This is a genomic window from Streptomyces sp. NPDC001851, from assembly GCF_040297165.1.
GTDB lineage: Bacteria > Actinomycetota > Actinomycetes > Streptomycetales > Streptomycetaceae > Streptomyces.
This window is the reverse complement of the sequence record NZ_JBEOYR010000004.1, coordinates 1-56,744: the sequence shown is the minus strand read 5'-3', so window position 1 is coordinate 56,744 and position 56,744 is coordinate 1. Positions and strand designations below refer to the sequence as shown.

Genomic DNA, 56,744 nt, shown 5'->3' with positions numbered 1-56,744 from the left:
CCGTGGGGGCGCCTCAGCTGGGCGGGGGGGGGGCTCGCGGGGGCCGGCGCGGTCGGGCCCCGGGGGGGGCTACGCCCGGGGCCGGGGGGACGCCCCGCGGCGCCGTGGTGGGGTGAAGGCGTACAGGCCGAGGATGTCCGGCTGGGGAGCGACGCCCGGGCCTCCCGCCCGCACCCAGGTCACGATGTCCTCGGTCGCGTCCGGATCGTTGACGAGTCCGAGCCAGACCGGCCGCGCGCCGGCGGCCCGGCCCGCGGTGGACGGCTGTACGACGATCACGTTGGCCTGGTCGCAGACGTCGAGGCAGTCGGAGATGCGCACCGGCACCTCCGCCCGCAGCCGTGCGGTCTGCGCGGCGTGATCGACCCCCGTGACCTTGGGACTGCCGCAGCAGCAGTCCCGGCACACGACGACCCGGCACGGCGTCGCGGCGCTTCCCGCCACAGTGCCACCGGACGCCTCTTCCGCCGGCTTCTCCGGCACGCCCATGTCACTCCCCTCCCGGGGAGATCCGCCCCGGTGTGCGTCGAGGGGGCGACCGCGTGAGTCTCTGGCTCCCGGGTCGCCCGCCCGGCCCTCCCGCCCCGGGCGGGGCGGGGGCCTGCCGGAGCTCGCTCACCGGTCACAGTGGCGGGACCGCGCCGGATTCACACCGGCTTCCTCGGACCGCCGTCGCCCTATGTCGCCGGTCATCATGCCATCACCGGCCGGAGCGCCGCGTGTACGGTCACCACCCGCGCCCTCCGGGAGGCGCCGGGGCGACGACCGGGCTACCGCTGCGCGCTGCCCGCGGGGCGCCGGCCGGGCCGGCGGGCCGCAGGGCGTATGTGCGGGATCAGGGCCGGGACTTGGGCGCGGTAGGCGTCGTAGGCGGCGCCGAACCGCCGGGCCATCAGGCCGTCCTCGACCCGGGCCCGGCGCAGCAGCCAGGGCACCGCGACCACCAGGAACGCCACCCAGACACCGAAGCCGCAAGCCAGCATGCCACCCACCACCAGGCCGAGCAGCCCGGTGTAGATGGGGTGGCGGACCAGCCGGTAGGGCCCCTCCGTCCGTAGCTCGTGGTGCTCCCGGACCGTCGGCACACTGGCCCACATCGTGCCCAGTACCCAGCGGGCCCACAGCAGCAGGGCGGTCGAGGCGACGGCGAGCAGGGCACCCAGGAGCGCCGGCGCGGGCTGCCAGTACCGCAGATGACGCCAGAAGCCTTCGGAGTGCCCGGCCAGGGTGAAGAACACCAGGACGCCCGCGGTCAGCAGCAGCCGGCGCGGCAGCGTGCGGCGCAGTCCGCGCACCCAGCCGCGCAGTCCGGACCGGCTCCGCACGCCGAAGTAGACAGCGCCCACGACCCAGGCCGCGACGAAGACGAGGACGCAGATGTCGATGGTCAGGACGACTGCCGAGTGAAGAGAACCCATGCCTCAAGACTGCTCCGCGTACCCGGCCGGTCACCACCACCCACGGGTCGATGGAGTGGCCCCCGCCCGTCTCCGCCATCCTCCACCCTTCTCCCTCCGCGGATGGAGAAACCGGAGCCAAGGCCCCTACGGGTCAGGGCAGTTCGGGCGTGTCCCGGGTGTGGCGCTGCTAGCCTGCGCGCAGGTGCTGGGGCGGGACAGGGGAGGAGCTGAACGCCGTGGTCCATGCGTTCGCCGTGTACCGGGACGCCATGCGCGAGGCGTGGGGAGACTGGTGGCTGGCCTGGCCCCTGCTGCAGAAGGTCACCGTGGGGGACGTCCTGCGGGACGCGCGGGGCTCCGTCCGCGCGGCCGGGACACTGGCCGACCACAGGATCGCCTTCGACGTGACGGCACCCGAGGCCCGCGGTGCCTTCCTGCACGACGCCGGCGGCGGGATCGACGTCCGCTTCAAGGCGTCCGGCGCCACTGATCCGCTCTTCACGGCCCTCGTCGACGCGGACGCCGGAGTGCTGCTGCGGTTCGCCCGGCAGCGGGCCGCGCTGGTGGCCTACCGGGGCCTTGCCGGGAGCGGCCTGACGGACACCCGGGCCCTGGCCCGGGCGCTCGTCCGCCGCCACTGGGAGGGCCGGTGGGAGGCCGGGCTGCTCGCCGTGACCGAGGTGGTCCGGGCCGATGCGGCTGCCGTGCTGGTGGCCGCCGAGGCGGGGGCCTCGGCCGAGCTGCGCCTGGCCACGTCCGCCGGCGCCGGGCCGTTGCAGCTGCTCGACCTGGCGGGCTCGGCGCGGCTCGCCGGCAGCAGGCACCTGGGCTTCCAGTGGATCGGCGAGGCCCTCACGCCGCTCTTCCGGGTCGTACGGCTGCGCCGCACCTGGCTCGGCGGGGTGCGCGAGGAGTACGGGCCCGTGCAGCCCGGACGCGGCCTCGACGCCGAGCCGGTACCGCCCCTGCTGCTGGAGCAGGCCGCCGACGACCCGGCGGCCGTGCTCGAAGCCCCGCCCCAGCTCGTCGAAGAGACCGAGCCCGGGACCGGGACCGAGCCGACCCGGGGCGCGCCCTGAGCGGCCCGGCCCCGCTCTCCGTCCGGCGCGCCGCCGCGCGGCTGCACGCCGTCGCCGGGCTGGAGGAGGAGCTGCGCCAGTGGCAGGGCGCGAGCCGCGCCGGCGGCCCGCTGGAGAAGCACCACAGCCAGCTGGAGGCGGTCCTCGCGCTGCTGGGGGTGGGCGTGGCCGACGTACGGGCCCGGCTCGCGGACGGACGCGCCGGCGAAGTGCCCGGCCGGGTACTGGACCTGCACCATGTGTGGGACTACTACCGCACCCGGTTCCTGCTGCGCCGCGTCCGTGACTACCGCCGGGTCCTGGACGTCGCCGACGAGGTGGCGTGGGAGTGCTACGGCCCGGTCCTCGGGCTCGCCGGTGCCCGCCCCAAGGAGCCGCCGCTGGTCGGCTTCAGCCGGGCGGCCGCGCCCCGCGCGCACCGCCGGGGCAGCGCCTACCAGGATCTGCTGCCCCGCGGCGGCATCCACACCCGTGAGGGCCGTGCGGCCGCCGCACGACTGCCGTTCCCGGTCATCGACGTGCCCTGGTCCTTCGGCTCCCATCTGCCCGCCCTGCTGACGGTGGCGCACGAGGCCGCGCACCACCTCGACGACGACTGCGGCCTCGGCGACGAGATCCGCCGGCGGGTCGCGACGGCCGGTCTGCCTCCCGAGCGTGCCGTCCCCTGGGTGCGGTGGTCCGGCGAGGCGTTCGCCGATGTGTGCGCCGCCGTGCTGTGCGGGCCCGCCTACGCCGCCGTACTCGCCGAACTGCTCGACGCCGGGGACGACGTGGACGAGCGGGACTTCGACGGCCCGCATCCACCGCCCGGGGCCCGGCTGCGGCTGGCCGGTGCCGCGGCCCGGCTGGCCGGGCACCCGGGCGCGCCGGACGACACCGACGTCGGCGGCACCGGTGACATCGACGGCATCGGCGACGAGGCCCGCGCCGTGGCCGGGGCACTGGTACGCGGCGGCTGGCCAGGGCTGGACGGTCTGTCAATCACCGATCTGCTCGCGGCCGGACGTCCGCCCGGCCGTGCGGACGTGCCCGAGGGCGCGCGGCGGCTGCTGGCGGGCGGCCCGTCCCGGTGCTCCTCGGCGTCCGGGGTGCTGGCCGCGGCCTCGCTCGCCTTCCAGCACGACCCGGCGGCGTACGACCGGCTGGGCGTCGGCGAGCTGGCCGTGGCCGAGGTGCTGCGTCTGCGGTCCGCCGGCACGAGGGCGGCACCGGCCGCGGACCCGTCGGCGGCCGACCGCCGCCGCGCGCACGCCGAGGCGGGCCGCGCGGTGCTGGCCGCGCTGGACGCCGGGCCGGGTCCGGGCCGAGCGGATTTCCGGTGAGCGCCTGCCGCGCCTGCCGGGAAGGGAACATCCCTGGCGCTTCCGGGAGTTACTCTGGCAACCGCGCACCGACCGGACGGGGGACGGTACATGGGCATGCAGTGGACGCCGGCGGTCCTCCACCGGCCGCGGCAGGGACGGGTGCAGTGCGTGCTGTGTCCCTTCCGCTGTTCGCTGAAGGACGGTGAGACGGGACTGTGCGGGGTGCGCCGCCGGTCCGGGGACCGGCTGGAGACCGCGACGTTCGCGTCGTCGGTGAGGCACTGGGACACCGTCGAGCGCAAACCGCTGTACCACTACCGGCCGGGCGCCCCCTGTCTGACCCTGGCCGCGCCCGGCTGCACCTTCGCGTGCGACTACTGCATCAACCACCGCATGTCCCAGTACGGCCGGGTGGACTCCGTCCGCTGGGACGCCGAGCCGGTGGACCCGGCGGGGGTGACCGGCGAGGCCGCACAGCGCTCGGGGTGCGTCGCGATCTCCTACACCGAGCCCTCGCTGGCCATCGAACTCACCGCCGCGCTCGCCGAGTCGGGCCGTCCGCTCGGTGTGGACGTGGTCTGGAAGAGCAACGGCTTCCTCACCGCGGAGGCCGTCGACCTCGCCGCCCGCCATGTCGCCGCCGTGAACGTCGACGTGAAGACCCTCGACGAACGCGACCACCGTGAACTGACCGGCGCCCGGCCCGGTCCCGTGCTCGACGCGCTCACCGGGCTGCGGGAACGCGGTGTGTGGGTGGAGGTGTCGACCCCGCTGATCCCCGGCCTCACCGCCGGTCCCGGCACGCTGCGCCCGATCGCCCGGGCGCTGGCCGCGCTGGACCCCGCGATCCCCTGGCATCTCGTCCGGGCCACCCCCGCCCACCGCCGCACCGGCCACGCGCCCACGCCGGTGGCCGACCTGGAGGCCGGGGTGCGGATCGGGCACGAGGCGGGGCTGCGGCACGTGTACGTGGAGCGGGCCCTGGGCGCCGACGGGCGGGCCACCCGGTGCCCGCGGTGCCGTACCACCGTGGTGGCACGGGACATCTGGGCCCTGGGCGAGAACGTTCTCGAAGACGGCAGGTGCCCCCGGTGCGGCACCGGAGTGGAAGGACGATGGTGACACCATGGCCGAATACCGGATGGTCGAGCACATCCCCGACCTGATCCAGCCCGAGGAGTACGAGCAGCATCCCGAGGGGCGCCTGGTGCGGATCAGCATCCGCGTCGACGGCGGGGGCGTCCAGGTGCTCGGCGACGCCTTCCGGCCCGAGGTACTGGAGCAGCTGCTGCAGACGCTCGGACCGGACGCGATCGAGCAGATGCTCTGCGGCTGAGCGCACGCAGAGGCCTGTCTCACTCGTCCGACAGCAGCGCCGTCAGGGCGGCCCGCAGTTCCTCCGGTGACGGCTCCGGCGGCAGTACCTGGCGGTGCCGGGCCGGCTCCCGCCAGGGGATGCGCGGGTAGTGCACGCGCAGTTCGCGCAGTCCCGGTCGCGGTGCGGGCCGCAGGTAGGGATGGGACAGCAGGACCATCCGGGGCGGCCCGGACATGTCGGCGGTGAGCCGGGCGGCCACCACCTCGGCCTCCCGGAACGCCATGGGCGCGTCACCCGCCGTCAGCGGGCCGGCGGCCCACACATGGACCAGGTCCTCCGGCCCCTGCAGGACCCGCGACCGCCACGGCTCGCCGAGCGGCACCAGGGCGCACGGCCGCCCCAGCCTGAGCACGGTGGCGGCCATCAGATGGGCCGCGAGCCGCAGCACGGATCCGACCTTGCCGTGGGTTGCGGGTGTGTCGTCCAGCACCAGGACCAGGCCGTGCGGATCGCGCGGCAGCCGGCCGCTGCTGGTGCGGTACAGCAGCTCGTCCCGGGCGTGGCGGGCCCTCAGCAGCTCGGTGGGCAGGGCGAGTTGGGTGGGCAGCAGCCGGTTGGCGGGGCCGTGCCGGGCCAGCCCGGAGCGGCCGGTGCCGCCCGCGCCGCCCATGGCGAGTCCGGTGTCACCGTCCAGCAGCCTCAGGCCCAGCAGGGCGCGCTGTGCGGGGCCGGGCGGGGTGAGGGAGAGCGGCAGCCGGCGCATCCGGGCCGGCAGGGTGGGGTCGGCGGCCACCGCGTCGGGGCCGAGGATGCGCAGCAGCGCGACCAGCCGGTCGTCCACGGTGCCCAGCGCCGCGGTCAGCTCGGTGAGCGTGGGGGCGGATCTGCGGGCGGGGATGGAGGAGCCGGTCAGCGCCCGGCCCAGGGCCTGGGCGAGATCGGCCGGGGTGACCTCGGGCGGGGCCAGGTACGCCGGGTCGGCGGGCAGGTCCGCGACCAGCAGCAGCGCCAGTCCCGCCAACGCGGGTCCCGGCCAGCCCAGTTCGCGCAGCGCGTGCAGACCGCGGTGGTCGGCCAGGGTGCGCAGCCGGGGCGGGGTGGTGCCGTGCAGCAGCGCCAGTACGTCCGCGAGCAGGTCCAGCGGCACCCCGAACCCGTGGACGGCCGCGAGCACGGCGAGCCGTACCAGTTCCTCCTGGCCGCTCGGCGGGACCGGGGCGGCGGCGGTGCGCGGGCCGCCGGTGAACAGCTCCCACAGCACGGCGGCACCGGAGTTGTAGGTGGCCGCGAGCTGGTCGCCGACCGGGGACCAGCGCAGCGTCCACAGATGCCCGCCGACCCCGTCCGGCGGAACGAGCACCCGGATCCGGCGCGCCTCCTGCGCGTCCCAGACCTCGGCCACGGAGTCCTGGTCGGCGGAGGCGAACGCCAGCAGCCGGGAGTCGGCGCACCAGGACAGCGCCGGGGCCCAGTCCCGGCCGCCGGCCTCGCCGAACGTCTGCCGCCGCTGCCAGGTGCCGGTGTCCCAGACCACGACCGGGCCGCCGGCGCTGCCCGGCGTGGCGGCCAGCCGGCTGCCGTCCGGTGACCAAGCCACATGGCACACCGTGGCCTGCGGGTCGGGCCAGTCCAGCACTCGCACCCGGCGGCACCGGCCGGTGGAGGCGGTGCTCCAGACGATCACCCGGCCGCGGGTGCCGGCCGCGAGCAGCCGGCCGTCCGGGGACCAGGCGGGCCGGCGCACCCCGTCCGCCACGGGCAGCCGCTGCGGGCCGCCGCCGTCCTGGGCCAGGTCGTGCACCAGCAACTGGCGGGGGGCGGCGCCGGGTTCGGGTGCCGCCCAGCGCAGCGGGCGCACCGGATCGGCGGTGACCGCCTGTCCTGCCGCGCGTTCGGCGAGCACTCCGCCGTCGCCCGGGTCCACCAGCCGGTTGACGCCCTGCTCGTAATGGGATGCCAGGACCAGCACCGGGCGGTCGCCGGCCAGGCAGGCGGCGTCGTACCAACCGTGCGGGAAGCTGCGCACCGGCGCCTCGCCGTGCGGGCGGGTCGCGTCGGCGGCGTACTCAAGGATGCGGCCCGGCCCGGACTCGCACCAGTGCCGGGCGCCGTCGGGCGACCACACGAGGGCGGGGGCGACACAGCCCAGCCCGGCCTCCGGCAGGCGCAGCGCGCGCAGCACGCCCGGTGGCCGTTCCCCGGTGCGGGTGTGCACCTTGCCGACGGTGACGCCCATCGCGTTGGCCCAGCGGCGCAGGGCGGCCGGGTCGCGGCGCCGGTGCGGGCGCGGCACCGCGCCGGACGGCTCCCACACCGCGATGGTGTCCGCGTCGAGCCGGGCGGCGAACAGTCCGCTCGCGGACAGGCTCAGGTCGCCGGGGCCGGTGACCCGGCCGGGCAGCTGTCCGAGGAGGTCGAGGCGCGGGCCGAGGACGCGCAGCCCGTCCAGTGCGGAACCGGCGATCAGCAGGGAGCCGTCGTGGCCGAACGTCAGCGCGTTCATGCGGTACGGCACGAACTCGCGGTGCAGTTCCCGGCCGGAGCCCGGGTCCAGGAGCCGTAGCCCCGCGTAGTCCTCGACGGCGATCGCCCGCCCCTCCGGGGAGCACGCCACGCGGCGCAGGCCCTCGAAGAGCCCGCCGAGCGTGCCCGTCATGGTGCCGCCGTGCGGTTCCCACAGCTGTGCGGACGTCGCCGTGGCGACGCACAGGGTGTCCTGCCGGCCCGGGATCCAGCTCACCTCCACCACCGGGTCGACTCCGCGCAGCCGGGTCACGGTCCCTTCGGCGCGGTACAGCAGCAGGACGTCGCCGGTGCGCAGGCCCGCCGCGAGCAGCCGGGCGTCGGGGGACAGGGCCAGGGCGGTGATCTCGCCCTCGGTGTGGAGCTGTGGGGGCAGTTCCACGGGCTCTCCGGTGTCGGCGTCGAGGAGGACCAGCCGGCCCGCGCCGAGCAGGAACAGGCGGTCGCCGTCGGGGGTCCACACCGCCGCGTCGGTGCCGGGCCGCGGGTCCGCGCCGGGCGGTGGACCGGGCCAGGGCAGCCGCCACACCACGCGGCCCTCGTCGTCGTAGCGCACCACCGTGTCGCCGTGCACCACGGCCAGTCCGGTGCCGTCCGGTGACAGGCACAGGGCGCGGGCGTCGGCCGCCGGCACGGTGAGGATGTGCTGGGCGCTCCAGGCGCCGGCCGGCGGTGTGCTCACAGGCCCTCGCCCAGCTCGGCCGCGGCCCGCTCGTACATCTGGGCGGCGCGCTGGAAGTGGCCCGCCCGCTCCAGCAGTTCGGCGGCCTCGCGGTACTCGCCGCGCAGGGAGTGTTCCATGGCGACCTGGTTCAGCCGCCGTCGTTCGGCCTCCGGGGTGTGCGTCGCGGCCGGTGCGGCGGCCTCCGGTTCGGGCATCACCGTGGCCAGCCGGTCCAGCAGCTCCCGCGCGGGCTCGGACAGTCCGGTGGCGAAGGCGGGCGGCGCGGGCATCCACAGCTGCCAGGCGGGTCGTACGTCGGCCAGGCGCAGCCGCCAGGCGCCGTCGCGGCACAGCACCGTGATGACGTCCGGGCTCAGGCCGAGGACCTCGTCGCGTGCGGTGTCCGGCAGCGGCGGGTTGAGGACGCAGCCGCTCTCCAGGTAGAGGGCGCCGGGACCGGCCTGGTGGACGGGTACGCCGAAGGGCAGGGCCTGGCACAGTCCGGGCGGCTCGGTCACCAGGTGGCGGCCGGGTCCGAAGGCGACGACGGCGGTCTCGTGCAGCGGCCGGGTGCGCAGGAAGCGGCGCAGCGCGTCGAGTTCGCCGTCCGCGACCAGCACGGCGTCGACGCGGTGCGGGGCCCGTGCGCTGGCCACCAGGCGGACCGGCAGCGGCGGCCCCAGGGCGGGCACGGGCACCGGGATGCGGACGGGGGCGGAGGCGGCGAGCGCCGGGCGTGCGTCGAGGAGTTCGCCCGCGGCGGCCTCGCCGAGCGGCCGCCACTGCCAGGGTGGTCCGGCCACGGCGCGTTCCACGACGAGGTGCCCCGCGGGCGGGACCTCCTCCAGCAGTGCGGCGTCGTCCAGCGGAAGGCGCAGCCGCACGTCGACCAGCAGCCGGCAGTCCGGGTCGGCCGCCCGGCAGGCCACGGTTCCCGGCAGCCTGCCGCAGGCCTCGACCAGTCCGGCGGGTACGGCGCCGTCCGCGGCGCTCAGCCGCAGCAGCAGCCAGCCCGCGTCCCGGCCGTCCGGGCCGAGCCGCTCGACGGGGGTGAAGGTGGTCGCCACGCCCGTGGCCAGGCAGCGGCGCAGCAGCCAGCGGCCCAGCGCGCCCGGTGCGAGGACGGCGACCTCCTTGAGGCCGGGCGGCGGGCCGGCCACCGGGCTGTGGGCGGCGAGTTCGGCGAGGGACACCGGCTCCCAGGCGGCGACGGCGGACAGCTCGCCGATGGCCCGCGGGACGTGTGCGGCCGGCCGGTCGGGCCACAGCAGGCCGTCGGTGTCGGCCTCGCAGACCACGCCGCCGTACCCGGCCGCCAGGGGCAGGCCCGGCTGCTGTCCGGGGGTGAGCAGCGCCCACACGGACGGGTCGTACGGCGATCTGCGCAGGCCCGGCGGGCCCAGTTCCGCCGTCGCCGCGACATGCCCGAGGGCGGCGCGGGGGGACGGGAAGCGGACCACGGCCGACCAGCCGGCCGGCTCGCCCCGCTCCCCCGGGTCGGGTGCCGGGGGTTCGCCGGGCGGCACGGGCGGTGTGTCCTGGCCGTGCGGGGGCTTGGGGATCACGGTGATGGACCGTGAGCGGTCGGCCGGCGCGGGCACGGGCGGCGTGGGCTGCTGGGCGGGAAACAAGGGGAACGGCCGCTTCTTGCGCCGCCAAAGAGTACTCATGGATCCCCCGATGTATGGATCTGCGGATGCTGGGCCGGAAGGGCCCTAGGGTCCTTCGGAAGGGCCCTGGTCCGTCCCCGGGTCCGGCGGCGCGGGTCCGGTGGGCACGCCGGTGGTGTCGCCGAGGGTGCGGGCGGCCCACTGCTGCCAGCGGTCGGCGCAGCCGCTGACGCCGGCCCGGTAGGAGGCGGCGAAGACCAGGGCGCCGAGGTCCGGGCGGCGGATGTGGTCCGCCGCGGTGACCGCCCACGCCTCGGCCTCGGCCCGCTCCCGGGCCGGGGTGAGCGTGCCGATGCGCTCCGGCACGGCCGCCAGGGTGCGCAGCAGGGCCTCGCGCTCGCCGTAGGCCAGGGCCGCGGCCAGCTGCCGGCCCAGCCGGCGCCGCAGCCGCTCGCCGGCCGTCCGCGGCTGCGCGGCGGCGAACAGGTGCTCGGCCGTGGCGTACGACCGGGTGCGGGTGACCAGGGTCCAGCCGGCGCTCAGCAGGTCGCCGCCCTGTTCGAAGCACTCGGCGGCCGCCTCGAACCGTCGCGCGGACAGCAGGCATGCGGCGGCCCGGCCCGGCCGGCGGGCGCGCCGCCAGAGGCCGGCGGCGCGCTCCGGGTCGCCGGCCTGCTCCCACAGCTCGGCCGCCTTCAGCGGATGGCCGGCCTCCTCGTGGCAGCGGGCGGCCTCGGCGTAGTCGCCCGCCTGCTCGTAGCAGCGGGCGGCGTACGCGAGGAGGTCGGGCGATCTGGTCATTCCCGGGCGCGCCTCGGTTCGCGGTGCTGTTCGCCGTCGGCCGGATCGGTCTGCGCGGGCAGGTGCAGGGGCTGCGGCTCACGTTCCTGGTCGCGTACCTCTTCCGGCACGGGGCTGCGGTCCAGCACCCGGCCGATCGCGTGGGCGATGTCCTCGTGGGTGGCGTCGTGGTCCTCGGTCCGGGTGGCACGGCCGATGTCGTCCACCTGGAACAGCTCGACCTCGCCGGTCTCGGCGTTGAACCGGAAGTCGACCCTGACCCGCATCGCTCAGGCCTCCATCTCGAACTGGATGTTGAGCGTGCCGCCCGTCTCGTCGACCTGGATGTCCTGCACGCCGTGCTCGCGCGCGTACGCCACGATGGCGTCGCGGTAGGCCACGGCCAGCACCTCGTGCACCGGGCGCAGAAAGCCGGTACGGGTGTCGCGCAGCCGGGCCTCGGCGTCCCGTTCGAGTTCCCCGCGGCGCCGCTCCGCCTCGGCGGCGGCCCGGCGTTCGGCCTCCGCACGGGCCTCGGCGTCGATCTCGTCGCGCTGCCCGGCCAGTCTGCGCTGCCCGGCGAGCCGCTCCCGTTCCTCCTGGCGGGCGGCCTGCTCCGCGGCCTCGCGGTCGGCGCGTTCCTGGGCCTGGGCGCGGGCGGTGCGCTCGGCCAGCGACTTGCTCAGGCCCGCCCAGCTGTCGTCGAAGTACCGTTCGGAGTGCTCGGCGGTGGCGCTCACGTCCACCGTGCCCTGCAGGGTGCGGGTCACCTCGGCCTCGGCGGTCACGATGTCGCTGAGCCGGGCGGTCATCTCGATCTCTCCGGTGTCGAGGTGGTAGACGACCGTGCCGCCGTCCATGTCGAGCCGGTAGGCGCCGTCCTGCCAGGTCCACCGGGTGTCGGCGCCGAGCGCGTCCTCGAACGCGCGGCGTGCCGGGGCGCCGAGCAGGGTGCCGAACTCCTCCCGCAGCGTGGCCTCGCCGGCCGCCTCGGCGCTGGCCCGGCCGGTACGGCGCAGTTCTTCCTGCCAGATGCGGGTGAGCCGGCTGGAGGCCCGGATGCGGACCCGTCGGGGATTGCACATGCTGGGTACCCCTTCGTGTGTTCCCGCCCTCACTCGAACTGGTCGAGCAAGGCGTTCACTTCGGCAATGATACGAGACAGCTCTGCCTCGGTCTGGGTGTTCACGGGCGGATGCTCCCTCAACTCCCGTGACAAGTCGGCGAGTTTGTGGAGGCCTTCGACGACGCTCCACTCGCTGGGCCGCCGTCCGGCGGTCAGCGGTGCGCCGATCTCCCGGGCGTCGAGCAGGATCTCGTGGTCGGGGCGGCGCCGGCCGGCCGGCTCCCCGCCGTGCTTCTCCACCACGGCCTGGACGGCCTCCTCCACCGTGGTGCGGTCGGCCGGGTCGGTCCAGATGTGGGCCAGCGGCCACAGGTCCACGGGTTCGGCCGTGCGCGACTCGCGCAGCAGCGCGGCCCCGGCGACGAGTTTCAGGCTCCGCACCAGCCGCCGGTCCGAGAGCCGCACCCCCTGGATCAGCAACTGCCGTACCAGTTCCCGGTGTTCGCCGAGGACCGGGTCCAGGTCGACGTCCCTCAGCCGCAGGGTGAGCCGGCCCAGGCGTTCGACGGTCACCGTGCCCGAGGTGCGGTGGCCGTCGAACGGCTGGGCGGTGGTGTCCGTACTCCGCGCCTGTTCGGCTGCCTGGACGGCGGCGGTGAACCGGCGGGTCTCGTGCTCCCAGCCCACCTGGAGCAGCCGTTCGAGGTCGGTGCCGCCCACCGGCTCCACCTCCAGCCGGATCAGGAACCGGTCCGAGAACGCGGTCAGGCCGGGGTCGTCGGGTATCTCGTTGGTGGCGCCCAGCAGGCTGATCAGCGGGGCGTTCTCGGCTCGGGCGCCGTTGTGGTAGCGGCGTTCGTTGAGCAGGGTGAGCAGGGTGTTGAGGATGGCGCTGCTGCCCTGGAACACCTCGTCCAGGAAGACGAGTTCGGCGGTCGGCAGCATGCCCTCGGTGCGCACCTGGTAGGCGCCCTGGCGGAACTGCTCGAAGTCCAGCGCGCCGAAGATCTCCGACGGTTCGGTGAACCGGGTGAGCAGATAGCTGAAGCGGCGGGCCTCGATGTGCCGGGCCAGGGCCGAGATCAGCTCGCTCTTGGCGGTGCCGGTGGGCCCGAGCAGCAGTGCGTGTTCCCGGCAGACCACGGCGAGCTGCAGCAGCCGCACCGCGCGGTCCCGGCCGACGAACTCGCCGTCGAGCCGCCGCCGTACGTACTCCAGGTCCCTGATGGTGTCGACGGTGTCCTGGCCCCAGCTCACCGTGCCTCCTTCCTCGTGTCCCTCGTGACCGCCACGGTGTCAGCGCCTGCCCGAGCGGCGCTGCTCGCGCCGCTTGCGCTGCAGCCGGCCCACGATCTGGCCCAGTTGTTCGGGGGTGGGCGGCACCGGCGGATCCTGGAAGTGGGCGGCGACGAAGGCGTCCCGGAAGACCGAGTGGATGTCGTCGCCGTTGCGTCCGCGCAGTGCCGAGGCGATCAGCTCGTCCACGCCGCCGCCGACGTCGATGCCGAACTTCGCCGCGTGCAGGTTGATCATCTTCAGCCGTGCCTCGTCGTTGGGCAGGTCGATGGCGATGGACTCGAAGCGGCTGGGCCGCAGCAGGGCCTCGTCGATCAGGTTGAGCCGGTTGGTGGTGCCGATCACCAGGGTGGGCACCTCCGGCCGGAAGCCGTCCATCTCGGTGAGGATCTGGGCGACCACGGCGTTGCCCGCGCGGGTGCCGCCGTCGGAGTGCTCCGAGCGGCGGGAGGCGATGGAGTCGAACTCGTCGAAGACCACGACCGAGGGGGCGTTGCGGCGCGCCTCGGCGAAGATCTCCCGGACGTTGCGCTCGCTCTCGCCGACGTAGGTGCCCATGACCTCGGGGCCGGACACCACGAGGATGGTGGCGTTCATCCGGTTGGCGATCGCCTTGGCGAACAGGGTCTTACCGGTGCCCGGCGGACCGTGGAAGATGAAGCCGCGCGGGATCAGCTTGGTGCGCAGGTGGTCGTGTTCGGGGGGCAGCCGGTGGTGGCCCATCACGATGTCGATGGCCCGCTGGATGTGGGCCTTGACCTCGTCGTAGCCGGCGATGTCGTCGAAACCGACGTCCGGTACCTCGAAGTTGCTGGACATCTGGGCCTTGAACGCCCGGATCGTGGCGTACAGGTCGCGGGCGACCGGCGCCGGGTGGTCCTTGTGGACGCTCATGGCGTAGCGCATGGCCTGGCGCAGCAGGACGGGGTTCATGCCGGCGACGTGCTTGTAGAACTCGACGGGGTCGTACCGGTCGAACCGCCCGGCCTCGCCGACCGTGACCAGGGCCCGGCCCAGCGGCTGCTCCTCCTGGTCGTCGCGGAACCAGACGGTGCGCGGGACGCCGGTGATCGTGACGCGGGTGCTGAACCGCTCGGCCAGCACCTCGGGCACGGACAGCGAGGGCGCGGCGAAGGCGAGCATCACCCGCTCGGGCGCCCCGTGCAGCAGCTCGGTCACCTCCCGTGCCTCCGGCGAGAGCTGTCCGTCGGAGCCGCCGGCGAGCAGGTCGAGGTGCTGGACGACGAGCACGGTGTCGTCGTTGAGCGCGCGCACCAGCTCGCGCAGCCGGGCCAGCAGGCGCTGGCGCGGGTTCTGCTGCACCGGGGGGATGAGCTGCTCGCCGGGCGGCTGCTGCTCCTGCGGGTCGCCGTCGTCGCCTTCGGGCGGCTCCTCCAGTACCTCGGCCCGCAGTCCGGCCCGGGAGGCCATCTCCCGCCACAGGTGCGGCACCACCGGTTTCTCGGCCACGACCAGCACGGACAGCCGTGCCCGCAGCAACGAGGCGACCTGGGCGATGTCGCGGCCGTAGGCGAGGACGGTGGCCTGGTCCTCGTGGAGTTCCCCGGGCTGGGGGTGCCGGTACACCGGTTCCTCGGGTGCGGCCTGTTCGCGGGGCGGTTCGGTGCTGCCGCCCGGGTCGGGCCGCTTGGTCAGGTCGGGCGGCGGCGCGGTCGGCGAGTACGCCGGCGCGTAGAGCGGGGTGCCGTGCGGCAGCTCCGACTGGAGCAGCAGTTCCGGTGAGACGGTCTCCCAGCTCAGCACGTCCCAGCCCGGCGGGAGCGGCAGGAGCAGCAGGTACGGTCCGGAGGCCAGGGCCTGTTCGACGGTGATGTGCGGCGGCTGCCGGCGCAGCGCCGCCAGGGACGCCTCGTCCGGGGCGACGACGGTAATGCGGCGCACGGTCGTGGTCATACGGAACTCCCCCCACTCGCTTCCAGCCGCTCCACCTGCCGGAACAGGCGTACGCCCGGCACACGCACGGAGCCGGCGCCGGACCGGACCCGCAACAGCCCCCGGCCCGAGCACACCGGCCCGCCAGGCCAAGCCCACCAAGAGGCCACCGGACAAGCCACCACGGAAACACCGCGCACGGTCGTGGTCACGCGGAACTCCCCCCACTCGCTTCCAGCCGCTCCACCTGCCGGAACAGGCGTACGCCCGGCAGATACGCGGTGCCGATGCCGGTGCGGGCCCGCAGCAGCCGCTGGTGTGAGCGCTCCAGGCGGGCGAGGGCGGCCCACCAGTGGGCGACGGGGCGGGCGGCTGCCAGGTCGGGCGGCGCGGTCAGGCCGACGCGGGCCCGGTGTATCAGCGACAGGTGTGCCTCCGCGTGGCGCAGCAGGGCCGCCTCGTACACGTCGATCACCAGCTCCCGCTCGCTCATCCGGAGCTGGTCGAGCAGCCTGCCCCGCCACAGGGCCTGGGCCGGGGAGGCGGGGGCCTCGCAGTAGACGGTGGTGATCAGGCGGCGTCCTTGAGGGTGTGTCAGCAGGACGTCCTCCAGGAGGAGTTCGGCCTGGGTCTGGCCGACCGGGTCGGGCCGGTCGAGCAGGGCGGTGAGGGGGGAGGCGGCCCGCAGCCGGCCGGCCAGGACGGGGTCGGCGATGTGCGGCAGCGCGGGCGCGACCACCGCGTGGTGGGCGAGCACGTCCCACAGCGAGCGAGCGGGCGGCACCGCGCGGACCGTCTCGGCCGCGAGCTGGCCTTGAGCCCGTGCGCCGACCGCGGCGGCCAGCAGCAGGGCCCCGGCGCCGACCGGCCGCCGCTCGCGGGCCGCGAGGGCGTCCAGCCGCAGCCGGGCCGCCGACTGCGCCGCCAGCCGGACGACGGCCGCGCTGACGTCGGGCGGCGGCGCGGCCAGCTCCTGCGGGAGCGCCAGCTCGCCCTCGGGCGGCGCCGGACGCGTGGCCGCGCCGGCGTCAGCGGCCGTCGACCACAACAGCACGCGCAAGGCGGTATCGACCGCGGTCATCTTTCACCCACTGTTCGCATTCGCGCATCGAGTCGCCGGAGCGTGCGTAGAAGCGCAGCAGCCGCTCCTCGCTGGTGAGGTTGATCAGTCCGGCGACCTGCCAGGGCTGGCGGAACGTGCCGAGGTGCAGATCGACGTCGATGCTCGACAGGCCCGACTCGCTCCCGGAGAAGAGGTGCGTGTGGTACCAGCCCATGAGCTGCCGGTCCTGCCCGGCGGCGGTGATGCGCTGGTTCACCTCGCGGAAGGAGTCGCCGGTGAAGGTGAAGTGCAGCGCCCCGGCGCCCGCGTGCTCGGCCGGTGTGACCTCGGTGATCTCCACGAGATAGCGGTCGGCCGGCGCCTCGGCGGCGTCGTCCGCTCCCTCCCCGCGCTCCGGGCCGAGGACGCGCAGCACCCTGCCGAGCAGGAAGCCGCCCTCCTCCAGCCGGCGGGAGAGTTTCATCTCCTGCAGATGGCCGTGGATGTCGCCGGACAGCAGGACCGTCACCTGGCCGAGCCCGGCCGCGTCGATGCCCAGGTCCGCCGGGTGCACCCCGGGCACCGGCGGCTCGGCCACCTTGCGCACGGTGAAACTGCGCCTGCTCTCACGGAGGTTGAGGTCCATGGTGCCCTCGACCTCGGGGGTCGAGCGGCCGAGTGCCAGACCGCTCAGGGAGGGATGGTCGATGCAGAAGCCCCACACCTGTTCGTCGGCGTCGAGCTGCTGCACCACGTGCTGCAGGACCGGGCCGAGCAGTTCGCGCACCGGGTACTCGCGGTCGATGACGGTCTCCCCGCCCTGGGAGACGATCACCCCGAGGCGGCCGATCTGGCTGCGCAGGTTGTGGATCGTGCGCGGGCCGTCCACCAGCCGGGGATCCGGCCTGCGCACATACCGCAGATGCATGATCAGCGGCTCGTCGGGGTCGCCGTCGGGCAGGTCCCGGCGCAGCCCTTCGACCATCAGCGAGGACAGGGTCATCTTGCCGACCAGGTCGAAGGAGGTGCCCTTGTAGAGCAGCACCATGGCCGTGGCGGCGCGGTTCTCCTCACTCATCCGCGCTCTCCTCCACGCGCTGGACCTCAAGGAACCGGGAGCGGTCGGCCCGCTCGGTCAGGCCCGCCCGGGCCAGCCAGGTGGTGCCGCCGATCTCCTTGATGCGCTCCTGGCCGTCCCAGGAGAACGCCCAGGCGGCGGCGCCCGCGTCGAGGTACCCGCCGCGTTCGATGATGTCCTGCACGAGGCTGTCGAAGTCCCTGGCCATCCGGTAGTCGTGGGGCAGGATCTCGTAGTTGCGGTAGCGGGCCATGTCGATGAGCATCTGGCACAGCGAGTACATGCTCAGGTCGGGTGTGTAGTCCGTCATCAGCGGGCCGAGGCACACCGCGCCCTTGCGGTCCTCGTCGCGGGCGATGTTCGGGTGGAACACGTCGGAACGCCAGCGCACCAGCGGGGCCTGGATGGGGAACTCGGAGGGCATCCAGATGTCCAGCTCGTGCTGGTCGATGCGGCGGGGTTCGAGTGGCCAGGTCTCCAGGTCGTCGGGCGGGGCGAAGCCGGGGACGTGCAGCTCCACCCGGTACTCCATCGGCACCCGCTCGTCGTCCATGGCGACCAGCGTGAACTCGTCGTGGTCGGCGGCGAAGTCGGCGATGTCGTCGCGGGCCCGGACCAGGGCCTCGTAGCGCAGCAGGCCGTCGACGCCGGCCGTCGACTCGGCGGACATCTGCAGCTGGCCGCCGTCGCGCACCCCCTGGTTGTAGAGCGGCTGCTCGGGGTCGAGGCGCCGGGCCTCGCCGCTCTCGTCGCGGAAGTCGACGACGGCGCGGAGCAGATGACCGTTGGCGTCCTGGGCGACCTCCGGCCGGTACTGCGCCCAGACGGCGGGGACGAGGTCGCTCGGCAGGGTCGTGTTGGGCACGTAAGGGATCTCGAACTGCTGGCCGTCGGGGCCCATGACCTCCAGGCGGGTGTACAGGGTCGGGCGGAAGTCGTACTCGCCGTAGAGCACCTCCACCTCGGGTGCGATGCGCGCGGCCCGCTCGCGCAGCCGGTCCAGCAGGTCCGGGAGCATCGCGGCGACCCGGTAGGCGGCCTGCCGGTGGCCGGCGTACAGCTGGACGGCGTCGGCGTCGATCAGCTCGCGCACCAGTCTGAGCAGTTCGGGGTAGGCGTCGCTGCCGACGAACTCCACCGTCCGGTACAGCGTGTCGGCGTTCCCGGTGGTGCCGCCCTGCTCGCGGTCCTCCTCCTCCAGGAAGGCTCGGATCTTCTGCAGGGCCTGGTTGCCCGGCCAGCGGGCGAGCACCGTCTCCACCAGCTGCTGGACACCTTCGCGCTGTACGGCGCCCAGCTCCAGCGCACGCACCACCTGCCGCCAGTAGGCGCCGACCTCCTGGCCCGCGTCCCAGCGCGGCCGGGCCTGCTGCGGGAAGTCCATGTCGTCCAGGACTTCCTCGGCCTCGGTCTGGGTGCGGTAGAGCTCGCCCAGCAGGTTGACCAGTTCGCGTTTGATCTCGGAGGGCAGCTTGCCCGCTTGGTAGGTCATCGGGGTGTTCCTTTCCCGTCGGCCCCGGCCAGTTCCAGGTAGCGGATTCCGCGGGTGCGGCCGGCGTGGAGGACCGGCAGGATCTCGCGCGGCGCCACGCCGAGTTCGGCGAGCCGGGCACGCGGGGGCGCGTCGGCGAGCCGGGTGGACTCGCGCGGGGGCGGGGAGCCGGGCAGCGGCGCCCAGGTCATCACGGTCTCCTCGGGGGCCAGATGGCCGGTCAGGTCGGCCGGGGTGGACAGCACCGTGTCCGGGACAGGAGCCACCAGGTCGGCGGGGATACGGCGGTGCAGGGGGCAGTCGGGGTCACGGGGCACGGTCACCGGGTTCGCCGTACCGCCGGCGGCGTCCACCCGGATCACGCCCGGGGCGGTGGCGGCACCGCACAGCAGCCGTACCGCCGTCACCGCCAGCCAGGAGCCGATCAGCGCGGACACGGGTGCCGAGGCGCCGGCCTCGGGTACGACGGCGTCGGCGCAGGCCCACGGGTCGTCCTGGGCGGCGCGGTCCCGGGGGGTGAGGCCGCAGCCGAAGCAGGGCCCGGACGGTTCGTACAGCCGTATCTCACCGCCCCAGGCGCTGGTGCCGCCGTCCAGCAGCGCGGCGCCCACCAGGTGGCAGCGGCCGGCGAGCTGGAGCCGGGCCGCCAGGCTGTCCAGGCAGCTGACGACCAGCGAGGCGTCCCGCAGTTCGGCCAGTCCCACCCCGCTGACCAGGGGGGCGGTGCGGGCCTCGGCCCGGGTCACCGGGGACAGTTCGGCGAGCCTGCGGGCCGCGACGGTCGCCTTGGGCCTGCCGATGTCGGCGGCGCGGAACAGCGGGGCGCGGCTGAGGTTTGACTCCGAGACCTCGTCGGGGTCGCACAGCACCAGGCGGCCGACGCCGGCCAGGGCGAGCGCCTGGGCGCACTGGCTGCCCAGGGCGCCCACTCCGCACACCACGACGGTGGCCTCGGCCAGCCGCTGCTGGTCCCAGCCGGCGATGAGGGTGTGGCGGTCGAAGCGTCCCATGTCAGTTCCGCCTCAGGTTGCGGAAGTTCATGGGGCACTGCTGGACGGTCAGTTCGCTGCGCCACTGCTCGAAGCAGCCGAGGCCGCGCGCCGGGTCCTGGTGGACGGCCTTGCGGCAGCCGGGATCCTCGGGCGAGCAGGGACAGACGACGACCGTCTCGAACAGCCGGAAGGTGTGGGTGCACACGAAGCAGGCGTTGCGCTGCCGCGCCTGCCCGAGCACCGGGTCGCCGGGCATCAGCCGTACGGTGTGCAGGGTGTCGGGCCGGGGGTCGGTGGTGTCGACGCCGCGGAAGAAGGCGGCCTGCGCCCCGGAGTCGGACGGGGCGGCGGGCGGGACCTCGCCGCTGCAGGGCAGGTTGCGCAGGTGGTGGGTGACGTCGGTCAGTCTGCCGTCCTCGGCGTGGCGCAGATAGACGGTGTCGTCCAGCCGGAAGGTGTGGCCGCACACCCGGCAGGGGGCGCGGCGCGCGGAGCCGGGCCGCCGCCAGGTGCCGAGCCAGCGCGAGTCCACGGTGGTGGCGGCCGGGCCGTCGGCGCCGGCGACCTCCGGGTTGTCGCCGCGCTGCAGCCCGCGGTCGAAGGCGCTGGCGACGTCGGCCGGGGCGGAGGTGGCGGGACGCGTGCCGGGCGTCGTCATGCCGCGCGGCTCCTTCGGGAGCGGTGGTGCAGCTCGTCCGGGTCGTGGCCGTTGAGCAGGAGGGCCGCGCGGGCGGCCGCGCAGGCCCGGTCCACGTCGGTGGAGTGGGCCAGGGATGCGTAGAAGCCCCCGGCGAAGGCGAGGGCGGCGGCGTCGGGGAGTTCGCCGCTGGTGCCCACGACGGTGGCGGCGCAGTCGAGCAGGCCGTCCGCGTACGGCGCCGACCAGCAGGAGTTGAGGACGACGCAGTCGAGCGGCGCGTACAGGGCGAGGGCCGCGGCGAGTGCCCGTACCGGGACCGGGGCGGAGGTGCCCGTCTCGTCCTCGAAGAGCAGCCGGCCGTCGTCCGTGCCGTGCCCGGCGAAGTGCACGATGTGCGGCCGGACCGCCTGGAGCTGGGGCAGGACGTCGGACACCCGGGCCGCCGGGTGGGCCTCCACCGTCAGCCGGCCGGCGGAGCGGGCCGCCGCCTCCCGGATGACGCGCTGTTCGGCGCCGATGCGCAGCCTGGCCTCGTCGAGCGGCGCGGACATCAGGCACAGGACCCGCAGTGCCGTCGCGCTGCTCCGGCCGGCCAGCGCGGCGAGGCCCTGGTGTCCGGGGTACCGGGCCGCCGCCGCGGTGACGAGGCCGCCGGGCGTGACGCCTTCGAAGCGGCCCTGGTCGACGGTCCGGCAGACCGTGCGCCACCAGGAGGCGGCGGGCAGCTGGGCGAACGGCGGCAGCAGGGCGGGGCTGATTCCGAGGTCTTCGAGAAAAGCGTGACTGCTGGGTGCGTCCGGAAATAATTCGCCCAGTGTTTCGAATGCGCCGGCATCGCGCAGCTGTGTCCATGTCGGACTGGCCATGTGTTCGTCCCCCGAGCCAACTACCGTCACGTATCGGGCCGTTGGTGAGAAGGGTACGCGCAGTGACGCCCGGTGGGTGTAGTTTCGGATTCCGCAGCACACTTATCGGGGGCGGGTTTGATCGAGCGTCTGGAAATGATCACCTGTGGTGGCCGCGACACCGGAAAATCGATCTTCGAGATCGATTTCGATCGCCAGGGAGAAATGTCCCGGGACGGGTTCCGGGAGCGCCACGGTCTGCTGGTGCACGGCGGCGGCGAGCGGGTCGTACAGCGCATCGCCCATACCGACGCGGCGCGCCGGGAGCTGGAACGGACCGTCAGGACGGCCGATGTGCTGGTGCGCCGGCTCGGCATCACCAGCTACCCGCCCGAACTCAGCCGCGTCATCGGCTACCGCCCGGACGGCCGGGCGCCCTACCTGGTCGCCACCCGGCGCGGGCGCCCCCTGTCCGAGACAGCCGACCGGTTACCGCTGGAGGCAGGCCAGTTGTGGGCCGTCGTGGACGGCGTCCTCGCGGTGCTCCGGCACCTGAACGACCTGCGTCTGGTGCACCGGGACATCCGGCCCGAGACCCTGTGGTGGGACGGGACCACGGTGCAGCTGGCCGACTTCGGTCTCACCGTGGACGAGGGCGAGCCCCGCGGTGCGGCGGCGGGCACCGACCCCTGGCGGTCTCCGGAACAGGCCAAGGGCCAGGGCCGGGCCGACTGCCGGGACGACGTCTACTCCGCCGGCGCCGTCTTCTTCCACCTCGCCACCGGCGAGGAGGCCACCACGGCGGCGGACATGCGCGACCGGGTGCGCTGGCTCGACGCCGGCCAGCGCACCCTGCTGGAGGGGGTCTTCACCGAGGAGGCGCGCCAGCGCGTCAGCGCCTACACGCTGCGGCTGCGGCGCGACACCCAGGCGGGCCGCAGCACCGGCCCTGGCCCGGGCCCGTCCGGCCCGCCCCGGCTCGCCGAGGTCGAACAGCAGGCCCGCCAGCACTTCCACGAGCTGCGCGCCCGGCAGCACGCCTTCAACCAGCGGCAGCACGGACAGCCGTACCCGCAGCCGCCCGCCGCTCCCCCGCGCCTGGGCACGGTCAGGTCCTTGCTGGCCAGGCGGGCCGTCGTCCTGTCCGTCGCCGCGGCCGTGCTGGTCCTCGGCGTGCTGATCGCCGTCCTGGCGCTGGCCTGAGGGGAGGAGTGACATGGCAGCAAAGGTGAGGTGCCCCATCTGCCTCAGCATGGTCGACTGGGCGAGGGCCGAGACCGTGACCCTCACCGCGGACGGCCGGCCCGAACCGCTCGCCCCGGTCGAGGGCGAGGACGACGTACTCGGGAACCACCGCCGTCTCGACGCCTACCGGCTGTGCACCGGCGGCGGTGAGCCGCACGTCCTGCCCGGCCGCTACGGCGACTTCGGCGAGCCCCTGGTCATCGGGGTGGTCGGCGAGTCCGCGGCCGGCAAGAGCCATCTGCTCGCGGCCATGCTCGGCATGCTCTCCGACGTCGACCGGATGGCCCGCCTCGGCCTGGTCGTCGGCGGGCTCGACCTGAAACTGCACCAGCGCTATCTGAAGGACGTCGTCCGGCCCTTCCTCGACCAGGGCCAGGGCCTGGCCGGAACCCCCGCCCAGCCGCCGGAGTTCACCGACGCCCTGTGGATCCACAACAGCAGGACCGACCGCAACTTCGCCGTCGCCTTCTTCGACGTCTCCGGCGAGTGGCTCGCCGACCACGACGCCGAGGTGCCGTTCCTGGGCGCGGTCAGCGCGCTGGTCTTCGTGGTCGACCCGACCCGTATCCGCGGGCTGACCGCCGCCACCGGCAGTGTCACCGGCGACCCGTCCTTCGGTGTCGTCCTCGACAAGATCGGACGGCTGCACGGGGTGGACGGCGCCCAGTTCCTGCCGCTGCCGGCCGCCGTCGTGGTCGGCAAGTGCGATCTGCTGCGCCACCACGAGCCCCTCGTCGACCGCTGGTTCCAGAACACCTCCCCCGACGAGGAGCTGCAGCTCGCCACCGTGGAGCAGGAGAGCGAGGACGCCTACGCCTTCCTCAGCTCCCGCGGCGCCGCCGGCTGGCTCGCCCCCTTCGTGCGCTGCGCCCGCTCCACGCTGCACTTCGCCACCGCGACCGGCCACAAGGCGGTCGAGGCGGACGGCGTCCAGCGCTCCCCGCACGGGAGTTTCGCGCCGCGCCGGACCCTCAAGCCCATGCTCGCCCTCTTCGCCATGTGCGGGGTCCTCGACCCCCACGCCCTCGGCCAGGGAGCTGTCCGATGACGACGGTCGACCAGATCCTCTTCGGCTGGGCCGAACGGGACCACGAAGGCAACGCCGGGGTCCGCCCGGTCGCGCACTCCGGGCTGCGCACCCTCGACCGCTGGGCCAAGCGGCTCCAGTACGTCTGGGCCACCCAGGACGGCCAGGGCGAGCTGCCGGAGGACTCGGCCAGCCTCGTCCACCTGGTCTTCGACGACGAGGCGGCCGTCCTGCGCAAGCTGCCCTCCCGCAATCCGCACGGCCGGGGCGGCGCCACGCTGACCCACGTCCTGGTCGGCGACCCGCGCGCCATCGACGCCGGGCTCGCCCTGGGACTCCACGACTGGCCGGGCTGGCGGGACCGCGAGCCGGACGGCACCGGCGCGGACCTCGCCGCGCTCGACCTCGACGACCTCAGGGAGGCGGCGCGGCCCGGGCTGGCCGCGCTGCGCGAGCGGGTCGCCGAGGTCCCGGCCGAGCAGCTCACCGCGCTCGTCGCCCGGGTGCTGGCCGAGCCCGCGGAGGACTTCAGCGTCCTCATCCGGCCGCAGCTCGCCCTGCCGACCATGACGGCCCTGTCCGACATCGCCGGACCGGTCCCCGGCCGGCCCTGGACCTTCGCGAGCCGGGAGTCCACCGACAAGGGCGGCCACCAGCCCCGGGTGGTGTTCCTCGCCGCCCGCCCGCCCCAGTCGATGTACATCAACCAGCGCCGGCGCGTCGATGTGACCGAGCCCCCGCCGGACACGGACACCACCCGGTTCGCCGCCCAGCTGGTGGAGCTGTACCGGGAGGACGGACACGCGGCGCTGGAGCGGATCCGCCCGCGGCACCCGCTGCACACCGCGCAGGACGTGGACGCCTGGCGACGGACGGTGCCGATCGTGGACGGCCGGATCGCCGACCCCCGGGTGCGGCTGGATGTCTTCCTCGACGACGCCCTGCTGGAGCGGGCCGCCGCGCGCGGGGCCCTGGCCCAGGAGCGCGTGCGCCTCGCGGGTGAGTTGCGCAAGCAGCCCGCGGAGTGGCTCAGCACGGCGCTGCACCGCTGGCACCGCCCGGAGCGGCGGGCGTCGCTCCACCCCGATCTGCGGCAGCTGCTGATGGCCGAGGCCGTCGAGGCCTGCCTCGCCGGGCAGGCGCCCGAGGTGCTGCTGCAGGCGACGCGGTCCGCGGAACCCGCGGCCGCGCTGGTGACCGGCGTCTTCTTCCGGCAGCTGCCGCACGAGGGCCTGGACCTGCGCCGGGCGGCGGACTGGCGGCTGCTGGTCGTGGCCCTGTACCTCGGCATGCCCGCAGCCTCGTTGGAGCGCTCCGGCCTGCTCGCTCCCAGCCCGGCGGAGGAACTGATGGACCTCGTCAGGCAGTACGCCGAGCGGTTCCCGGACGCGATGCGCGTGGTGCTGCGCCATCTCGCCGACGCCGGGCACAGCCCCCGCACCGCACGGCTGTGGTACGACCGCGATCTGCTGCTCGACGCGGTCGACCGCATCGCCGCCGGCGACCGCGCGAGCGAGGTCTACTGCTTCCGCCAGCTGCTGATCGCCGCGTACGGCCCCGGGCTGGGCCGCGCGGACGCCGACGTACTGGTCCAACGCGCCGGTGCCCAGGCGCCGCTGGGCCTGTACGCCGCCGCGCTGGAACTCGCCGCGGACGACGGGGCCGGGCAGCGGATCCGGTACGAGCTGTCGGAGCAGTTCCTCCGCGCCGAGGGCTACTCCGGCCCCGGCACGGGAGCCCGGTACGCGTCCCGGCCGGGCGGACCGGTGCTCGGCGGCAGGACGACCGCGCCGGCCGGGCCCGGTGCGCAGCCGGACTACGGCACCGCCGGCCCGGTCCCGTCCGCACCGGGCCGTCCCCGGCAGGATCCGTCCGCGGCGGGTGCGGGCCCGTACCCGTCCTCCCCCTCTCCCTCCCCCACCCGCGCGCACACCGAGTGGGCGCATCCGGCCGTCCCGGGCCCGCCCCGGCCGTCCGTGCCCGCCGCCGGCCCGCGGGACCACCACGCCCAGGGAGTCGTCCCCGACCCCGCGCAGTGGGACCACCCGGCCCCGCCGCAGGAGCCGCCCGCCCGCCGAAGGCGGGGGCTCGGGGGCCTCGGTCAACTCGACGGGGTGACCGTGATCTTCGTGTCGGTGCTGCTCCTCGTCCTGTTCGGCACGTTCGCCGCGATCCTGCTGACCTCCGTGCCCTGACATCGGACACATCCGCCGCCCCTCCCCCTCTCCCCACCCCGACCGCCGGACGACACGAATGACGCCGCATGACATCGACTGAAGAGGCAACACCGCCGAGCCCCGGGCCGGTCCCCGCGCAACGCACCGGTCCCGGTTCGGAACTCGACGGCATCGCCGGGCGGATCCGCGCCCTGGCGGACCGTGCCCGCACCGACGGCTCCGACACCCGGGTGCTCGACCGCGTCGCCGCCGACCTGGAACGCGGCGGCACCACCCTCGCCGGCACCGATCTGGTCACCGCCTACCCGCCCGAGGTGCTGCTCCCGGACGCGCCGTCGAAGGGCCGCGGCACGCTGGAGGGCTGGCTCGGCGTCGCCCGCGACGTGCTGGTGTTCGCGCCCATCGCGCTCACCTGGTGGCGGCTGCGCGGCGCCCTGGACGCCTACGACGCGACCCGCAGCCAGGACCCCTTCCTGCTCGGCTGGGCCCGCGGCTTCCCGCAGGGCCGGCCGCCCGAGCCGACCACCGTGACCCTGGGCACGTCCGCGCTGCACGTCACCCTGCTCATCCTGGCCGTGGTGCTGCTGACCCTGGTGCTGCACGCCCTGCAGCGCAGCCGGGAGCGGCGGCTGTCCCGTGAGGCGGAGCGCGGGCGGCTCGCGCACGAGCTGGCCCTGGCCACGTTCCTGCTCGCCACGCCCGCGCGGCCGGCCGGCAAGCCGCTGGACAGCCGGAGCGCGGAGAAGCTCGCCTCCCAGCTCAACGCCGGTACGGAAGCACTGCAACTGGCGTTGCACCGGACCTCCCAGGAGATCACGGCCGCACTGGAGACCGGGCCGGGCAGCAGGATCCAGAGCGCCCTGGACGGCTGGACGAAGACGGTCGACGAACTGACCCGGCTGATCCGGGGGCTCACCCCGCCCAGCCGGCTGGCCCAGGACCTGATCCGGATCCGGGAGCAGAACGCCGAGGACGAGGCGAAACTGCGCGCCGCCATCGAGACGCTCGTCGGCGACCTGCGGCGTGCGCAGGAGGCGACCGGGCAGGAGATCCACCGGCACGACCTCGCGGTCGCCGCGGTACGGGACCTGGCCCGCAGCCTCGGGGAGACGCTGCTGGTCTTCACCGAGCGGGCGGAGAACCTGGTGGACTCCACCCGGAGCATCTGGCAGCTCGTCGACCGCCTGGAACGCCGCTACGGGGGTATTCCGTCCGACGGCCGGGACAACGCCGACCCGCCGCCGTACCGGGGTGGGCCATGAGCCCCCGCCCGCCGCAGGGGGCCGCCGGCGGGCGCACCATGCTGCTCGCCGGGTGGCTCTTCGCCGATCTGCTCCTGCTGCTGCTCGTGATCGCGCTCGGTTCGCTGCCGCGTGAGCACCGCACGGGCGCGACGCCGAAGCCCGGCACACCGTCCAGCCCGCCGCCGAGCACCCAGCCGGCGGAGCGCGGGCTGGTGCTCAAGCCGTGCAGCTTCACCGTGCGGACGGGCAGCGCCGGGTCCGTCCGCAAGCAGTTCGGCGCGCAGCTGCGCGGGGCCGGTGTGGCGGACCGTACGGCGGGTTTCGTGCTCTCCTTCGGTACGGCGCCGGATCCGGGGCCGGGACAGGAGGCCGCCGACAGGGTCAACTCGATGATCACCGGCGGGTTTTCGCACTTCAAGCACGCGCCCAAGCGGGGCTACTGGAAGGGCGGCCCGTCCGGCAAGGTCAGGATCGACGTCTTCTTCCTCGCCACGCACGACGGCGACACCTCGTTCCCGAAGGGGTGTCACTCCTCGGACGACGACAGCTGACCGGCCCCGGTCAGGACGGTGGCGCCGGGGCCTGGACGCCCGGGCGGAACTTCGGGAGGCGGAGGGTGATCTTCGTGCCCGCGCCGACTCCCGTCTCGATGACGAGGCCGTGCTCGTCGCCGTAGACCTCGCGCAGCCGGCGGTCGACGTTGCTCAGACCGATGCCGGTGGCGGGTCCGGCCGTGCCGCGCAGGATCGCGCGCAGGCGTTCCGGCTCCATGCCGACGCCGTTGTCCTCGATGACGACCCGGGCCTCGGTGCCCTCGTCCTCGGCGGTGATCGTGACGCTGCTGCGCTCCACGGCCTCCTCCAGGCCGTGTTTGAGGGCGTTCTCGACGAGGGGTTGCAGACAGAGGAACGGCAGGGTCACCGGAAGCACCTCGGGGGCGATGCGCAGGGTGACCTTCAGGCGGCGGCCGAAGCGGGCGCGGGCCAGTTCCAGGTACTGCTCGATGGCGCGCAACTCCTCGGCGAGGGTGGTGAAGTCGCCGCCCCGGCGGAAGGAGTAGCGGGTGAAGTCGGCGAATTCCTGGAGGAGTTCACGCGCGCGTTCGGGGTCGGTGCGGACGAAGGAGGCGATGCTCGCGAGGGAGTTGTAGACGAAGTGCGGGGAGATCTGGGCGCGCAGGGCCCGGACCTCGGCCGCGTGGGCACCGGCGCGGGCCCGGTCGAGGCCGGCGAGTTCGAGTTCCAGCGAGAGCCGGTGCGCCGCCTCCTCGGCGGCCCGGAGCAGAGCGGTGGACTCGGCGTCGGCGAGCACGGCGAGGGCGCCGGGGACACCGCCGTCGGCCGTGAGCGGCACCAGGGCGCCCCAGCGGACGGGGCAGCCGGCGGCGTGGCAGGGCAGGGGGAAGGCCCGGACGCGCGCCGGGTGGGCGAGCTGTTCCGCGATCTGCGGGCGGTGGTGCTCGGCGGCGCCGTCCCAGGCGAGCACCGAGGCGCCGTCGGTGAGAGCGAGGGCGGGGGTGCCGAGCAGGGGGCGCAGCCTGCGGGCCGCCTTGCGGGCGGTGTCCGGGGTCAGTCCGGCGCGCAGGGGGGCCGCGGCGCGTGCGGCGGTGTGCAGCGCGTGGGCGAGGGCGCGCGTCCCGTCGTGGTCGGCCGAGTGCTCCTGCTGCCGGCGCGCCGCACCGTGCCCGAGGGCGACGCCGAGCACGAACAACGCGAGCCCGGCCAGAGCGAGGGCGGCGGTGCCGAGGACGGTCATGGGTGCCGCGGCGTCGGGGCGTCGGGACGGACGGGACCGCTTCGGTCCGGGTGACGGAAGCGCACGACATGGGTGAACACGACAGCTCCTCGGTCAGGTCCTGGCCGGTCAGGGGCGGGGGGTGGGCGGGGGTTCGGGGAGGTGCAGGCGGGCCATGGCGACCGCGGTGCCGGGTGGGACGCGGTCGCGGGTGGCCAGGGAGATCAGGACCATCGCCGTGAAGCCGACGGGGACGGACCACACCGCGGGCCAGGCGAGCAGGGTGTGCAGCCGGCCCGAGCGGGTGCCGCCGGCGATGGTGGCGGTCACCGCGGCGAGCGCCGAGCCGCCGCCGAGGAGCAGCCCGGCGATCGCGCCCGGCGGGGTCAGGCCGCGCCACCAGATGCCCAGGACGAGCAGCGGGCAGAAGGAGGAGGCCGAGACGGCGAAGGCGAGGCCGACCGCGTCGGCCACGGGCAGGTCGCTGACCGCGGCGGCCGCGGCGGTCGGCACCGCGATGGCGGGCAGGGTGGCGAGCCGGAAGCGCCGGACGCCGAGCGCGGGCAGGACGTCCTGGGCGAGGACGCCCGCGACGGACATGGCGAGTCCGGAGGCCGTGGACAGGAACGCCGCGCACGCGCCGCCCGCGACGAGCGCGCCCAGCAGCTCCCCCGCGACGCCGCCGACCAGCCGCTGCGGCAGGACCAGGACCGCGGCGTCGGTGTCGCCGGTGAGCAGTAGGTCGGGGGCGTACAGCCGGCCGAGCATGCCGTACAGGGGGATCAGGAGGTAGAACGCGCCGAGCAGCGCGAGCACGCTCACCGTCGTGCGGCGGGCGGCGTGGCCGTCGGGGTTGGTGTAGAAGCGGACCACGACGTGCGGCAGGCCCATGGTGCCGAGGAAGGTGGCGAGGATCAGTCCGTAGGTGGCGTACAGGCCGTGCTGCTCGCGGTCCGAGGACAGCGGCTTGGCCCAGCTGGAGGGTGCGGTGCGGCCGGGCAGGGGGACGCGGGCGCCGGCCGGGAAGCGCAGGGCGGTGTCCGCGCCGATCCGGTGGCGGCCCGCGTCGAGCCGCAGCGAACTCCCATGCACCGCACGGCCGTCGACGGTTCCGGAGGCGGTGACGCGGACCGGATCGGGCACGGTGAGGGTGAGCGGTCCCTCGGCGCGCACCTCGGTGGAGCGGTGGAAGACGGGCCGGTCGTCCCAGGCCGGGGCGGGAGTGTGGTCGGCGCGCCAGGCGAGCAGCAGGAACACCACCGGCACCAGCAGGGCGGTGAGTTTCAGCCAGTACTGGAAGGCCTGGACGAAGGTGATGCTGCGCATCCCGCCGGCGGCGACGGCCACGGTCACCACGGCGGCGACGACCAGCCCGCCGAGCCAGCCGGGGGCGCCGGTGAGCAGCCGGAGGGTGAGGCCGGCGCCGCGCAGCTGGGGCAGCAGATACAGCCAGCCGATGCCGACGACCAGCACTCCGGCGATCCGGCGCACCGCCCGGGACTGGAGCCGGGCCTCGGCGAAGTCGGGGAGGGTGTAGGCGCCGGAGCGGCGCAGCGGGGCGGCGACGAAGGCCAGCAGCACCAGGAAGCCGGCGGTGTAGCCGATGGGGAACCACAGCATGTCGACGCCCTGGGCGAGGACGAGTCCGGCGACGCCGAGGAAGGAGGCGGCGGACAGGTACTCACCGCTGACCGCGAAGGCGTTGAGGCTCGGGGCGACGGTGCGGGAGGCGACGTAGAAGTCGGAGGTGGTGCGGGACACGCGCAGGCCGAGCGCGCCGACGAGGACGGTGGCGAGGGTCACGGCCGTGACGCCCACGATGCCGTACGTCTGGTTCACCGGCCGGCCCCGGCGGATGGTCGGCGCATGATCAGGGGCGTTCCGCGGGGGCGGCGGCCGGGTCGGTCTCGTTGGCCTCGGCGCGGCGGACGTACCAGGCGCCGATGGCCAGCAGCGCGGGGTAGGGCGCCACGCCCAGCAGGAGCCAGACGGCGAGGGGGGCGCGGGGTGATGCGCCGGCGAGGGGCAGGACGCGCAGGAGTGCGGGGAGCAGGCCGAGCAGGACGGCGAGGAGGGCGGTGGCCGTCAGGGCCGCCCGCAGCTGACGGCGCATCAACTGGCATACCCGGGGCTCCGGCGGGAGCGGCGGCAGGGGCTCCGGGCGCGCCGCGGTCGTACCTGCCGAGGCGCGTGGCCGGCCGGTGACCACCTCTCTGCGAGGGACGGACTCCGCACCCATGCCGCACTCCCCGACGCCGCGGTGATCACCTTGTGCTGCGCCGAGTGTACGCAGCGGAATCCCCTGGAGACAGCCGGCGGACGGCGATCGCCACACGTCCGTCACCCGGGGACCGCGCCGGCTGCTCAACGGGCCCGGCCGGTCACGTGCCTGGCCAGCAGGTCCCGCAGCTCCCGGGCGTTGCGCCGGCTCACGGCGAGGACGCGGTCGCCGATCCGTACGGTCACGTTGCCGCCGTCCAGGCGGAGTTCCTCGATGCGGCCGAGTGCGACGAGCCGGCTGCGGTGGATGCGCACGAAGCCGCGGACGCGCCACTGTTCCTCCAGGGTGGACAGCGCGACGCGCACCAGGTGGCTGCCGTGCGGGGTGTGCAGCCGTGCGTAGTCGCCCTGGGCCTCGACATGGGTGATGTCGGCGATGGGCACGAACCGGGTCACCCCGCCCAGTTCCACGGGGACGTGGTCGCCGAAGGCGGGCCCCGGCTCCGGCACGGCCTCGGCGGGTGCGGCCGGCCGGGGGCCCTGGCCGGCCCGGACCAGTTCGGCGACCCGGCGTACGGCCTCGGCGAAGCGCTCCTCGCGGAGCGGCTTGAGGAGGTAGTCGACGGCCTTGAGGTCGAAGGCGCGGACCGCGAAGCCGTCGTGCGCGGTGACGAAGACGACCAGCGGCGGCGCGCTGAACCGGCCGAGCAGGCGGGCGAGTTCGAGGCCGTCGAGTCCCGGCATGTTGATGTCGAGGAAGACGACGTCGACGGCCTGGGCCCCGGCCGGCCCGTCCTCCGCGGCCCGGCCCAGCCGGCGCAGGGCCTCGGTGGGCCCTGCCGCGGGCACCACCGTGCCGACCCGCGGATCGCGCCCCAGGAGGTACAGCAGTTCCTCCAGCGCGGGCTCCTCGTCGTCCACGGCCAGCACGCTCAGGGCCACGTCGCTCGCGCTCATCTCCGTCGGCTCCCTCCCCCTCTGCTTGGGCCCTCTGCTTGGGCCCTCTGACGTGAGCCCGCTACTTGAGGCCGCTGAGCATGACACCACGGATGTAGTACTTCTGCAGCAGCAGGAACAGCACCAGGACCGGCAGGGTGCTCAGGACCAGGCCGGCCATGACGACGGGCATCGTGCGGGCCGGGTCGACGTGGTCCCGCAGCAGCTGGATGCCGACGGGCAGCGTCATCACGTCCGGGTTCGCGGTCGAGACGAGCAGCGCCCAGATGTACTCGTTCCAGGCGTCGACGAAGGTCAGCAGCCCGAGCGTGAGCAGGACCGGGGTGGTCTGCGGCACCACGATCCGCCACCATACGGTGAACTCCCCGGCCCCGTCGATGCGCGCGGCCTCCAGTACCTCGTCCGGGATCGAGAGCATGAACTGGCGGGTGAGGAAGATCCCGAAGCTGCTCACGAGGAACGGCATGGCGAGCGCCACGATGCTGACGGTCAGGCCCGCGCCGCCACGCCCGGACAGGTCGTTGCCGCCGGCCAGCGGCCAGTGCACCAGGATCAGGAAGTGCGGGATGAAGAACAGGAACGGGGGGAACATCATCGTCGACAGGACGAGACGGAAGACGAAGTCCCGGCCGGGGAAGCGGAGTTTGGCCAGCGCATAGCCGGCGAGTGACGAGGTGAGCAGGACCGATCCGGTGATCAGGGCGGTGGCGACGACGCTGTTGCGGAACAGCACCGGCAGGTCGAGCTGGTGGACGGCCGCCCGGTAGTTGGACAGGTCGAACGCCTCGGGCAGAAAGCGGTACGGCAGCCTGCCGGCCTCGCCGGGCCCCTTGAAGGACGTCATCACCATGTCGAGGAACGGCACCACCGTCAGCACGGCGCCGGTCACGACCACCAGGTACGACAGCCACGGGAAACGGCGGCGCCTCATCCGTCCTCCCCCTCTCGTCCGTCCTCTCCCCCTCATGCGTCCTCCCCCTTGCGCCGGAAGATCCACAACTGCGCCAGGGTGACCAGGAGGACCACCACGAACAGCACGAAGGCGGCGGCGCTCGCGGTGCCCCAGTCGCCGTAGCTGAAGGCCTGCCGGTACATCTCCAGCGCGGCCACATCGGTCGCGTCACCCGGCCCGCCCTGGGTCATCACGATGATCAGCGCGAAGGACTGCAGGCCGGTGAGGAACTGGGTGACGCACACGAACAGCAGGGACGGTCGCAGCAGCGGCAGGGTGATCCGCCAGAAGACGGTGCCGGGCCCGGCGCCGTCGAGCGCGGCGGCCTCGTAGTACGACTCGGGAACGGACTTCAGCCCGGCGGTCAGGACGAGGACCGCCGAGCCGACCGACGCCCAGGCCTGGACGACCACGACCGAGGGCAGCGCGGTGTCCGGGTCCTGCAGGAACGCCACCGAGCCGAGCCCGAGGGCGTTGAGGACACCGTTGACCAGACCGCCCGGCTCGTACATGTACTTCCACACGTTGCCGACGGCGACGACGGTCGTGACGATCGGCAGGAAGTACAGGGTGCGCCACAGCCCCTGGAACCGCAGCTTGTCGATGCAGGTGGCGACGAGCACCGAGCCGGCGAGCGCGAGGGCCACGGTGCCCAGGGCGAACAGCAGCGTGTTGGTGAGGACCGGCGCCAGGAACGTCGAGCCGTCCGCGAAGAGGCCGGTGAAGTTGTCCAGGCCGACCGGGTCGATGTCGCCGAGCTCGAACCCGGTCCAGCGGGACATCGACAGCAGCAGCGCGAAGCCGAGCGGCAGGATCAGGAAGACCGCGAAGAACAGCAGCGCCGGTGCCAGGAAGAGGTAGGCGACGGCGGCCTGCCGGTGCCGGCCACGGCCGGCCGGCGCCGGGGCGGCGGGCTGCGACGCGGCCGCCGTCCGGTCGGCCGTCTCCGGCGCCAGGGCGTTCACCATGAGCGCGACACCTCCTGGTCGACCTGGCGGCGGATGGTGCGCAGTGTCCCGTCGACCGACTGCTGACCGGTCCACAGCGCCTCGATGTTCTTGCGCAGCAGCGACTTGGCCTGCTGGGCGCCGGGCACGTTCGGCTCCGGCACCGCGTACGCCAGCGCGTCCAGGAACGGGCGCAGGTTCGGATCGCCGCCCCGGCCCAGGAGTGTCCGCATGTCGTCGGCGCGGCCGGTCAGGGAGCCGACCGACACCTGCAGGGCACTCATCCGGGTCGCCCTGCCGTGTGTGACGCGCACCTTGCCGGTGTTGAGCCAGCGCAGGAACTCCCAGGCCTCGCGGGGGTGTTCACTGGCCGTGTTGACGCCCAGCATGAAGCCGGTGGAGAGCGTGGCGCGCGGGTCGTCCGCCTCGGGGACGGGTACGGGCGCGACGCCGACATCGCGGTAGTCCCTGCCCATCAGGGGCTTCAGGCTCCCGGTCCACCAGCCCGCGCTGATCACCATGGCCACCCGGCCGGAGGGGAACGCCTGGTAGACGTTGACGCCGGGGTCGCTCGCCCCGCTGCCGACGAGACGGTGCTCCAGTTCGAACACGGTCCGTCCGGTCGGCCCGTCGAGGGCGGTGCGCCTGCCGTCCGCGGAGACGAATCTGCCGCCGGCGGCGTTGAGCAGGGCGAGGGTCTGGCCGACGGTGGTGGAGTCGTCGTAGGCCGACAGCCCGAACCCCTGGACCAGCGTGTTGCCGTACCGGTCCCGCCTGGCGGTGCGGTAGGCCGTCTCCTCCAGCTGGCGCCAGGTGTTTGGCGGGCCGGGGAAGCCGGCCTCGCGCAGCAGGCGCCTGTTGTAGTAGAGGGCGTACGTCTGCATCTCGGTGGGGTAGCCGTAGACCGTGCCCGCCACCGACGCGGCGGCGACCGCGGCCGCGCCGTAGCCGCGCCTGATCTCCTCGGCGTGCTCGGACGGGGCGGGCCGCAGGACGCCGGCCCGGACGAGCTGGCCGTTCCACAGGCAGTACGGGTGCAGGATGTCGGCGCCCTGGCCCGCGGCCTGCCGGACCATGAGCGTGGTCAGCAGGTCCGTGAACTCGACGGCCTCCGTCCGCACCTTGACCCGGTCGTGCGTGGCGTTCCACTCGTCGACCGGGCCCTGCAGGGCCTGCTTCTGCTCCCCGCTCGCGTAGTGGGAGAGCAGGGTGAGGACGACCGGGTCCCCGGGCCGCCCGGTGCCCCGGTGCGGCGCGGCGCACCCGGCGGCGAGCAGCGCGGAGGGGAGCGTGAGGGCGAAGTGACGGCGGCTCAGCCGGCCGGTGTGCCGGGGGCCGTGGGATGACGGCGTCACCGGGCGGCCTCCCGGCGCAGCACGCGGAACACCCGGGTCGTGGTGAAACCCGCGTTGCGGTACAGGTGGCCCGCGGGAGACCGCTCGCCGGTCCACAGGAACCACGCGCCGTGCGCACCGCGGGCCCGCATCCGCTCCAGGACCAGGTGGAGCAGGACCTTGCCGATTCCGGTGCCGCGCGCCTCCTCCCGTACGCCGAACGGGCCGAACCGTTCGTCCGCCGACGCGTAGGCGCCGTGCATCGCCCAGCCGACCAGGCGGTCCGAGGGGTCCCGGGCGATGACGATCCGGTCGGGCGGGGTGCCCGCCGCGAGGCACTCCCGGATCGCACGCGCCCAGTCCGGGTTGAAGTGGTTCCCGGCCAGCGCGACCAGCTCCACCAGGTCGTCGTCGAGGGGGGTGCCGAACCGGTGGCCGCACGCCGTCAGTTCGGCCAGGCGGGAGGCGACCTCGTCCGGGATCCGGTAGCCGACCAGGCCGCGGTCCATCGCCGCCGCCTCGTAGAGCGTGCGGAAGCCCAGGGATGCGAGGAGCCGCGCCGCTTCCGGGTAGGTGTCGGCGTCCAGGCCGGGGAGCACGTAGTTCGGGGTGTACGAGGAGAAGTCCACCCGGGTGCGGCCGTGGCCCTGCAGCCAGTCCAGGGCGTCGGTCAGCAGCCGGCGGCCGAGGCCGCGTCCACGGGCGGCCGGGTCGACGAAGAAGAACGGGATCCAGCCCTGCTCCGGCTCCAGGTCGGTGCCGGTCATGGGGGTCAGCCGGCGCACCGCGTAGGCGGCGCCGACGACCCGGTCGCCGTCGACGGCGACCCGCAGCCCCTCGGGGTCGAAGTTGGCGTCGAGCAGCACCAGGGAGCGGAAGCGGTCCGGGCTGATGGGGTCGGCCGGCGCGCTCCGCCGCCATGTCTCCACCAGCTTCGGCCCGTCGCCCGACCGAAAGCCACGCGTCGTGGCCCGGGACGTCGTGGTGGGGGTCGTGCGATCGGTCATCGACGGGATCGTCCTTCGCGGGCGCGTCGGTTCTCAGGCGTACAGCAGTGCGTCGGCGCCGGCCCAGTGGACGGGCGGGGCCGGCGGGTCGCACAGGGACAGCGGGTCGGCGCCCGCGTCGATGGTGCGCCGCAACCGGTCGGAACCCCACAGCAGGTCGATGAAGTGACGGTGGCCGGTCCGCTCCGCTCCGCCGTCCACGGGGTGCCAGGCGAAGTCGTCCGGGTACAGCCGCCGCAGTGTGGCGAGCATCGCGACGGCGGTGCGTACGGGAGCGAACGCCTCGCGGTCGGTGAGGTGGAGCTGGACCCCGCGCAGCGGCCGTCCGGCGTGTTTGTGGAAGGTCGGTACGTACCGCAGATCACGGAAGTGCACTCCCGGCAGGGCGAGTTCGGCGAGCGCGGGCGCGAACCGCGCGTCGATGTACGGGGCCCCGACGATCTCGAAGGGCTGTGTGGTGCCCCGGCCCTCGGAGAGGTTCGTGCCCTCGAACAGGCAGGTGCCGGGGTAGACGGCGGCGGTGGCGGGCGTCGGGATGTTCGGCGAGGGCGCGACCCACGGCAGGCCGGTGGCCCCCGCGTCCATGGCGCGCCGCCAGCCGGTCGCCTCGATCACCGTCAGGTCGGCGCCCCGGCCCGCGGCCCGGGGCACCACCGACGCGTTCAGATACCGGGCGAGTTCACCGCAGGTGAGGCCGTGCCGGACGGGTGTCGGGGCACGCCCGACGAAGCTGGCCCAGGCCTCCTCCGGCAGCGGACCCTCGCTGACGAGTCCGCCGAGCGGGTTCGGCCGGTCGGCGACCACGAACCGTACGCCCGTGCGGGCCGCCGAGACCATCAGGTCGAACATGGTCCCCAGGTAGGTGTAGAACCTGGCCCCGACATCCTGCAGGTCGTACACCAGGGCGTCGACGCCGCTGTCGAGCAGCAGGGCGTCCAGGCGTGCGCCGCCGCGGCGGTAGGTGTCGTGGACCGGCAGGCCGGTGACGTCGTCGGTCCGCGCGTCCTCGCTCCCGCCGGCCTGAGAGGTGCCGTGCAGCCCGTGCTCGGGGCCGAACAGGGCGACCAGCCGCGCGCCGGCCTCCAGCAGCGCGGGCGCGGCGGGGCGCAGGTCGGGCAGGACGCCGGCGTGATGGGTGACCAGCCCGAGCCGGCCGGGTCCGGCGAGCGCGGGCGACGCGTGCAGTCGTGCGATGCCGGTCGTCACCGCGACGCGGTCGTCCGTGCTCATCCTGGGCCCCGTCTGCCGGTGACGTCTCGAAGCGGTTGCCGGAAATTTACTGGCATGTCTGTGAATTTGGCAATGAACCACTCACAGGGAGTGCCGACGGCTTCACTCCGGTACGACCAGCTGCGCCGTCTCCCCCGGTCCGACCGGTACGACCCGGTCGCCCAGGCAGATGTCGATGAGTGAGCGGTCGGAGGCGGGGACGGCGATCTCCAGCAGGCCGCTGCGCAGGCGCAGATGGACGCCCCAGTGGCCGTGGTAGCGGACGGAGAAGCCGTAGGAGGAGAGTTCGGGCAGCGGGACCGGGTCGAGGTACAGGGCGCCGCTGCGGGTCTCCAGGCCGGTCAGTCCGCGCTGGACGAGGTCGAGGGTGCCGGCCATGGCGCCCAGGTGGATGCCCTCGCCGGTGGTGCCGCCCTGCAGGTCGGCGATGTCGCCGCGCAGCGCCTCCTGGACGAACTCCCAGGCGCCGGCGCGGCGGCAGCGGGCCAGCACCCAGCCGTGGACCAGGCCGCTGAGGGTGGAGCCGTGGCTGGTGCGGTGCAGGTAGTGGTCGACGGTCGCGGTCCAGGTCCGCTCGTCGAGGTGGTGGCCCAGCCGGCCGAGGAGCGAGCGGAGTTCGGCCGCCGAGAAGAGGTAGCCGAGCATCAGGACGTCGGCCTGTTTGGACGCCTTGTACCGGTTGACGGTGTCGCCCTCCGCCTCCAGGATCCGGTCCAGGCGCCGGATGTCGCCGTACCGGCTGCGGTAGCCGTGCCAGTCCAGCTCGGCGAGGTCGCCGTAGCCCTCGAACTGGCTGATCACGCCGTCGTGGAAGGGCACGTGCAGGGTGCGGGAGATCTCCTCCCAGCGGGCGGGCTCGTCCTGGTCGAGTCCGGCGTTCTCGGCGAGTTCGCGGCGGCGCGGCTCGGGCAGGAGGTCCAGCAGCTCCAGGGCGCGGGCGAGCACCCAGGCGGCGGTGACGTTGGTGTACGCGTTGTCGTCCAGGCCCGGTGCGGCGGCGCCGGGGTAGGCGTCGTGGTACTCGTCGGGGCCGACCACGCCCCGGATGCGGTGCCGGCCGAGGCGGTCGTCGTAGTCGGCCGAGTCCGCCCAGAAGCGGGCGATGTGCAGCAGCATCTCGGCGCCCTCGCCGTGCAGGAAGTCGATGTCGCCGGTCGCCTCGCAGTACTGCCAGATGTTGTAGGCCACCGCCGAGCCGACGTGGTGCTGCAGCCGGGAGTGGTCGGGCAGCCAGCGGCCGGAGCGGGGGTTGAGGTGGAGCTGCTGGGTCTCCTCGCGGCCGTCGCTGCCGCTCTGCCACGGGTAGAGCGCGCCGCGCCGGCCGAGGTCCCGGGCCGACTGGCAGGCCGCGTCCAGGCGGCGGTGGCGGTAGTGGAGCAGGGCGCGGGAGACCTCGGGCAGGTGCAGGTTGAGGTAGGGCAGGACGAAGAGTTCGTCCCAGAAGACATGGCCGCGGTAGGCCTCGCCGTGCAGTCCGCGCGCGGGGACGCCGACGTCGAGGTCGGCGGTGTGCGGCGAGAGGGTCTGCAGCACGTGGAACAGGTGCAGGCGCAGGATGCTGCCCGCCTCGCCGGGGACCTCCAGCGCGGTGCGCCGCCACAGCTGCTCCCACGCCGCGGCGTGCGCCTCCTGCAGCGCGTCGAAGACGGGGGCGGCGCCGACGCGGTCGACGGCCGCCTGCAGCGGGTCGCCGATGGCCGGGTCGTGGGAGGTGTGCAGCGCGACGGTCTTGTCGACGGTGACGGTGCGGCCGGGCGCCAGGCGCAGCCGCACGTGCTGGACGGCGCGCTCGGGTTCGGGTACCAGCAGCACCGGCGCGTCGGCGGTCAGCCGGGCGGCGAGGCCGAACTCGATGCGGGAGGTACGGGTGTGGCAGCGCAGCCATACGGTGTCGTGTGCGGCGATGCCCGTCCGCACGTGCATGAGGTGCCGGCCGTCCAGGTCCCGGTAGCGGGCCACGCCGGAGTTGGTGACCCGTCCGTCGAGCGCGGCCTCCACCTCCAGGTCGAGGCCGCCGCCCTCGACGGTGAACTCGGTGCGCAGCGCGCCGAGATGGGGGTCGGCGAGGTGGACGAGCCGCAGCTGGCGCACCTGGAGCGTGGCCCCGCCGTCCAGGCCGTAGCCGGTGCGGCGTTCCAGCAGGCCGGGGTCGAGGTGGAGCATCTGGTGGTGCTCGGTGACGGGGGCGGTGTCCGGGGTGAGCCAGGCGCCGCCCGCCGGACGGAAGCGCAGCGGCAGCCAGTTGGGGAGGTTGACCATGTCCTCGTTCTCGACCCGGCGTCCGGCGACCTCGGAGGTGAGCCGGTCGTAGCAGCCGGCCGCGTAGGTGCCCGGGTAGTGGATGTCGTCGGCGGTGCACTCGGGCAGTGCCCCTCGGGTCGCGAAGTAGCCGTTGCCCAGGGTGCACAGGGACTCCCGCAGGCGTTCCTCCTCGGGGCGGTAACCGTCGTACTCCCAGGTCGGTCCCGGCACCGTCACACCCCGGCGAGCAGGCCGGTGAGGATCCGGTCGGGGGTGAGGGGCAGCTGGCGGAAGCGGATGCCGGTGGCGTGGTGGACGGCGTTGCCGATGGCGGCGGCGGTGCCGACGATGCCGATCTCGCCGATGCCCTTGCTGCCCATGGGGTTGAGGTGCGGGTCGTCCTCGTCGATCCAGTCGGCCTCGATGCCGGGGACGTCGGCGTGCGCGGGCACGTGGTAGGAGGCGAGGTCGGCCTCGGTGAAGTCGCCGAACGCCGGGTCCGTCGTGCTGCCCTCGGTGAGGGCCATGCCCAGGCCCATGGTCATGCCCCCGGTGAACTGGGAGCGCGCGGTACGGGCGTTGAGGATCCGCCCGGCGGCGAAGATCCCGAGCAGCCGCCGTACCCGGGTCTCGCCGGTGACGGTGTCGACGGCGACCTCGGCGAAGTGGGCGCCGAAGGCGTGCCGGGCGTAGGGGCTGTCGGCGTCGGCCCGCCCGGCGGTGTCGGCACGGGTCTCGACGCCGTCGGCGGGCAGCGGCCCGGTGTGCGCGCCGAGCCGGGACCTGAGCTCCGCGCACGCCTCGTGCACGGCCCAGCCCCAGGAGGCGGTGCCCATGGAGCCGCCGGCGAGCCAGGCGGACGGCAGGTCGCTGTGCCCGATCTCGGTGCGGACCCGGTCGAGGGGCGCGCCGAGGGCGTCGGCGGCGATCTGGGCGAGGACGGTACGGGCCCCGGTGCCGATGTCGGTCGCGTTGATCCGGACGGCGAAGGTGCCGTCGGGCAGCGCCCGGGCGGTCGCGGTGGCCGGGACGGCGGCGGCCGGGTAGGTGGCCGCGGCCACGCCGGTGCCGATGAGCAGGGGGCCCTCGCGGCGGACACCCGGCCGTGGGTCGCGCCCGTCCCAGCCGAAGCGGCGGGCGCCCTCGCGCAGGCACTCCACGAGGTGCCGGCTGCTGAACGGCTTGCCGCTGCCGGGCTCGCGCTCGGGTTCATTGCGCACCCGCAGCTCCACCGGGTCCATGCCGAGCGCGTCGGCGAGTTCGTCCACGGCCGATTCCAGCGCGTACATGCCGGGTGCCTCGCCGGGTGCGCGCATCCAGGACGGGCTCGGCACGTCGAGCGGGACCACCCGGTGGGCGCTGAGCAGCGCCGGGGCGGCGTACATGACGCGGGCGGGCACCGCGGCCTGTTCCACGAACTCCCTCACGCGGGAGGTGTGGGTGGTCACCTCGTGCAGCACGGCGGTGAGCCGGCCGTCCGCGTGCGCGCCGAGGCGCAGCCGCTGCACGGTGGGGGCGCGGTGTCCGACCGTGGTGGGCAGGTACCGGCGGGGGTAGGCGAGGGTGACGGGCCGGCCGGTGTGACGGGCGGCCAGCGCGGCGAGGACGACGTCGGGGCGCGGGGTGCCCTTGGAGCCGAAGCCGCCGCCGACGTGCTCGCAGACCACGGTGACCCGGTCCTCGGGCAGCCCGAACAGCTGGGCGAGGACCTCCCGCACGGTGGTACCGCCCTGGCTGGAGGTGTACACGGTGAGCCGGTCCCCGTCCCAGTGGGCGGTGCTGGTGTGCGGTTCCATGGGGTGGTTGTGCAGCGGCGGCACCCGGTAGACGGTGTCGACGCGGACCTCGGCGGCGGCGAAGGCGGCCTTCGGGTCGCCGTGCTCGACACGGCCGGGGTAGCCGGCGTTGGCCTCCTCGGGCTCGTAGGCGTCCGGGTGAGCGGGGTCCAGGCCGACGTCGTGGGGTTCGGCCGCACAGGTGACGCGGACGGCCCGGGCGGCGTCGCGGGCCGCCTCCGGGGTCTCGGCGACGGCGAGGGCCACGCACCAGCCGCGGTGCGGCACGTGCGGGCCCTGCAGGACGGCGAGCGTGGCGTCCTCCGGGTCGGCGAGCCGGGGCGCGTCGAACGGGGTGAGGACGGCGAGGACGCCGGGCAGGGCGAGGGCGGCCGTGGTGTCGACGGCGGTGACCCGGCCGCGCGCGACCGGCGCGGGCACGGGCCAGGCGTGGGCGCGGCCGGGCAGCGGGTACTCGGCGGCGTAGCGGGCGGCGCCGGTGACCTTCTGCCGCCCTTCCCGGCGCTCGACGCCGGCGCCCAGGCTGGTTGCGGTCATGGGATCCTCCTGCTGTGGCCGCTCAGGCCGCCGCCGGTGCCGGGGCGAGACGGTTCAGGACGTCCAGGGCGAGGTTGTGGGCGAGGGACACCTTGTAGGCGTTGTCCCGCAGCGGCTCGGCGTGCGCGAGTTCCAGGTCCACGGCGCCTTCGAAGGCGGCGGGCGTGGCGGGTGCGCCGAGCAGGGCCAGCTCGGTGTGCCGGGCCCGCCAGGGCCGGTGGGCGAGCCCCCCGAAGGCGATGCCCACCCGGTCGACCACGCCGCCGGTAACCCGCAGCACGACGGCCACGGAGGCGAGCGCGAAGGCGTACGACGCCCGGTCGCGGGCCTTGCGGTAGGCGGACGGTACGCCGGCGGTCGCGGCCGGGAGCAGCACGCCGGTGATCAGTTCGCCGGGGCGGATCCAGGTGTCCCGCTCGGGGTGCTCGCCCGGCAGCCGGTGGAAGTCTGCCGCGGGGAGGCGCCGGGTGCCCTCGGTGCCGTACAGCTCCACCTGGGCGTCGAGGGCGGCGAGGGCGACGGCCATGTCGGACGGGTGGGTGGCGATGCAGTGCGGGGAGTGGCCGAGGACCGCGTGGTCGCGGTGGACGCCGTCGCGGGCGCCGCAGCCGCTGCCCGGCTCGCGTTTGTTGCAGGGTTTGTCCAGGTCCTGGAAGTAGGGGCAGCGGGTGCGCTGCAGCAGGTTGCCGCCCGTGGTGGCGGCGTTGCGCAGTTGCCCGGAGGCGCCCGCGAGGAGTGCCTGGGACAGCGCCGGCCAGCGGTCGCGGACGCGCGGGTCGGCGGCCAGGTCGCTGTTGCGGACGGTGGCGCCGACCCGCAGCGAACCGTCGGGCAGCTCCTCGATCGTGTCCAGCGGCAGCCGGCCGACGTCGATGAGGACGGCGGGGCGCTCCACGCCGAGTTTCATCAGGTCGACCAGGTTGGTGCCGCCGGCCAGATAGCGGGCGCCGGGGTGGGCGGCGTACGCCTCGACGGCCTCCTGGACGCCGCCGGGCCTGAGGTATCCGAAGCCGTTCACCGGATCACGTCCTCGACCGCCTCGACGATGCGCGGGTAGGCGCCGCACCGGCACAGGTTGCCGCTCAGCCGCTCGCGGATCTCGGACCGGTCCAGCGGGACGGGCCGGCCGGAGGGGGCCGCGGGGTCGGTGACGTGCGACGGGTGGCCGGCCGCGGCCTCGGCGATCATGCCCAGGGCGGAGCAGATCTGCCCCGGTGTGCAGTAGCCGCACTGGAAGGCGTCGCGGTCGAGGAAGGCCCGCTGCAGCGGGTGCGGCTCCTCGCCGTCCCCGCCGAGGCCCTCCACGGTGGTGACCTCGCTGCCGTCGAGGGCGACCGCGAGCAGCAGGCAGCTGTTGAGGCGGCGGCCGTCGACCAGCACGGTGCAGGCACCGCACTGGCCGTGGTCGCAGCCCTTCTTCGACCCGGTGAGGCCGAGATCCTCCCGGAGCAGGTCCAGCAGGGTGCGCCGGTGGTCGATGTGCAGGGTGTGGGGTTTGCCGTTGACCCGGAGGGTGATCTCCGAGTCCGGAGCCGGTTCGTGTGCGCTGGTCATGGCAGGGATGGCCTTCCGGACGGGCCCTGGTGCCGTGCAGACCGCGTATCCACGCGACGGCGCCTCACACGTCCGGAGGGGACCCGCTCAGACCGACGGCACCTCGGCGAACTGCGTCCGGTAGAGCTCCGCGTACCGCCCCTCGGCAGCCAGCAACTCCTCGTGCGTGCCCCGTTCCACGATCCGGCCGGACTCCACGACCAGGATCCGGTCGGCTGCCCGCACCGTGGACAGCCGGTGGGCGATGACCACGGCCGTACGCCCCTCCAGGGCCTCGGTGAGCGCCTCCTGGACGGCCGCCTCGGAGGTGTTGTCCAGATGGGCGGTGGCCTCGTCCAGGATGACCACGCGCTGCCGGGCCAGCAGCAGCCGGGCGATGGTCATCCGCTGGCGTTCGCCGCCGGAGAGCCGGTAGCCGCGCTCGCCGACCACCGTCTCCAGTCCGTCGGGCAGGGACCGTACGACCTCGGCGAGCCGCGCCCGGCCGAGCGCGTCCCACAGCTCGTCGTCCGTGGCATCCGGCCGGGCCAGCAGCAGATTGGCGCGGACGGTGTCGTGGAAGAGGTGGCCGTCCTGGGTGACCATGCCGAGCGTGCCGCGCAGGGAGGCCGCCGTCAGGTCGCGGACGTCCGTGCCGCCGATGCGGACGGCGCCCGCGTCCACGTCGTACAGGCGCGGCAGCAGCTGGGCGATGGTGGACTTGCCGGCGCCGGAGGAGCCGACGAGGGCGACGGTCTCGCCGGGTTCGGCGCGGAAGGAGATGCCGTGCAGGACCTCGGCGCCGCCGCGGGTGTCGAGGGCGGCGACCTCCTCCAGGGAGGCCAGGGAGACCTGGTCGGCGGACGGGTAGGCGAAGCGGACGTCGTCGAACTCGACGGCGACCGGGCCCTCGGGGACCTCGACGGCGTCCGGCTTCTCCTCGATGAGCGGCTTCAGGTCCAGGACCTCGAAGACCCGCTCGAAGCTGACGAGCGCGCTCATCACCTCGACCCGGGCTCCGGCCAGCGCGGTCAGCGGCGCGTACAGGCGGGTCAGCAGCAGGGCGAGGGAGACGACCGCGCCCGCCTGCAGGGTGCCGTGCAGCGCGAACCAGCCGCCGAGGCCGTAGACGAGGGCCAGCGCGAGGGCGGAGACCAGGGTGAGGGAGGTGATGAACACCGACTGGGCCGTGGCCGTGCGCACCCCGATGTCCCGCACCCGCGCGGCGCGGGCGGCGAACTCCGCGGACTCCTCCTCGGGGCGGCCGAACAGCTTGACCAGGGTGGCGCCGGGCGCGGAGAAGCGCTCGGTCATCCGGGTGCCCATGGCCGCGTTCAGCGCCGCGGCCTCCCGCTGCATACGGGCCATGCGGGTGCCCATGCGGCGGGCGGGCAGCACGAACACCGGCAGCAGCACCAGCGCGAGCAGGGTGATCTGCCAGGACAGGGTCAGCATCACCGCGAGGGTGAGCAGCAGGGTGACCAGGTTGCTCACGACGCCCGACAGGGTGTTGGCGAACGCCCGCTGGGCGCCGATCACGTCGTTGTTGAGACGGCTGACCAGCGCTCCCGTACGTGTCCGTGTGAAGAACGCGACGGGCATGCGCTGCACATGATCGAACACAGCCGTTCTGAGGTCGAGGATGAGCCCCTCCCCGAGCGTCGCCGACAGGCGGCGCCCGAGGATGCCGAGCCCCGCCTCCGCGAGCGCGACGAGCGCGATGAGCAGGGAGAGCCGGACCACCGTGCCGGAGTCGTGCCCCGCCACGATCGCGTCGACGACGCGGCCGGCGAGCACGGGGGTGGCCACGGCGAGCAGGGCCGTCACCACCCCGAGCAGCACGAAGCGGACGATGCCCGCGCGGTGCGGGCGGGCGAAGGCGGCGATGCGGCGCAGCGTGGCGCGGGCGAAGGGACGGCGTTCCGACTGCGCGTTCATCACGCTGTGCAGCTGCGTCCAGGCGGTGGTCTCCATGCTCATGGAAGAGAACGTAGAACCTCGACCTTCGTTGAGGTCAATGTTCCTGTCTTTTCACCCTCTGTTGGGATGGCGCGGAGAACCTCTGCGGATGTGACCGCCGTCCCGCTTCCCCCACTGCCGCGGGGGCGCCTCCCCCGTCGCGTCCCCGTCCGCCGGGTGCTGTGCCTGGTGCCGCTCGCGCTCGTCGCCGTGGTCGCCGCGCGGAACCGCGCCCTGCTCGCCGAGGGCCTCGGCCAGCTGCGCACCGCCTCCTGGCCGTGGCTGCTCGCGGCGGCCGGTGCAACCTGTCTGACCTGGGTGGCCGCCGCGGTCACCCGCCAGGGTGCGGTGCTGCAGCCGCTGCCGAAGGGCCGGCTGCTGGCGACCCAGTTCGCGGCGGCCTCGGCCAACCACCTGCTGCCCACCGGGCTGGGCGCGGGCGCGGTGAACCTGCGCTTCATGACCGTGTGCGGGGTGCCGCTCGCCCGGTCCTCGGCCGCGCTCGCCCTGTACCTGCTGGCCGAGTCCGTGGGCCGGCTCGGTCTGCTGTCCGCGCTGCTGCTCGCCTTCCCCGGCGCGCTGCGGCTCGGCCCGCTGCTGCCGGACGGTTCGGCCCTGCCGCTGCTGGTGGGCGCGACCGGCCTGCTGGCGGTGGCGGTGGCCGTGGTCGCCCTGGTACGGCCGCTGCGCACGCGCGTGTGCGCCTTCGTGCGGGCCGCACTCGGCGAGGCGCGGTCGGTGCACACCCGGCCGGCCCGCGCGCTGGCCCTGTGGGGCGGCTCGCTGGCCTTCCCCGCCCTGCAGGCGGCCGGCCTCGCCGCGGTCGGGCAGGCGCTGCGGCTGCCGGTGCCGCCCGCCCACATGGCGCTGGCCTATCTCGCGGCGACCGTCGCGGTGGCGCTGGTGCCCACTCCGGGCGGCCTGGGGTCGGTCGAGGCGGCGCTGGTGGTGGCGCTGGTCGCGGTGGGCGGCCCGGCCGCGGTGGCCACGGCGGTGGTCCTGGCCTACCGCATCATCACCGTGTGGCTGCCGCTGCTGCCGGGGGCGTTGACGCTGGGGGCGCTGGTCCGGCTGAAGGTGATCTGAGCGAGCGGCCCGGGGACCTCGGCAGCAGCAGCCGGTGCCGCCCGCACGACCGTGGTGGCCACGACGGGCGGTTTCCCCTTCACCCGTGCTCCTGGCGCGGGCCGGATGGCACAGTGACCCCACCAGCCAAGGTGATCCGCCCGGGGGGACACGTGCCTCTTCGGACAGAAGGGGAGGCCCTCATGCCGGTCCGCGTGGAACGTGACGGACACGTCACCACCGTCGTCCTGTCCCGCCCCGGGGCCCGCAACGCGGTGGACGGCCCCACGGCCGCCGGACTCGCCGCCGCCTTCCGGGAGTTCGAGGACGATGACGACGCCCGGGTCGCGGTGCTGTGGGGTGAGGGCGGCACGTTCTGCGCGGGCGCGGACCTGAAGGCGATCGGCACCGGGCGCGCCAACCGGGTGGCGGAGGACGGGGACGGTCCGATGGGGCCGACCCGGATGCGGCTGTCGAAGCCGGTGATCGCGGCCGTCGCCGGACACGCGGTCGCGGGCGGCCTCGAACTGGCCCTGTGGTGCGATCTGCGGGTCGCCGAGGAGGACGCCGTGTTCGGGGTGTACTGCCGGCGCTGGGGAGTGCCGCTGATCGACGGCGGCACGGTACGGCTGCCCCGGCTGATCGGAGCCGGCCGGGCCATGGACATGATCCTCACCGGACGGCCGGTACCGGCCCCCGAGGCGTATGGGATGGGGCTGGCCGACCGCGTGGTGCCGACGGGACGCGCCCGCGCCGAGGCGGAGGCGCTGGCCGCGCACATCGCCCGTTTCCCCCAGGCCTGCCTGCGCAGCGACCGCGCGTCGGTCCTGGACCAGCAGGGGCTGGACGAGGAGACGGCGATGCGCGGTGAACTCCGCCACGGCCTCGGCGTCTTGGCGCAGAGCGCGGAGGGCGCCGCCCGCTTCGCCTCGGGCGCGGGCCGGCACGGGTCGTTCACGGACATGTGACCGCGGGCGGCGTCCCGCGGACCGGCGCGGGGTGCCCACGCGTGCCACCGGCCGGGGGCGGGCCCGCGTACGGGCGCGGCCGATGTCTCCGGCTCGTACGCGCGTGCCGCCCGACGCTCACCCGTCGGCGCCCGCCCCGGGCGCCGGCCGCGCCCACTGACCGCCCGGTGCGCCACGGCGGGCGCTGCCGGACGGTCAGCCGGTGCTCACCCGCACCTCGCCGCCCTCCGGGTCGACCCGGTCGTGCCAGCGTGCGGTGAGGGTCAGGGTGCGGTTCGGCAGCGCGGGGCCGGGTCCGGGCCGCTCGTGGTGCAGGAGACGGCCGTCCTGGTGGATCCGCAGGACCGGGCGGGTCAGCGGGGCGCCGGTGCGCAGGACGTAACGGGCGGGCGGCGCGTCCTCGTTGACGCGGTTCGGGGCGATCCAGCGCAGCGGTGCGTCGACGACGAGCGGTGTTCCGGGACCGGGCCAGGGGGCGCCCGAGAGGAAGTCCAGCACGGCACCGGCGGCCCTGGCGCCCTCAGCGGCCGCCGTACCGGCGCGTTCGACGGCGTGCAGGAGGTTCCCGGCGGCGAAGACCCCCGTCCGCGAGGTGCGCAGGGCGCCGTCGACGGCGGGGCCGCGGGTGCCGGGGTCCAGGGCGAGGGCGCCGCGGCGGGCGAGTTCGTGGTCGGGGACGAAGTCGCCGGTGAACACGACGGTGTCGCAGGCCAGTACGGCCGTACGGCCGTCGCGGTGCCGGACGCGGACGCCGGACAGGCGGCCGTGGCCGAGGAGTTCGGCGACCGTGGTCCGCGTCAGCAGCGGGATGCCGTGCCGCAGCCGGGCCGTCCCGGCGCGGGCCCGGCCGGTCTGGGCCCGCTCGTGTTCCGTGACCAGGGCGACGACCTCGGCCCCGGCGGCGCGTACGGTGGCGGCCGCCGCGTACGAGACGTCCTCGGCGCCGACGACGACCGCGCGGGTGCCGATGTGCTGTCCGAACAGATGGACCGCCTGCTGGAGTTCACCGGTGGTGTAGACGCCGGCGGGGCGGGTGCCGGGCACCAGCCGGGCACTGCGCGGGCGTTCCCTGGCCCCGGTGGCCAGGACGACGGCCCGCGCCTCGATCGTCTCCGGGCCGCCGGGGCCCACGGCGTGGAGCACCGGGCCGCCACCGGGGCCGGCGGGAGCCGCACCGGCCGGCACCGGCCGGGCGGTTTCCCCGGGCGCCATGGGGGACGGCGCGGACGCCCCCCGGCCGGGCACGCCCGGCCCCGGCCCGGCCGCCGACGCACCGGTCTCCCTCCAGTCCAGGACCGTCACCCCGGTCCGGATCACCGCGCCCGCGCGGCCGGCGGCCTCTGTCAGCCGGCCGGCGTACCGGGGACCGGTCAGCGGGCGCGTCCACGTGCCGAAGCCGCCGTGGGCGCAGTGCCGTGGGATTCCGCCGGCCTGCTGCTCGCGCTCCAGCACCTCGACGCGTCCGGCACCGGCGGCGGCCAGCCGGGCGGCGGCCACGAGTCCGGCGGGGCCGGCTCCGACGACGAGGACGTCGACCTGGCGAGGGCTCGTCATGGGCGGCTCCCTGGACCCCGTTCGAGCAGGTCCCGTACCGCCGCCCCGCAGAAGAAGCCCTGGCAGCGGCCCGCGCCGGCGCGGGTGCGGCGGCGCAGGCCCGCCAGGGTGCGGGGCGGGATCGTGGCGGCGAGGGCGTCGCGGATCTCGGCCCGGGAGACGCGCTCGCAGTGGCAGACGAGGATGCCGTACTCGGGGTCGGCGGCGATGAGGCCGGGCCGTTGGCAAGGGCGCGGAAGGGCCTCGCCGAGGTGGGGCATGGTCACCGGTGCCGGCTCGCGCACCGGGCCGAGGTCGAGCCCGGTGCCGGCCAGCAGGCCGGTGACGTGGGCGGCGATGGCCATCGACGCGGTCAGGCCGGTGGAGCGGATGCCGCCGACGGTGACGTACCCCTGCTCGGGGTGGGCGGCGATCCGGTAGTCCTCCTGCCCGGTGGCCGCGCGCAGCCCGGCGTAGACCGCGGTGACCTCCTCGTCGAGCAGGGCGGGCAGGATACGGCGGCCCTTGTCCCTGAGGCCGGCCAGTCCCTCGGCGGTGGAGCCGGTGGCCCGCTTGTCGTCGAGGTCCTCGGCGGTGGGGCCGAGCAGCACGTTGCCGTGGACGGTGGGCGCGACCAGGACGCCCTTGCCGAGCGCGGTCGGGACGGGCAGCAGGATGTGCCGGACGAGCGGGCGGGCGAGCTTGTCGTACACCAGGAGCTGGCCGCGGCGCGGGGTGACGGTGAAGTCCTCGTGGCCGAGCAGCCGGTCGACGGTGTCGGCGTGCAGCCCGGCCGCGTTGACGAGCCGGCGGGCGCGCAGGGGTCCGCGGGACGTGGTCAGACGGTGACCGTCCTCCCACGCGGCCTGCCGGACCGCGGTGTTCAGGTGCAGGTCCACTCCGGCGCGGACCGCCTGGGTGGCGTACGCCAGGGTCGTCGTCCAGGGGCAGACGATGCTCTCGCCGGGTACGTGCAGGGCGCCGAGCGCTCCGGGGCCGAGGCGGGGTTCGCGGGCGTACAGGTCACCGGGGCCCAGCACGGCCGTCTCGCGGTAGCCGTTGCGCCCGGCCTTCTCGGCCAGCCGGGGCAGGGCGGCCAGCTGTTCCTCGTCCCAGGCGACCAGCAGGGCGCCGACGCGTTCGACGGGGATGCCGGTCTCCGCGGCGTACGCGCCCAGCCGGTGGTAGCCCTCGCGGACCAGCCGGGCCTCCAGGGTCCCGGGCGCCGCGTCGAACCCGGTGTGCAGGATCGCCGTGTTCGCCTTGGACGTGCCCTGCCCCACATCGTCCTGGGCGTCCACCAGGGCGACGCTCAGCCGGGGCCGGCGGGCGAGTTCGCGGGCGAGGGCGCAGCCGACGACTCCGGCGCCGACGATCACGACGTCGTACGTCCGGTCCGGCAGCGGGCCTTCCCGGCTGACGGTCATGAGCCGAGCAGGGCGGCCACGGCGCTGCGGAAGCGGGCCCGGTGCTCGGCGGCCTCATCGGCGGTGATGCGGGGTTCGTACACGGCGGCGGGCTTCCAGTCGGGCAGTACCTGTCCGACGGACCGGGTACGGTCCGCCCCGAGGCGGGCGAGGGCGGCCGCGCCGAGGGCCGTCGCGTCGGGCAGCGCGGACACCTCGACGGGGCGTTGCAGCAGGTCGGCCTGGGTCTGCATGAGCAGGGCCGAGCGGGTCAGACCGCCGTCGACGCGGAGCGTGTCCAGCGGGGTGCCGAGGTCGGCGGCGGCCGCGTCGGCGAGTTCGGCGACCTGGGCGGCGATGCCTTCGCACAGGGCGCGCACCAGCTGGCCGGGGCCGGTGTCGAGGCCGAGTCCGGTGAGCGAGCCGCGCAGGTCGCCGCGCCACCAGGGGGCGGCGAGTCCGGCGAGGGCGGGGACGAAGGTGACACCACCGCTGTCGGGGACGGCGCCGCCGACGGGGTCGAGGTCGGCGGCGGAGGAGATGACGCCGAGGTCGCACAGCCAGCGGACGGCGGAGGCCGCGGTGTAGACCTGGCCGTCCAGGCAGTAGCCGGTAGCGCCGGCGAGCCGCCAGGCCACGCAGCTGACCAGCCCGGAGCCGCCGCGCCGGGGGCGGTCGCCGGTGTGCGCGAGCAGGAACGCGCCGGTGCCGTAGGTGCACTTGGCGGCACCGGGCGCGGTGACGCGCTGGGCGAGCAGGGCGGCCTGCTGGTCGACGGCCAGACCGGTGAGCGGGATCTCGTAGCCGAACGCCGTGGTCGTGCCGATGTACTGGGCGTTGTCGGTCACCCGCGGCAGCCGTTCGTCCGCCAGGCCGTACACCTCCAGCGCCCGCGGTGACCACTGCGCGGTGTCCAGGTCGAGGAGCTGGGTGCGGCCGGCGGTCGCGGCGTCGGTGACACAGGCGCCGGTGAGGCGGTGGACCAGCCAGGCGTCGGAGGTGGTGACCACGCCCTCGCGGGTGAGCCGGCGGCGGATCCAGGCCATCTTGGGCGCGGCGAAGTACGGGTCGAGGGGCAGGCCGGTCAGCTGCCGCAACTCCTCGGCGTACGGCGAGAGTTCGGCGCACACGGTCTCGGCGCGCCGGTCCTGCCACACCAGGGCGTCGGTGAGCGGCCGGCCGTCGGCCGGGTCCCAGGCGAGGACGGTCTCGCCCTGGTTGGCGAGGCCCAGGGCCGCGACGTCCTCGCCGGCTTCGTCGAGCGCCCGCCGCCCGGCGTCGACCACGGAGTCGTACAGCTCGGCCGGGTCCACCTCGACCCGGCCGCCGGGCAGATACCGGGGGCGGACCTCGGCGAAGGCGGAGCCCAGGACGCCGCGCTCCGGGCAGACCACGAGGGCCTTCGTGCCGGACGTGCCCTGGTCGACGGCGAGCACCGGCTCCGTCATCACGCCTTCTCCCGCTCGGCCCCGAAGATCACATTGCGTCAGCCTGCCGTTGCGCCGCGCCCACGTCAAGCAGCTCCGGACGGTCAACTGGCCCGGAAAGTTGGTTGAGTTGACAACAATGGCATGGCGTAACCCGCGCCTCTATAGTGACCGCCGACCAGCGAACCACCTCTCCATCCCCGGCCACAGGAGGGCTGTTGCCGCGCCACCCCGGGACGGACGGCTGATGGCCGGAGAAGGCCCCCGCCCCTCCTACGACCCCGCCGGCCCCGACCACGCCCTGCGCGCCGCGCTCCAGGACCTGCGCACCGGCCGCTGGATGGCCATGCGCGCGCTGCTCGCGGACACCGCGCACGGCCCGCAGTGGACGCGGCGCACCCAGGTCCTCGCGACGGCCGCCGCCGGCACCGACGTGGTGCGCGCCTGGCGCGCGGAGGAGCCGGACAGCGTGCACGCCGCGGTGATGCACGCGCGGGTCGGCGTGGAGCGGGCACTGCGGGCCCAGCGGGAGGGGCACCGCCGTACCCACGAGCTGTGGATCGAGGCCTGGGACGCGGCCCAGTCCGCCACCCGGATCGCCCCGCGGGACCCGGTGCCCTGGGTGTGCCTGCTGGCGCTGGCCCAGCTGGACCCGGAGCAGCGGTGGCCGGAGCACCGGGTGCCCGCGCCCGAACCGGTGCTGCCACCGGGTCCCTGGGGGCTGCTGGCCGAGGCGGACAGCCGTGACCCGTACAACCGCGAGGCCCACCACCGGATGCTGCAGTTCCTGTACGCGCGGGGCGGCTCGGGACGGCTCGCGGAGGCCGCGGGCTACGCGCAGTGGGCCGCCGCGCAGGCCCCGACCGGTTCCGCACTGCACGTGCTGCCGCTGTACGTCCGTGTCGAGCGCTACCGGCGCGACAGCGGTCACGACGCGGCGCTCGACCTGCACTGGGTGGCGGAGGACGCGGCCCGTGAGGCGGGGCGCGCCCTGCGGTCCTGGTTCGAGCACACGGACCCGGCCGAGCGCTCCCTGCCGGACCTCAACCACCTGGCCCACGCGCTGTGGGGCTCGCTGCGGTTCCCCGACGCGGCGAGGGTGTTCGACGCCATCGGCCCCTACTTCACACCCCAGCCGTGGATGTACCGCACGCCCGACCGCTCCCGTGCCGCGGAGGTCTTCACCCGGGCCCGGGAGCGCTGCCGCGCGGCCGCGGACGGCTCCCGCCCCTGACGGCCCCCCCCCGATCCGGCGAAAGGTCCTGAACGCTCCCTGTCCGCAAGCCCGTCGACCCCGGAGGTCCCCCCATGTCCCCCACCCCCGATCCCGTGCCCTCCCCGGGCCTGCCGCAGCAGGACGAGGAGCAGCGGCTGCGTGAGCTCGGCTACCGGCCGGTGCTCGCCCGCCGCATGGGCGGCTTCGGCAACTTCGCGATCAGCTTCTCGGTGATCTCGGTCCTGTCCGGCTGCATGACCCTGTACGGCTTCGGCCTGAACACCGGCGGCCCCGCCGTGATGCTGTGGGGCTGGGCCGGCGTCGGCCTGTTCGTGCTGTGCGTCGGCCTCGCGCTCGCCGAGGTCACCAGCGCCTATCCGACCTCGGGCGCCCTGTACTACATGGCGGACCGGCTCGGCGGCCGGCGCTGGGGCTGGTACACCGGCTGGCTGAACCTGCTCGGCCTGCTCGGCGCGATCGCCGGTATCGACTACGGCGCCGCGCTGTTCACCGGCGCGTTCGCGAACCTGCAGTGGGGCTTCACGCCGACGCCCGGCAGGACCATGCTGATCTTCTGCGCCATCCTGCTGCTGCACGCGGTGCTGAACCTGTTCGGCGTCCGCCTGGTGAGCCTGCTCAACTCGGTCAGCGTGTGGTGGCACCTGGCGGGTGTCGCGCTCATCGTCGGCGCGCTCGCGATCGTCCCCGGCCACCACCGGTCGGCGTCCTTCGTGTTCACGAAGTTCGCCAACGAGACCGGCTGGCACAACCCGCTGTACGTGGCGGCGATCGGCCTGCTGCTCGCGCAGTACACCTTCTCCGGCTACGACGCCTCCGCGCACCTTTCCGAGGAGACCTCACAGGCCTCGGTGTCCGCGGCGCGCGGCATCGTACGGTCCATCTGGGCGTCGTGGATCGCCGGGTTCGTCCTGCTGGCCGGACTGACCTTCGCCATCCAGGACTACGACGCCACGCGCACCACCGCGACGGGGGTGCCGCCCGCGCAGATCCTGCTCGACGGCCTCGGCACCGGCGGCGCGAGCGCACTGCTGCTGGTCGTCATCATCGCCCAGCTGTTCTGCGGCAACGCCGAGGTCGCGGCGGCCAGCCGGATGGTGTTCGCGTTCAGCCGGGACGGCGCGCTGCCCGGCTCGCACCTGTGGCGGACGGTCAGCGCCCGCACCCAGACACCGGTCGCCGCCGTGTGGCTGTCGGTGATCGTCGCCGGTGTCCTCGCCCTGCCCTCGCTGTACTCGGCGACGGCGTACAACGCGGTGACCGCCATCAACGTCATCGGCATCACGCCCGCCTACGCCATCCCCGTGCTGCTGCGGCTGCGCGCGGGCGACCGGTTCCGGCCGGGGCCGTGGCGGCTGGGGCGCTGGAGCAGGCCGGTCGGCTGGATCGCGGTGCTCTGGGTGGCGTGTGTGACCGTGTTGTTCTGCCTGCCGCAGGCCTCACCGGTCACCGTCGACACGATGAACTACGCCTCGGTGGCGCTCGCCGTCGTCCTGGTCCTCGCGACCGTCTGGTGGTACGTCGCCCGCCGCTCCTACGGCACCCCCACCACAGCCGCGTACGGCAGCGACCGCGAGCAGGCCGAACTCGCGGAGGGCATCGTCTGAGCCACCCTGCCCGAAGAGCGCCGGTCCCGGTACGAACCGGTGCGCGGGATACGGCAGGATGAACGATCGCGCCGGTCACCGGAGTTCCCGGGCCGGCGCGTTCGCACTTCCCGCACATCGAGCAGGTGACAACGTGACGAGACTTCCCCACGCCGCAGCACGCCCCGGAGGTGGCCGGTGAACCGCGCGCTGACCCTGGACGACCTCGTCCTCGCCGGAATCGCGGTGGCGGCGGGCCTGTTGCTCGCCTTCCTGTCCCGCACCCTGCTGCGCTGGCTCGCGAAGCACGCCAAGCGGACCCGCTGGAGCGGCGACGACGTCATCGTGGACGCGCTGCGCTCCGTCGTGCCCTGGGCGGCGATCGCGGGCGGAGCGGCGGCGGCCGCGGTGGTACTGCCGCTGACCCGGGCCGTCCATCAGCACGTCAACCAGATCCTGGAGGTGTGGCTGATCTTCGTGGTGACCCTGTCGGCGGCCCGGGTGATCGCCGGTCTGGTCCGCACGGTCACCCAGTCCCGCTCGGGCGTGGCGGGTTCGGCGACCATCTTCGTCAACATCACCCGGGTGCTGGTCCTGGCGATCGGCTTCCTGGTGGTGCTGCAGACGCTGGGCATCTCCATAGCACCCCTGCTGACCGCCCTGGGCGTCGGCGGTCTGGCCGTGGCCCTCGCGCTGCAGGACACCCTCGCCAACCTCTTCGCGGGCATCCACATCCTGGCCTCCAAGACCGTCCAGCCCGGCGACTACATCCGCCTCGGCAGCGGCGAGGAGGGGTACGTCGTGGACATCAACTGGCGCCAGACGACGGTCCGCCAGCTGTCCAACAACCTGGTGGTCATCCCCAACGGCCAGCTCGCCAAGGCCAACATGACCAACTACACGCATCCCGAGCAGCGGTTGACGGTGCTGGTGCAGGTCGGCGTGGGCTACGACTCCGACCTGGAGCACGTGGAGCGGGTCACGGCGGAGGTCGTCGCCGAGACCATGCGCGAGGTGGAGGGCGCCGTACCGGAACACGAGCCCGCCATCCGCTTCCACACCTTCGGCGACTCCCGCATCGGCTTCACGGTGGTCCTCGGCGTCGGCGAGTTCAGCGACCAGTACCGGATCAAACACGAGTTCATCAAGCGCCTCCACCGCCGCTACCGCGCGGAGGGCATCACCATCCCGGCCCCCGCCCGCACCGTGGCACTGCAGCAGGGCGCGGTGGTGATCCCGCAGCAGCGCAGCGGGGAGGGCCTGGTCACCGGCGACCGTCCCGTCGCCGACTAGCCGGGCAGGTACCGCGAGAGCATTCCGCGATCTTGGGCATGCGTAGACAGAAGATCTTCGTCGTCGCCGTCCAGGAGGTAGTGGGGATGACCATACCCGTGCGCCGGGTCCGGGCCGCGGAGCGCGGCCGGCGCTTCGATCTGCGCACCACCGCGATGTTCTTCCTGCTGCTGGCGGTCGTCCTGTGCGTGTGCGCGTTCCTGGCACGCACGGCGGCGGGGGTCGTCGAACGCCGTCCGCTGTGGGCGGGGGTGCTGGCGGTGCTCGGTCTGGCGGTCGCGCTGAGGTTCCCGTCGCGGTGGCGGCGCCTGTCCGCCGCGAGGTGCGCCCGCCGGGCCGGACGGGCCCTGGAGGAAGCGGCCGAGAAGGCGTCGGCCTGCCTGGACGCCGGTACCACCGCGACGCAGGCGGCGGTCGCCCCCACCCCACCGATCGGCGCGCCGGCCGAGCCGACCGGCGACGCCGCTCCGGCGGACCCCGCGCGGGGTGCGGCCCCTCTCCCGCCGGCCGCCGCTCCGGCGAGGACGCCGCCGCAGCAGCCGGACGACGCGCAGCCCACCGCTGCTGCCGGCAGCGCCGCGGGCTACGCCGGGCTCGACCCGGACGGTTTCGAGCAGGCCGTGGCGGACCTGTGTGTCCGCGACGGCTGCGGCGAGGTGGAAGTGGTGGGAGGAGCCGGTGACCTGGGGGCGGACATCGTCGCGGTCGCCCCGGACGGGCGGCGGGTGGTCATCCAGTGCAAGCAGTACGGGTACGCCAACAAGGTCGGCTCCCAGGACATGCAGCGCTTCGGGGGCACCTGCTTCGCCATCCACGAGGCCGACGTCGCGGCGGTCGTCACGACGAGCGACTTCACGGCACCCGCGCTGGAGTACGCCCGTCAGTGCGGGATCGTCTGCATGAACGGCGACGATCTGGATGCCTGGCACGCCGGCACGGCGCCGGGTCCCTGGCACCGGACACCCCCCGGACCCTGAGCGGAGTACGACGTCGTACTCCCCCCAAGGTGCCCGGGGCCGGCCGGGGCACCCCCAACCCCCGCGACCCAAACGGAAAGAGGGGGGGTTGGG

47 protein-coding genes and 1 riboswitch are annotated in these 56,744 nt (G+C 74.7%); of the genes, 15 read left to right on the top strand and 32 right to left on the bottom strand.

All coding sequences use genetic code 11. The annotated features are described in order from the left end of the window. Positions 1-69: 69 nt before the first annotated feature. On the bottom strand, positions 70-489 hold the full coding sequence (locus ABT171_RS06910) for a (2Fe-2S) ferredoxin domain-containing protein (RefSeq protein ID WP_351240611.1): 420 nt from the start codon (positions 487-489) through the stop codon (positions 70-72). 56 nt (positions 490-545) lie between these two features. Beyond that, positions 546-662, bottom strand: a riboswitch (cobalamin riboswitch). 108 nt (positions 663-770) lie between these two features. After that, a complete protein-coding gene (locus tag ABT171_RS06905) occupies positions 771-1,418 on the bottom strand; it encodes a methyltransferase family protein (RefSeq protein WP_351240609.1) in 648 nt (215 codons plus the stop codon). Between the two features lie 218 nt (positions 1,419-1,636). On the opposite strand from ABT171_RS06905, the gene ABT171_RS06900 reads away from it, so the two are divergent. The 4 genes from ABT171_RS06900 (at position 1,637) to ABT171_RS06885 (ending at position 5,119) form a co-directional block, all read left to right on the top strand. Beyond that, positions 1,637-2,479 carry a hypothetical protein gene (locus ABT171_RS06900; protein ID WP_351240607.1) on the top strand — a complete coding sequence of 281 codons (843 nt, stop codon included), beginning with the start codon at positions 1,637-1,639 and terminating at the stop codon, positions 2,477-2,479. Between the two features lie 164 nt (positions 2,480-2,643). Next, positions 2,644-3,801 carry a hypothetical protein gene (locus tag ABT171_RS06895; RefSeq protein ID WP_351240605.1) on the top strand — a complete coding sequence of 386 codons (1,158 nt, stop codon included), beginning with the start codon at positions 2,644-2,646 and terminating at the stop codon, positions 3,799-3,801. Positions 3,802-3,897: 96 nt separating this feature from the next. Beyond that, positions 3,898-4,905, top strand: coding sequence for a radical SAM protein (locus ABT171_RS06890; protein WP_351240603.1), 1,008 nt, complete (start codon positions 3,898-3,900; stop codon positions 4,903-4,905). A gap of 4 nt (positions 4,906-4,909) precedes the next feature. After that, positions 4,910-5,119, top strand: a complete 210-nt coding sequence (locus tag ABT171_RS06885; RefSeq protein WP_351240601.1) for a radical SAM-modified peptide, FtsH ternary system-associated — start codon at positions 4,910-4,912, stop codon at positions 5,117-5,119. Positions 5,120-5,138: 19 nt separating this feature from the next. Here ABT171_RS06885 and ABT171_RS06880 read toward each other — a convergent pair whose 3' ends face one another. The 13 genes from ABT171_RS06880 to ABT171_RS06820 form a co-directional block, all read right to left on the bottom strand. Further along, positions 5,139-8,306: a WD40 repeat domain-containing protein gene (locus tag ABT171_RS06880; protein ID WP_351240599.1), complete on the bottom strand. Its 3,168-nt coding sequence runs from the start codon at positions 8,304-8,306 to the stop codon at positions 5,139-5,141. Then, positions 8,303-9,958, bottom strand: a complete 1,656-nt coding sequence (locus ABT171_RS06875; RefSeq protein WP_351240597.1) for a DUF8588 domain-containing protein — start codon at positions 9,956-9,958, stop codon at positions 8,303-8,305. Before ABT171_RS06875 ends, ABT171_RS06880 begins: the two co-directional genes overlap by 4 nt. A gap of 45 nt (positions 9,959-10,003) precedes the next feature. Then, on the bottom strand, positions 10,004-10,699 hold the full coding sequence (locus ABT171_RS06870; protein WP_351240595.1) for a hypothetical protein: 696 nt from the start codon (positions 10,697-10,699) through the stop codon (positions 10,004-10,006). Further along, positions 10,696-10,965 carry a hypothetical protein gene (locus tag ABT171_RS06865; RefSeq protein ID WP_351240593.1) on the bottom strand — a complete coding sequence of 90 codons (270 nt, stop codon included), beginning with the start codon at positions 10,963-10,965 and terminating at the stop codon, positions 10,696-10,698. Before ABT171_RS06865 ends, ABT171_RS06870 begins: the two co-directional genes overlap by 4 nt. Before the next feature lie 3 nt (positions 10,966-10,968). Next, positions 10,969-11,763, bottom strand: coding sequence for a hypothetical protein (locus ABT171_RS06860; RefSeq protein ID WP_351240591.1), 795 nt, complete (start codon positions 11,761-11,763; stop codon positions 10,969-10,971). A gap of 29 nt (positions 11,764-11,792) precedes the next feature. Continuing rightward, positions 11,793-13,001, bottom strand: coding sequence for an AAA family ATPase (locus ABT171_RS06855; RefSeq protein WP_351240589.1), 1,209 nt, complete (start codon positions 12,999-13,001; stop codon positions 11,793-11,795). Between the two features lie 39 nt (positions 13,002-13,040). After that, on the bottom strand, positions 13,041-14,954 hold the full coding sequence (locus tag ABT171_RS06850; protein WP_351240587.1) for an ATP-binding protein: 1,914 nt from the start codon (positions 14,952-14,954) through the stop codon (positions 13,041-13,043). A gap of 187 nt (positions 14,955-15,141) precedes the next feature. Next, complete coding sequence (locus ABT171_RS06845) at positions 15,142-16,014, bottom strand: hypothetical protein (protein WP_351240585.1); 873 nt, start codon at positions 16,012-16,014, stop codon at positions 15,142-15,144. Continuing rightward, the gene (locus ABT171_RS06840; RefSeq protein ID WP_351240583.1) at positions 15,962-17,053 is read right to left on the bottom strand and encodes a JAB N-terminal domain-containing protein; all 1,092 of its coding nucleotides are present in this window, start codon (positions 17,051-17,053) and stop codon (positions 15,962-15,964) included. The genes ABT171_RS06845 and ABT171_RS06840 overlap by 53 nt, the downstream gene beginning before the upstream one ends. Then, positions 17,046-18,545, bottom strand: a complete 1,500-nt coding sequence (locus tag ABT171_RS06835; protein WP_351240581.1) for an effector-associated domain EAD1-containing protein — start codon at positions 18,543-18,545, stop codon at positions 17,046-17,048. The genes ABT171_RS06840 and ABT171_RS06835 overlap by 8 nt, the downstream gene beginning before the upstream one ends. After that, positions 18,542-19,555 carry a HesA/MoeB/ThiF family protein gene (locus tag ABT171_RS06830; protein ID WP_351240579.1) on the bottom strand — a complete coding sequence of 338 codons (1,014 nt, stop codon included), beginning with the start codon at positions 19,553-19,555 and terminating at the stop codon, positions 18,542-18,544. The genes ABT171_RS06835 and ABT171_RS06830 overlap by 4 nt, the downstream gene beginning before the upstream one ends. 1 nt (position 19,556) lies before the next feature. Then, complete coding sequence (locus ABT171_RS06825) at positions 19,557-20,195, bottom strand: hypothetical protein (protein WP_351240577.1); 639 nt, start codon at positions 20,193-20,195, stop codon at positions 19,557-19,559. Beyond that, positions 20,192-21,043 (bottom strand): CHAT domain-containing protein, encoded by an 852-nt coding sequence (locus ABT171_RS06820; protein WP_351240575.1) that lies wholly within the window; start codon positions 21,041-21,043, stop codon positions 20,192-20,194. The genes ABT171_RS06825 and ABT171_RS06820 overlap by 4 nt, the downstream gene beginning before the upstream one ends. A gap of 204 nt (positions 21,044-21,247) precedes the next feature. Between ABT171_RS06820 and ABT171_RS06815 the strand changes: the two genes are divergently transcribed. The 5 genes from ABT171_RS06815 to ABT171_RS06795 all read left to right on the top strand — a co-directional run bounded on the left by ABT171_RS06815 (position 21,248) and on the right by ABT171_RS06795 (position 27,266). Beyond that, complete coding sequence (locus ABT171_RS06815) at positions 21,248-22,225, top strand: protein kinase domain-containing protein (protein WP_351240573.1); 978 nt, start codon at positions 21,248-21,250, stop codon at positions 22,223-22,225. A 13-nt stretch (positions 22,226-22,238) separates the two neighbouring features. After that, entirely contained in the window at positions 22,239-23,315 is a 1,077-nt protein-coding gene (locus tag ABT171_RS06810) for a hypothetical protein (RefSeq protein WP_351240571.1), read from the top strand. Then, positions 23,312-25,489 carry a hypothetical protein gene (locus ABT171_RS06805; protein WP_351240569.1) on the top strand — a complete coding sequence of 726 codons (2,178 nt, stop codon included), beginning with the start codon at positions 23,312-23,314 and terminating at the stop codon, positions 25,487-25,489. Before ABT171_RS06810 ends, ABT171_RS06805 begins: the two co-directional genes overlap by 4 nt. A 68-nt stretch (positions 25,490-25,557) precedes the next feature. Beyond that, positions 25,558-26,733 (top strand): hypothetical protein, encoded by a 1,176-nt coding sequence (locus tag ABT171_RS06800; RefSeq protein ID WP_351240567.1) that lies wholly within the window; start codon positions 25,558-25,560, stop codon positions 26,731-26,733. Further along, complete coding sequence (locus ABT171_RS06795) at positions 26,730-27,266, top strand: hypothetical protein (protein ID WP_351240565.1); 537 nt, start codon at positions 26,730-26,732, stop codon at positions 27,264-27,266. The genes ABT171_RS06800 and ABT171_RS06795 overlap by 4 nt, the downstream gene beginning before the upstream one ends. A 10-nt stretch (positions 27,267-27,276) precedes the next feature. Here the strand turns inward: ABT171_RS06795 and ABT171_RS06790 are convergent, their stop codons facing one another. The 14 genes from ABT171_RS06790 to ABT171_RS06725 form a co-directional block, all read right to left on the bottom strand. Continuing rightward, the gene (locus tag ABT171_RS06790; protein ID WP_351240563.1) at positions 27,277-28,470 is read right to left on the bottom strand and encodes a sensor histidine kinase; all 1,194 of its coding nucleotides are present in this window, start codon (positions 28,468-28,470) and stop codon (positions 27,277-27,279) included. 108 nt (positions 28,471-28,578) lie between these two features. After that, the gene (locus tag ABT171_RS06785) at positions 28,579-30,288 is read right to left on the bottom strand and encodes a sodium/solute symporter (RefSeq protein WP_351240561.1); all 1,710 of its coding nucleotides are present in this window, start codon (positions 30,286-30,288) and stop codon (positions 28,579-28,581) included. Between the two features lie 31 nt (positions 30,289-30,319). Continuing rightward, positions 30,320-30,562 carry a hypothetical protein gene (locus ABT171_RS06780; RefSeq protein WP_351240559.1) on the bottom strand — a complete coding sequence of 81 codons (243 nt, stop codon included), beginning with the start codon at positions 30,560-30,562 and terminating at the stop codon, positions 30,320-30,322. 251 nt (positions 30,563-30,813) lie between these two features. Continuing rightward, entirely contained in the window at positions 30,814-31,626 is an 813-nt protein-coding gene (locus tag ABT171_RS06775; protein ID WP_351240557.1) for a LytR/AlgR family response regulator transcription factor, read from the bottom strand. A 61-nt stretch (positions 31,627-31,687) separates the two neighbouring features. After that, positions 31,688-32,557: a carbohydrate ABC transporter permease gene (locus ABT171_RS06770; protein WP_351240555.1), complete on the bottom strand. Its 870-nt coding sequence runs from the start codon at positions 32,555-32,557 to the stop codon at positions 31,688-31,690. A gap of 32 nt (positions 32,558-32,589) precedes the next feature. Next, positions 32,590-33,546: a carbohydrate ABC transporter permease gene (locus ABT171_RS06765; RefSeq protein ID WP_351240553.1), complete on the bottom strand. Its 957-nt coding sequence runs from the start codon at positions 33,544-33,546 to the stop codon at positions 32,590-32,592. Further along, entirely contained in the window at positions 33,540-34,880 is a 1,341-nt protein-coding gene (locus tag ABT171_RS06760) for an extracellular solute-binding protein (protein WP_351240551.1), read from the bottom strand. The genes ABT171_RS06765 and ABT171_RS06760 overlap by 7 nt, the downstream gene beginning before the upstream one ends. After that, on the bottom strand, positions 34,877-35,866 hold the full coding sequence (locus ABT171_RS06755; RefSeq protein ID WP_351240549.1) for a GNAT family N-acetyltransferase: 990 nt from the start codon (positions 35,864-35,866) through the stop codon (positions 34,877-34,879). Before ABT171_RS06755 ends, ABT171_RS06760 begins: the two co-directional genes overlap by 4 nt. Before the next feature lie 33 nt (positions 35,867-35,899). Beyond that, the gene (locus ABT171_RS06750; RefSeq protein WP_351240547.1) at positions 35,900-37,096 is read right to left on the bottom strand and encodes an exo-beta-N-acetylmuramidase NamZ family protein; all 1,197 of its coding nucleotides are present in this window, start codon (positions 37,094-37,096) and stop codon (positions 35,900-35,902) included. Between the two features lie 102 nt (positions 37,097-37,198). After that, entirely contained in the window at positions 37,199-39,568 is a 2,370-nt protein-coding gene (locus ABT171_RS06745; protein ID WP_351240545.1) for a glycoside hydrolase family 65 protein, read from the bottom strand. Positions 39,569-39,570: 2 nt separating this feature from the next. Further along, a complete protein-coding gene (locus ABT171_RS06740) occupies positions 39,571-41,670 on the bottom strand; it encodes a xanthine dehydrogenase family protein molybdopterin-binding subunit (RefSeq protein ID WP_351240543.1) in 2,100 nt (699 codons plus the stop codon). 22 nt (positions 41,671-41,692) lie between these two features. Then, positions 41,693-42,688 (bottom strand): FAD binding domain-containing protein, encoded by a 996-nt coding sequence (locus tag ABT171_RS06735; RefSeq protein WP_351240541.1) that lies wholly within the window; start codon positions 42,686-42,688, stop codon positions 41,693-41,695. Continuing rightward, positions 42,685-43,224, bottom strand: coding sequence for a (2Fe-2S)-binding protein (locus ABT171_RS06730; RefSeq protein ID WP_351240539.1), 540 nt, complete (start codon positions 43,222-43,224; stop codon positions 42,685-42,687). The genes ABT171_RS06735 and ABT171_RS06730 overlap by 4 nt, the downstream gene beginning before the upstream one ends. A gap of 87 nt (positions 43,225-43,311) precedes the next feature. After that, positions 43,312-45,177, bottom strand: coding sequence for an ABC transporter ATP-binding protein (locus tag ABT171_RS06725; protein ID WP_351241093.1), 1,866 nt, complete (start codon positions 45,175-45,177; stop codon positions 43,312-43,314). A gap of 96 nt (positions 45,178-45,273) precedes the next feature. Here ABT171_RS06725 and ABT171_RS06720 point away from each other — a divergent pair, with 96 nt between their 5' ends. Continuing rightward, on the top strand, positions 45,274-46,248 hold the full coding sequence (locus tag ABT171_RS06720) for a lysylphosphatidylglycerol synthase transmembrane domain-containing protein (RefSeq protein ID WP_503074413.1): 975 nt from the start codon (positions 45,274-45,276) through the stop codon (positions 46,246-46,248). Between the two features lie 182 nt (positions 46,249-46,430). After that, positions 46,431-47,195: a crotonase/enoyl-CoA hydratase family protein gene (locus ABT171_RS06715; protein WP_351240535.1), complete on the top strand. Its 765-nt coding sequence runs from the start codon at positions 46,431-46,433 to the stop codon at positions 47,193-47,195. A 195-nt stretch (positions 47,196-47,390) separates the two neighbouring features. Here the strand turns inward: ABT171_RS06715 and ABT171_RS06710 are convergent, their stop codons facing one another. From ABT171_RS06710 to ABT171_RS06700, 3 genes are read right to left on the bottom strand one after another with little or no spacing between them, the layout of a single operon-like run. Then, a complete protein-coding gene (locus tag ABT171_RS06710; RefSeq protein ID WP_351240533.1) occupies positions 47,391-48,749 on the bottom strand; it encodes an FAD-dependent oxidoreductase in 1,359 nt (452 codons plus the stop codon). Then, positions 48,746-50,155 (bottom strand): FAD-dependent oxidoreductase, encoded by a 1,410-nt coding sequence (locus tag ABT171_RS06705; RefSeq protein ID WP_351240531.1) that lies wholly within the window; start codon positions 50,153-50,155, stop codon positions 48,746-48,748. The genes ABT171_RS06710 and ABT171_RS06705 overlap by 4 nt, the downstream gene beginning before the upstream one ends. Continuing rightward, positions 50,152-51,582, bottom strand: coding sequence for an FGGY family carbohydrate kinase (locus ABT171_RS06700; protein ID WP_351240529.1), 1,431 nt, complete (start codon positions 51,580-51,582; stop codon positions 50,152-50,154). The genes ABT171_RS06705 and ABT171_RS06700 overlap by 4 nt, the downstream gene beginning before the upstream one ends. Positions 51,583-51,808: 226 nt before the next feature. Between ABT171_RS06700 and ABT171_RS06695 the strand changes: the two genes are divergently transcribed. From ABT171_RS06695 to ABT171_RS06680, 4 genes are all read left to right on the top strand, one after another. Continuing rightward, positions 51,809-52,795 carry a hypothetical protein gene (locus ABT171_RS06695; RefSeq protein ID WP_351240527.1) on the top strand — a complete coding sequence of 329 codons (987 nt, stop codon included), beginning with the start codon at positions 51,809-51,811 and terminating at the stop codon, positions 52,793-52,795. A gap of 74 nt (positions 52,796-52,869) precedes the next feature. Continuing rightward, complete coding sequence (locus tag ABT171_RS06690; RefSeq protein WP_351240525.1) at positions 52,870-54,402, top strand: amino acid permease; 1,533 nt, start codon at positions 52,870-52,872, stop codon at positions 54,400-54,402. Between the two features lie 177 nt (positions 54,403-54,579). After that, positions 54,580-55,674 carry a mechanosensitive ion channel family protein gene (locus ABT171_RS06685; RefSeq protein ID WP_351240523.1) on the top strand — a complete coding sequence of 365 codons (1,095 nt, stop codon included), beginning with the start codon at positions 54,580-54,582 and terminating at the stop codon, positions 55,672-55,674. Positions 55,675-55,760: 86 nt separating this feature from the next. Continuing rightward, positions 55,761-56,651 carry a restriction endonuclease gene (locus ABT171_RS06680; protein WP_351241091.1) on the top strand — a complete coding sequence of 297 codons (891 nt, stop codon included), beginning with the start codon at positions 55,761-55,763 and terminating at the stop codon, positions 56,649-56,651. Positions 56,652-56,744: the final 93 nt, after the last annotated feature.

Bases quoted from the DNA above. Each gene is read 5' to 3' on its own strand.
- ABT171_RS06800 (WP_351240567.1), top strand. From the start codon at position 25,558: ATGACATCGACTGAAGAGGCAACACCGCCGAGCCCCGGGCCGGTCCCC.
- ABT171_RS06830 (WP_351240579.1), bottom strand. From the start codon at position 19,555: ATGGGACGCTTCGACCGCCACACCCTCATCGCCGGCTGGGACCAGCAG.
- ABT171_RS06715 (WP_351240535.1), top strand. From the start codon at position 46,431: ATGCCGGTCCGCGTGGAACGTGACGGACACGTCACCACCGTCGTCCTG.
- ABT171_RS06730 (WP_351240539.1), bottom strand. From the start codon at position 43,224: ATGACCAGCGCACACGAACCGGCTCCGGACTCGGAGATCACCCTCCGG.
- ABT171_RS06885 (WP_351240601.1), top strand. From the start codon at position 4,910: ATGGCCGAATACCGGATGGTCGAGCACATCCCCGACCTGATCCAGCCC.
- ABT171_RS06870 (WP_351240595.1), bottom strand. From the start codon at position 10,699: ATGACCAGATCGCCCGACCTCCTCGCGTACGCCGCCCGCTGCTACGAG.
- ABT171_RS06865 (WP_351240593.1), bottom strand. From the start codon at position 10,965: ATGCGGGTCAGGGTCGACTTCCGGTTCAACGCCGAGACCGGCGAGGTC.
- ABT171_RS06790 (WP_351240563.1), bottom strand. From the start codon at position 28,470: ATGACCGTCCTCGGCACCGCCGCCCTCGCTCTGGCCGGGCTCGCGTTG.
- ABT171_RS06690 (WP_351240525.1), top strand. From the start codon at position 52,870: ATGTCCCCCACCCCCGATCCCGTGCCCTCCCCGGGCCTGCCGCAGCAG.
- ABT171_RS06840 (WP_351240583.1), bottom strand. From the start codon at position 17,053: ATGAGTGAGGAGAACCGCGCCGCCACGGCCATGGTGCTGCTCTACAAG.
- ABT171_RS06815 (WP_351240573.1), top strand. From the start codon at position 21,248: ATGTCCCGGGACGGGTTCCGGGAGCGCCACGGTCTGCTGGTGCACGGC.
- ABT171_RS06810 (WP_351240571.1), top strand. From the start codon at position 22,239: ATGGCAGCAAAGGTGAGGTGCCCCATCTGCCTCAGCATGGTCGACTGG.
- ABT171_RS06845 (WP_351240585.1), bottom strand. From the start codon at position 16,014: ATGACCGCGGTCGATACCGCCTTGCGCGTGCTGTTGTGGTCGACGGCC.
- ABT171_RS06860 (WP_351240591.1), bottom strand. From the start codon at position 11,763: ATGTGCAATCCCCGACGGGTCCGCATCCGGGCCTCCAGCCGGCTCACC.
- ABT171_RS06725 (WP_351241093.1), bottom strand. From the start codon at position 45,177: ATGGAGACCACCGCCTGGACGCAGCTGCACAGCGTGATGAACGCGCAG.
- ABT171_RS06775 (WP_351240557.1), bottom strand. From the start codon at position 31,626: ATGAGCGCGAGCGACGTGGCCCTGAGCGTGCTGGCCGTGGACGACGAG.
- ABT171_RS06835 (WP_351240581.1), bottom strand. From the start codon at position 18,545: ATGACCTACCAAGCGGGCAAGCTGCCCTCCGAGATCAAACGCGAACTG.
- ABT171_RS06750 (WP_351240547.1), bottom strand. From the start codon at position 37,096: ATGAGCACGGACGACCGCGTCGCGGTGACGACCGGCATCGCACGACTG.
- ABT171_RS06680 (WP_351241091.1), top strand. From the start codon at position 55,761: ATGACCATACCCGTGCGCCGGGTCCGGGCCGCGGAGCGCGGCCGGCGC.
- ABT171_RS06755 (WP_351240549.1), bottom strand. From the start codon at position 35,866: ATGACCGATCGCACGACCCCCACCACGACGTCCCGGGCCACGACGCGT.
- ABT171_RS06820 (WP_351240575.1), bottom strand. From the start codon at position 21,043: ATGGCCAGTCCGACATGGACACAGCTGCGCGATGCCGGCGCATTCGAA.
- ABT171_RS06710 (WP_351240533.1), bottom strand. From the start codon at position 48,749: ATGACGAGCCCTCGCCAGGTCGACGTCCTCGTCGTCGGAGCCGGCCCC.
- ABT171_RS06705 (WP_351240531.1), bottom strand. From the start codon at position 50,155: ATGACCGTCAGCCGGGAAGGCCCGCTGCCGGACCGGACGTACGACGTC.
- ABT171_RS06875 (WP_351240597.1), bottom strand. From the start codon at position 9,958: ATGAGTACTCTTTGGCGGCGCAAGAAGCGGCCGTTCCCCTTGTTTCCC.
- ABT171_RS06740 (WP_351240543.1), bottom strand. From the start codon at position 41,670: ATGACCGCAACCAGCCTGGGCGCCGGCGTCGAGCGCCGGGAAGGGCGG.
- ABT171_RS06700 (WP_351240529.1), bottom strand. From the start codon at position 51,582: ATGACGGAGCCGGTGCTCGCCGTCGACCAGGGCACGTCCGGCACGAAG.
- ABT171_RS06795 (WP_351240565.1), top strand. From the start codon at position 26,730: ATGAGCCCCCGCCCGCCGCAGGGGGCCGCCGGCGGGCGCACCATGCTG.
- ABT171_RS06805 (WP_351240569.1), top strand. From the start codon at position 23,312: ATGACGACGGTCGACCAGATCCTCTTCGGCTGGGCCGAACGGGACCAC.
- ABT171_RS06825 (WP_351240577.1), bottom strand. From the start codon at position 20,195: ATGACGACGCCCGGCACGCGTCCCGCCACCTCCGCCCCGGCCGACGTC.
- ABT171_RS06780 (WP_351240559.1), bottom strand. From the start codon at position 30,562: ATGCGCCGTCAGCTGCGGGCGGCCCTGACGGCCACCGCCCTCCTCGCC.
- ABT171_RS06850 (WP_351240587.1), bottom strand. From the start codon at position 14,954: ATGACCACGACCGTGCGCCGCATTACCGTCGTCGCCCCGGACGAGGCG.
- ABT171_RS06765 (WP_351240553.1), bottom strand. From the start codon at position 33,546: ATGGTGAACGCCCTGGCGCCGGAGACGGCCGACCGGACGGCGGCCGCG.
- ABT171_RS06910 (WP_351240611.1), bottom strand. From the start codon at position 489: ATGGGCGTGCCGGAGAAGCCGGCGGAAGAGGCGTCCGGTGGCACTGTG.
- ABT171_RS06905 (WP_351240609.1), bottom strand. From the start codon at position 1,418: ATGGGTTCTCTTCACTCGGCAGTCGTCCTGACCATCGACATCTGCGTC.
- ABT171_RS06695 (WP_351240527.1), top strand. From the start codon at position 51,809: ATGGCCGGAGAAGGCCCCCGCCCCTCCTACGACCCCGCCGGCCCCGAC.
- ABT171_RS06770 (WP_351240555.1), bottom strand. From the start codon at position 32,557: ATGAGGCGCCGCCGTTTCCCGTGGCTGTCGTACCTGGTGGTCGTGACC.
- ABT171_RS06890 (WP_351240603.1), top strand. From the start codon at position 3,898: ATGCAGTGGACGCCGGCGGTCCTCCACCGGCCGCGGCAGGGACGGGTG.